Annotated in this window: 59 protein-coding genes (1 of these 59 running past the window's edge); 10 read left to right on the forward strand and 49 right to left on the reverse strand. The window is 62.6% G+C overall.

Annotated features, from left to right (window positions below):
* The 35 genes from AB3N21_RS20550 to AB3N21_RS20720 form a co-directional block, all read right to left on the reverse strand.
* On the reverse strand, positions 1-458 hold a 458-nt coding region (locus AB3N21_RS20550; RefSeq protein WP_367936958.1), incomplete at its 3' end, for a type III pantothenate kinase.
* A 10-nt stretch (positions 459-468) separates the two neighbouring features.
* Positions 469-1218 carry a biotin--[acetyl-CoA-carboxylase] ligase gene (locus tag AB3N21_RS20555; protein WP_367937045.1) on the reverse strand — a complete coding sequence of 250 codons (750 nt, stop codon included), beginning with the start codon at positions 1216-1218 and terminating at the stop codon, positions 469-471.
* Between the two features lie 54 nt (positions 1219-1272).
* Positions 1273-2715: an NADH-quinone oxidoreductase subunit NuoN gene (gene nuoN, locus AB3N21_RS20560; RefSeq protein WP_367936959.1), complete on the reverse strand. Its 1443-nt coding sequence runs from the start codon at positions 2713-2715 to the stop codon at positions 1273-1275.
* Between the two features lie 15 nt (positions 2716-2730).
* Entirely contained in the window at positions 2731-4272 is a 1542-nt protein-coding gene (locus AB3N21_RS20565; protein ID WP_367936960.1) for an NADH-quinone oxidoreductase subunit M, read from the reverse strand.
* Positions 4272-6470, reverse strand: a complete 2199-nt coding sequence (gene nuoL / locus AB3N21_RS20570; RefSeq protein ID WP_367936961.1) for an NADH-quinone oxidoreductase subunit L — start codon at positions 6468-6470, stop codon at positions 4272-4274. Before nuoL ends, AB3N21_RS20565 begins: the two co-directional genes overlap by 1 nt.
* A gap of 6 nt (positions 6471-6476) precedes the next feature.
* Positions 6477-6782: an NADH-quinone oxidoreductase subunit NuoK gene (gene nuoK, locus AB3N21_RS20575; RefSeq protein ID WP_050602759.1), complete on the reverse strand. Its 306-nt coding sequence runs from the start codon at positions 6780-6782 to the stop codon at positions 6477-6479.
* Positions 6783-6786: 4 nt separating this feature from the next.
* Positions 6787-7389, reverse strand: a complete 603-nt coding sequence (locus tag AB3N21_RS20580) for an NADH-quinone oxidoreductase subunit J (RefSeq protein WP_367936962.1) — start codon at positions 7387-7389, stop codon at positions 6787-6789.
* Positions 7386-7796: a carboxymuconolactone decarboxylase family protein gene (locus tag AB3N21_RS20585; protein WP_367936963.1), complete on the reverse strand. Its 411-nt coding sequence runs from the start codon at positions 7794-7796 to the stop codon at positions 7386-7388. Before AB3N21_RS20585 ends, AB3N21_RS20580 begins: the two co-directional genes overlap by 4 nt.
* A complete protein-coding gene (nuoI, locus tag AB3N21_RS20590; protein WP_171178273.1) occupies positions 7793-8287 on the reverse strand; it encodes an NADH-quinone oxidoreductase subunit NuoI in 495 nt (164 codons plus the stop codon). Before nuoI ends, AB3N21_RS20585 begins: the two co-directional genes overlap by 4 nt.
* Positions 8288-8289: 2 nt before the next feature.
* The gene (nuoH, locus tag AB3N21_RS20595; protein WP_367936964.1) at positions 8290-9327 is read right to left on the reverse strand and encodes an NADH-quinone oxidoreductase subunit NuoH; all 1038 of its coding nucleotides are present in this window, start codon (positions 9325-9327) and stop codon (positions 8290-8292) included.
* A gap of 6 nt (positions 9328-9333) precedes the next feature.
* The gene (locus AB3N21_RS20600; RefSeq protein ID WP_367936965.1) at positions 9334-9720 is read right to left on the reverse strand and encodes a hypothetical protein; all 387 of its coding nucleotides are present in this window, start codon (positions 9718-9720) and stop codon (positions 9334-9336) included.
* Positions 9717-11738 carry an NADH-quinone oxidoreductase subunit NuoG gene (nuoG, locus tag AB3N21_RS20605; protein WP_367936966.1) on the reverse strand — a complete coding sequence of 674 codons (2022 nt, stop codon included), beginning with the start codon at positions 11736-11738 and terminating at the stop codon, positions 9717-9719. The genes AB3N21_RS20600 and nuoG overlap by 4 nt, the downstream gene beginning before the upstream one ends.
* Before the next feature lie 5 nt (positions 11739-11743).
* Complete coding sequence (locus tag AB3N21_RS20610) at positions 11744-12148, reverse strand: DUF5333 domain-containing protein (protein WP_367936967.1); 405 nt, start codon at positions 12146-12148, stop codon at positions 11744-11746.
* Between the two features lie 98 nt (positions 12149-12246).
* Positions 12247-12594, reverse strand: a complete 348-nt coding sequence (locus tag AB3N21_RS20615) for a hypothetical protein (RefSeq protein ID WP_367936968.1) — start codon at positions 12592-12594, stop codon at positions 12247-12249.
* Between the two features lie 56 nt (positions 12595-12650).
* Positions 12651-13154 (reverse strand): DUF3291 domain-containing protein, encoded by a 504-nt coding sequence (locus AB3N21_RS20620; protein ID WP_367936969.1) that lies wholly within the window; start codon positions 13152-13154, stop codon positions 12651-12653.
* Entirely contained in the window at positions 13151-13567 is a 417-nt protein-coding gene (locus AB3N21_RS20625) for an MAPEG family protein (RefSeq protein WP_367936970.1), read from the reverse strand. The genes AB3N21_RS20620 and AB3N21_RS20625 overlap by 4 nt, the downstream gene beginning before the upstream one ends.
* Positions 13568-13571: 4 nt before the next feature.
* On the reverse strand, positions 13572-13979 hold the full coding sequence (locus tag AB3N21_RS20630; protein ID WP_367936971.1) for a DUF5333 family protein: 408 nt from the start codon (positions 13977-13979) through the stop codon (positions 13572-13574).
* A complete protein-coding gene (nuoF, locus tag AB3N21_RS20635; protein ID WP_367936972.1) occupies positions 13976-15274 on the reverse strand; it encodes an NADH-quinone oxidoreductase subunit NuoF in 1299 nt (432 codons plus the stop codon). The genes AB3N21_RS20630 and nuoF overlap by 4 nt, the downstream gene beginning before the upstream one ends.
* A gap of 8 nt (positions 15275-15282) precedes the next feature.
* The gene (locus AB3N21_RS20640) at positions 15283-15510 is read right to left on the reverse strand and encodes a DUF5337 domain-containing protein (RefSeq protein ID WP_367936973.1); all 228 of its coding nucleotides are present in this window, start codon (positions 15508-15510) and stop codon (positions 15283-15285) included.
* A gap of 59 nt (positions 15511-15569) precedes the next feature.
* On the reverse strand, positions 15570-16712 hold the full coding sequence (locus AB3N21_RS20645) for an NADH-quinone oxidoreductase subunit E (RefSeq protein ID WP_367936974.1): 1143 nt from the start codon (positions 16710-16712) through the stop codon (positions 15570-15572).
* Positions 16713-16985, reverse strand: a complete 273-nt coding sequence (locus AB3N21_RS20650; protein ID WP_367936975.1) for a hypothetical protein — start codon at positions 16983-16985, stop codon at positions 16713-16715.
* The gene (locus AB3N21_RS20655; protein WP_171178513.1) at positions 16982-18196 is read right to left on the reverse strand and encodes an NADH-quinone oxidoreductase subunit D; all 1215 of its coding nucleotides are present in this window, start codon (positions 18194-18196) and stop codon (positions 16982-16984) included. The genes AB3N21_RS20650 and AB3N21_RS20655 overlap by 4 nt, the downstream gene beginning before the upstream one ends.
* Positions 18197-18273: 77 nt before the next feature.
* On the reverse strand, positions 18274-18411 hold the full coding sequence (locus AB3N21_RS20660) for a hypothetical protein (protein ID WP_367936976.1): 138 nt from the start codon (positions 18409-18411) through the stop codon (positions 18274-18276).
* A gap of 1 nt (position 18412) precedes the next feature.
* A complete protein-coding gene (locus tag AB3N21_RS20665) occupies positions 18413-18586 on the reverse strand; it encodes a hypothetical protein (protein ID WP_171178298.1) in 174 nt (57 codons plus the stop codon).
* Complete coding sequence (locus AB3N21_RS20670; RefSeq protein WP_367936977.1) at positions 18586-19191, reverse strand: NADH-quinone oxidoreductase subunit C; 606 nt, start codon at positions 19189-19191, stop codon at positions 18586-18588. Before AB3N21_RS20670 ends, AB3N21_RS20665 begins: the two co-directional genes overlap by 1 nt.
* Complete coding sequence (locus tag AB3N21_RS20675) at positions 19188-19721, reverse strand: NADH-quinone oxidoreductase subunit B family protein (protein WP_170494185.1); 534 nt, start codon at positions 19719-19721, stop codon at positions 19188-19190. Before AB3N21_RS20675 ends, AB3N21_RS20670 begins: the two co-directional genes overlap by 4 nt.
* The gene (locus tag AB3N21_RS20680) at positions 19712-20077 is read right to left on the reverse strand and encodes an NADH-quinone oxidoreductase subunit A (RefSeq protein ID WP_171178302.1); all 366 of its coding nucleotides are present in this window, start codon (positions 20075-20077) and stop codon (positions 19712-19714) included. The genes AB3N21_RS20675 and AB3N21_RS20680 overlap by 10 nt, the downstream gene beginning before the upstream one ends.
* A 185-nt stretch (positions 20078-20262) precedes the next feature.
* Positions 20263-21051: a crotonase/enoyl-CoA hydratase family protein gene (locus tag AB3N21_RS20685; RefSeq protein WP_367936978.1), complete on the reverse strand. Its 789-nt coding sequence runs from the start codon at positions 21049-21051 to the stop codon at positions 20263-20265.
* On the reverse strand, positions 21035-21562 hold the full coding sequence (locus AB3N21_RS20690) for an AAA family ATPase (protein WP_367936979.1): 528 nt from the start codon (positions 21560-21562) through the stop codon (positions 21035-21037). Before AB3N21_RS20690 ends, AB3N21_RS20685 begins: the two co-directional genes overlap by 17 nt.
* A gap of 12 nt (positions 21563-21574) precedes the next feature.
* Complete coding sequence (locus AB3N21_RS20695; protein ID WP_367936980.1) at positions 21575-22429, reverse strand: hydroxymethylglutaryl-CoA lyase; 855 nt, start codon at positions 22427-22429, stop codon at positions 21575-21577.
* An 85-nt stretch (positions 22430-22514) separates the two neighbouring features.
* Positions 22515-24446, reverse strand: coding sequence for a biotin carboxylase N-terminal domain-containing protein (locus AB3N21_RS20700; protein WP_367936981.1), 1932 nt, complete (start codon positions 24444-24446; stop codon positions 22515-22517).
* Between the two features lie 18 nt (positions 24447-24464).
* On the reverse strand, positions 24465-24935 hold the full coding sequence (locus tag AB3N21_RS20705; RefSeq protein ID WP_367936982.1) for a thermonuclease family protein: 471 nt from the start codon (positions 24933-24935) through the stop codon (positions 24465-24467).
* Positions 24936-25132: 197 nt separating this feature from the next.
* Positions 25133-26740, reverse strand: coding sequence for a carboxyl transferase domain-containing protein (locus AB3N21_RS20710; RefSeq protein WP_367936983.1), 1608 nt, complete (start codon positions 26738-26740; stop codon positions 25133-25135).
* Positions 26741-26743: 3 nt separating this feature from the next.
* Complete coding sequence (locus tag AB3N21_RS20715) at positions 26744-27295, reverse strand: lysozyme inhibitor LprI family protein (protein WP_367936984.1); 552 nt, start codon at positions 27293-27295, stop codon at positions 26744-26746.
* Positions 27292-28809, reverse strand: a complete 1518-nt coding sequence (locus AB3N21_RS20720; protein ID WP_367936985.1) for an AMP-binding protein — start codon at positions 28807-28809, stop codon at positions 27292-27294. Before AB3N21_RS20720 ends, AB3N21_RS20715 begins: the two co-directional genes overlap by 4 nt.
* Positions 28810-28997: 188 nt before the next feature.
* Between AB3N21_RS20720 and AB3N21_RS20725 the strand changes: the two genes are divergently transcribed.
* Positions 28998-29603, forward strand: coding sequence for an OmpW family protein (locus tag AB3N21_RS20725; protein ID WP_367936986.1), 606 nt, complete (start codon positions 28998-29000; stop codon positions 29601-29603).
* A 65-nt stretch (positions 29604-29668) separates the two neighbouring features.
* Here AB3N21_RS20725 and AB3N21_RS20730 read toward each other — a convergent pair whose 3' ends face one another.
* The 4 genes from AB3N21_RS20730 to AB3N21_RS20745 all read right to left on the reverse strand — a co-directional run bounded on the left by AB3N21_RS20730 (position 29669) and on the right by AB3N21_RS20745 (position 33481).
* Positions 29669-30199, reverse strand: coding sequence for a lysozyme inhibitor LprI family protein (locus AB3N21_RS20730; protein WP_367936987.1), 531 nt, complete (start codon positions 30197-30199; stop codon positions 29669-29671).
* Positions 30200-30201: 2 nt separating this feature from the next.
* Positions 30202-31368 (reverse strand): isovaleryl-CoA dehydrogenase, encoded by a 1167-nt coding sequence (locus AB3N21_RS20735; protein WP_367936988.1) that lies wholly within the window; start codon positions 31366-31368, stop codon positions 30202-30204.
* 189 nt (positions 31369-31557) lie between these two features.
* Positions 31558-32748, reverse strand: a complete 1191-nt coding sequence (locus AB3N21_RS20740) for a DegT/DnrJ/EryC1/StrS family aminotransferase (RefSeq protein ID WP_367936989.1) — start codon at positions 32746-32748, stop codon at positions 31558-31560.
* 61 nt (positions 32749-32809) lie between these two features.
* Entirely contained in the window at positions 32810-33481 is a 672-nt protein-coding gene (locus tag AB3N21_RS20745) for an HAD-IA family hydrolase (protein ID WP_367936990.1), read from the reverse strand.
* Between the two features lie 133 nt (positions 33482-33614).
* Between AB3N21_RS20745 and glmU the strand changes: the two genes are divergently transcribed.
* The 4 genes from glmU to AB3N21_RS20765 are packed head-to-tail and all read left to right on the forward strand — an operon-like array spanning position 33615 to position 38037.
* Positions 33615-34967 carry a bifunctional UDP-N-acetylglucosamine diphosphorylase/glucosamine-1-phosphate N-acetyltransferase GlmU gene (gene glmU, locus AB3N21_RS20750; RefSeq protein ID WP_367936991.1) on the forward strand — a complete coding sequence of 451 codons (1353 nt, stop codon included), beginning with the start codon at positions 33615-33617 and terminating at the stop codon, positions 34965-34967.
* 4 nt (positions 34968-34971) lie between these two features.
* Positions 34972-36795 (forward strand): glutamine--fructose-6-phosphate transaminase (isomerizing), encoded by a 1824-nt coding sequence (gene glmS / locus AB3N21_RS20755; protein WP_367936992.1) that lies wholly within the window; start codon positions 34972-34974, stop codon positions 36793-36795.
* A gap of 3 nt (positions 36796-36798) precedes the next feature.
* Positions 36799-37341 (forward strand): pyridoxamine 5'-phosphate oxidase family protein, encoded by a 543-nt coding sequence (locus AB3N21_RS20760; protein ID WP_367936993.1) that lies wholly within the window; start codon positions 36799-36801, stop codon positions 37339-37341.
* A gap of 9 nt (positions 37342-37350) precedes the next feature.
* Positions 37351-38037, forward strand: coding sequence for a DNA alkylation repair protein (locus tag AB3N21_RS20765; protein ID WP_367936994.1), 687 nt, complete (start codon positions 37351-37353; stop codon positions 38035-38037).
* On the opposite strand, the gene AB3N21_RS20770 is transcribed toward AB3N21_RS20765, so the two are convergent.
* Positions 38025-38459, reverse strand: coding sequence for a hypothetical protein (locus tag AB3N21_RS20770; RefSeq protein WP_367936995.1), 435 nt, complete (start codon positions 38457-38459; stop codon positions 38025-38027). The two genes, AB3N21_RS20765 and AB3N21_RS20770, sit on opposite strands and share 13 nt — an antisense overlap.
* 90 nt (positions 38460-38549) lie before the next feature.
* On the opposite strand from AB3N21_RS20770, the gene moaA reads away from it, so the two are divergent.
* Both moaA and AB3N21_RS20780 read left to right on the forward strand, forming a co-directional pair.
* Positions 38550-39557: a GTP 3',8-cyclase MoaA gene (gene moaA / locus AB3N21_RS20775; protein ID WP_367936996.1), complete on the forward strand. Its 1008-nt coding sequence runs from the start codon at positions 38550-38552 to the stop codon at positions 39555-39557.
* A gap of 1 nt (position 39558) precedes the next feature.
* Positions 39559-40857, forward strand: coding sequence for a 3-deoxy-D-manno-octulosonic acid transferase (locus AB3N21_RS20780; RefSeq protein WP_367936997.1), 1299 nt, complete (start codon positions 39559-39561; stop codon positions 40855-40857).
* 84 nt (positions 40858-40941) lie between these two features.
* Here AB3N21_RS20780 and AB3N21_RS20785 read toward each other — a convergent pair whose 3' ends face one another.
* Genes AB3N21_RS20785 through AB3N21_RS20810 form a run of 6 tightly spaced genes read right to left on the reverse strand, consistent with a single transcriptional unit; the run spans position 40942 to position 47885 of the window.
* Positions 40942-42105, reverse strand: a complete 1164-nt coding sequence (locus tag AB3N21_RS20785; protein WP_367936998.1) for a M20 aminoacylase family protein — start codon at positions 42103-42105, stop codon at positions 40942-40944.
* A gap of 22 nt (positions 42106-42127) precedes the next feature.
* A complete protein-coding gene (locus AB3N21_RS20790; protein WP_367936999.1) occupies positions 42128-43291 on the reverse strand; it encodes a M20 aminoacylase family protein in 1164 nt (387 codons plus the stop codon).
* A gap of 15 nt (positions 43292-43306) precedes the next feature.
* Complete coding sequence (locus AB3N21_RS20795) at positions 43307-44473, reverse strand: M20 aminoacylase family protein (RefSeq protein WP_367937000.1); 1167 nt, start codon at positions 44471-44473, stop codon at positions 43307-43309.
* Positions 44474-44506: 33 nt separating this feature from the next.
* On the reverse strand, positions 44507-44890 hold the full coding sequence (locus AB3N21_RS20800; protein ID WP_367937001.1) for a nuclear transport factor 2 family protein: 384 nt from the start codon (positions 44888-44890) through the stop codon (positions 44507-44509).
* Between the two features lie 3 nt (positions 44891-44893).
* Positions 44894-46060 (reverse strand): acetylornithine deacetylase, encoded by a 1167-nt coding sequence (gene argE, locus AB3N21_RS20805; RefSeq protein ID WP_367937002.1) that lies wholly within the window; start codon positions 46058-46060, stop codon positions 44894-44896.
* Between the two features lie 4 nt (positions 46061-46064).
* Positions 46065-47885: an ABC transporter ATP-binding protein gene (locus AB3N21_RS20810; RefSeq protein WP_367937003.1), complete on the reverse strand. Its 1821-nt coding sequence runs from the start codon at positions 47883-47885 to the stop codon at positions 46065-46067.
* Positions 47886-48170: 285 nt separating this feature from the next.
* Here AB3N21_RS20810 and AB3N21_RS20815 point away from each other — a divergent pair, with 285 nt between their 5' ends.
* The 3 genes from AB3N21_RS20815 to AB3N21_RS20825 all read left to right on the forward strand — a co-directional run bounded on the left by AB3N21_RS20815 (position 48171) and on the right by AB3N21_RS20825 (position 51954).
* Complete coding sequence (locus AB3N21_RS20815; RefSeq protein ID WP_171178356.1) at positions 48171-49877, forward strand: peptide ABC transporter substrate-binding protein; 1707 nt, start codon at positions 48171-48173, stop codon at positions 49875-49877.
* Between the two features lie 96 nt (positions 49878-49973).
* The gene (locus AB3N21_RS20820) at positions 49974-50981 is read left to right on the forward strand and encodes an ABC transporter permease (RefSeq protein ID WP_367937004.1); all 1008 of its coding nucleotides are present in this window, start codon (positions 49974-49976) and stop codon (positions 50979-50981) included.
* Positions 50974-51954 (forward strand): ABC transporter permease, encoded by a 981-nt coding sequence (locus AB3N21_RS20825; RefSeq protein WP_171178360.1) that lies wholly within the window; start codon positions 50974-50976, stop codon positions 51952-51954. Before AB3N21_RS20820 ends, AB3N21_RS20825 begins: the two co-directional genes overlap by 8 nt.
* A gap of 98 nt (positions 51955-52052) precedes the next feature.
* On the opposite strand, the gene AB3N21_RS20830 is transcribed toward AB3N21_RS20825, so the two are convergent.
* From AB3N21_RS20830 to AB3N21_RS20840, 3 genes are all read right to left on the reverse strand, one after another.
* Positions 52053-53342 (reverse strand): DUF3422 family protein, encoded by a 1290-nt coding sequence (locus tag AB3N21_RS20830; RefSeq protein WP_367937005.1) that lies wholly within the window; start codon positions 53340-53342, stop codon positions 52053-52055.
* A gap of 195 nt (positions 53343-53537) precedes the next feature.
* On the reverse strand, positions 53538-54980 hold the full coding sequence (locus tag AB3N21_RS20835; protein ID WP_367937006.1) for an NAD(P)(+) transhydrogenase (Re/Si-specific) subunit beta: 1443 nt from the start codon (positions 54978-54980) through the stop codon (positions 53538-53540).
* 13 nt (positions 54981-54993) lie between these two features.
* Positions 54994-55907, reverse strand: partial view of a Re/Si-specific NAD(P)(+) transhydrogenase subunit alpha gene (locus AB3N21_RS20840; RefSeq protein ID WP_367937007.1) — the 3' portion only. Its footprint extends 658 nt past the window's final position; only the last 914 of its 1572 coding nucleotides appear in the window; its start codon lies beyond the right edge, outside the window — the gene reads right to left on this strand; its stop codon occupies positions 54994-54996.

A 55907-nucleotide genomic window follows, 5' to 3' on the forward strand; every position in this document is an offset into this window, starting at 1 on the left:
CCCGGGGCGACCACGCCCCCCACAAAAGCGCGGTCGTGAGCCACCACGAAAAAGGTTGGGGCGGTGCCGAACCCCCCCACGACCAGGTCACCGCCGTATCGGTCAAAGGCGCCAGCGGTGTTGACCAGGCGGTCAGGCCCCACCTGCGTCCCCTCATCCACGCGCGGCTTGAACGGCAGCAGCGTCTCGGGCTTGCCCACCACCAGCGGGCGGCAGCCAAAGAAGCGGTCGGCAAAGACCCGCAGGTTGAACACCACGCGCGGCACAGTGGACGAAATGATCACATCGGTAATGTTCGCCTCGATCCCATAATGCTTCACCAGCGTCGAATACCAGGTGAAATATGCATCCGCAGTACGCGCATGATGGGTTGAGGTGCGCAGGGTGCATAGGAATTTCTCCCCGTCCCAGATCGAGAACACCGTGTTGGTGTTGCCGCAGTCGATGGCCAGAAGCATCTGCGTCCCCTCAGAAATACACATCCGCCGCGGGAATGCCGACGCGGCCCTTGGCGGTGTTTAGGACAAGGTTACCGCCCGCGTCCACCGTTTCGAAGGTGCCGACGGTTTCCGACGCTGCGGTACGGGCGGTGATGACCTCTCCCAATCGCGCCGCGCGGGCCAGCCAAGCCGTGCGGATCGGCTCGAACCCGTAGGTGGTGAACTGGGTTTCGTAGCGGGCGTAGGCCGTGGCCAGTTCGGTCAGGAAATCCTCCGGCCCCACCTGCGCGCCGATTTCCGAGAACAGCGAGACCGGGCGTACCGCCCCCGGTTCGACCGCGTCCGCCCCCGGCGCCTCGGCCAGGTTGACGCCGATACCGATGGCCAGATGCGTCACGCCATTTCCCTGCCCGGTGCTTTCCAGCAGGATACCCGCCAGCTTGCCGCCGTTCAGCAACACGTCGTTGGGCCATTTCAACGCCAGCCCGGCAGCGCGGCCCGTGACCGCGACACAGGCATCGAACAGCGCCAGCGCCGCCACGAAGCTACGCAGCGCCGCCTGTTCAGGCGACCCATTGGGACGCAGCAGCAGCGTAGCCGCCAGATTACCTTTGGGATGCGCCCAGGCCCGGCCCCGGCGTCCACGCGCCGCCGTCTGGCGATGCGCCATGATCCAGAGTGGCCCCGGCGCGGTGGGCGCGATCCGGGCAGCCTCGTTGAGGGTGCTGTCCACCTCTTGCAGGACATGCAGCCCGTATTCGTGCGGCCATTCGCTCATGGCAAAAAGACCCGGTCCTGCGACCGAGCCCTCCTGCATTGGTGCTGTCCGGGATCAGTTGACAAGCGTTGCCGCCGCAGCTGCCGCTGCGCCTTCGACACCGAACTGATAGAACACGCCGATCAGCATCAGCGCCGCCGAACCCATCAGCGCGCCCCACAGAACGGGGGACGAGCGGGTCTCGATCGGGTCCTCGTTCTCTTCCCCGAAATACATGTAGAACACGATCCGCAGGTAATAGAACGCACCGATGGCCGAGGCGATGGCCGAGGCGACGACCAGACCGGTCAGGCCCGCATCCACGCCCGCCTGCCAGACGCCGAACTTGGCAAAGAACCCCAGCATCGGCGGCACGCCCGCAAGGCTGAACATCAGGATCAGCACCGCCAGCGCCTTGCCCGGATCGCGGCGCGAATACTGGCGCAGCGCGTCGATATCGGTGACTGGCTGGCCATCCCGCTCCATCATCAGGATGAAGGCGAAGGTGCCCACATTCATGGTCACGTAAATCGCCAGATACATCAGCATCGACTTGACGCCCAGTTCGGTGCCCGCGGCAAGGCCGATCAGGGCATAGCCCATATGGGCAATCGACGAAAACGCCATTAGCCGCTTGATGTCGCGCTGCCCGATGGCGGCGATGGCGCCGAGGAACATCGACAGCACCGACAGAAGCACGATGACCTGCTGCCAGTCGGCCACGGCGGCGCCAAAGGCGTCATGCAGTACCCGGGCGAACAAACCCATGGCAGCTACTTTCGGCGCGGTTGCGAAGAAGGCGGTGATCGGCGTGGGCGAGCCCTCGTAGACGTCCGGCGTCCACATGTGGAACGGCACCGCCGAGACCTTGAAGGCCAGGCCCGAGATCAGGAAGATCAGGCCAAAGAGCAGACCCAGAGAGACCTCGCCCGCCTGCGCGGTCTGGATGATGCCGGAAAACAGCGTGGTGCCCGAGAAGCCATAGATCAGCGAGGCGCCATAGAGCAGCAGGCCTGAGCTGAGTGCGCCCAGCACAAAGTATTTCAGTCCGGCCTCGGTCGATTTCGCGCTGTCGCGACGCAGCGCCGCCACCACATAGAGCGCCAGCGATTGCAGTTCGAGCCCCATGTAAAGCGACATCAGGTCGCCGGCGCTAACCATCATCATCATGCCGACCGCAGACAGCGCCACCAGCAGAGGATATTCGAACCGCAGTAGACCCCGGCGGGTCATGTAGTCCTGGCTCATCAGCAGCACGGACGCCGCCGAGAGCAGGATCGCCACCTTGGCAAAGCGGGCAAAGCCATCATCGACGAACATGCCACCGAACGCCTCGCGCGTGCCGCCGCCCTGCGTGGCAATGCCGAAGGCCAGTAGCGCCATCAGCCCCGCCGTGGTCCAGACCAGCAGCGGCCCCAGCGCGTCCTTCGAGGTGTAGACCGCCCCGATCAGCGCCACCATCGCATAGATCGCCAGAATGATTTCCGGCAGGATTACAGTCAGATCAGCCTGGATCATGTCTCCAAAGCTCCCTTAATGCGAGGCGACCTGGGTCGCGGCCTCAGCCGCGGCCAGAGCCATGTCGTAATTCGAAATCAGCGCGGCGGTCGAGTTGCCGATCACATCGGTGACCAGCGACGGGTAGACGCCCAGAAGGATGGTCATCACGACCAGCGGGGCAAAGATCGCGCGTTCCCGGCTGCTCATGTCGGTGATCGACTTCAGGCTCTCCTTGATCAGATCGCCAAAGACCACGCGGCGGTAGAGCCACAGCGCGTAGGCCGCCGAGAAGATCACGCCCGAGGCAGCCACAGCGGTGACCCAGGTGTTGACCTGGAACGCGCCCATGAGGGTCAGGAATTCACCGACAAAGCCCGAGGTGCCAGGCAGACCGACATTGGCCATGGTGAACAGCATGAAAACCAGCGCATACGCGGGCATCCGGTTCACCAGACCGCCATAAGCCTCGATATCGCGGGTGTGCATCCGATCGTAGATCACGCCGACGATAAGGAAGAGTGCCGCCGAGATGAAACCGTGACTGAGCATCTGGAAGATGGCGCCGTCGATCCCCTGCTGGTTCGCCGCAAAGATACCCATGGTGACAAAACCCATGTGAGCCACCGAGGAATAGGCGATCAGCTTTTTCATATCCTCCTGCACCAGCGCCACCAGCGAGGTGTAGACCACCGCAATCGCGGACATCCACAACACCAGATCGGTCATCACCGCCGAGCCCACCGGGAACATCGGCAGCGAGAAGCGCAGGAAGCCATAGCCGCCCATCTTCAGCAGGATCGCGGCCAGTACCACCGACCCGGCGGTCGGCGCCTGGACGTGCGCGTCCGGCAGCCAGGTGTGGACCGGCCACATCGGCATCTTGACCGCGAAGCTGGCGAAGAAGGCGATGAACATCAGCGTCTGCATGCCGCCGACGATATAGACGCCCAGCACGCTGAAGCCTTGGGACGAGAACTGATGTGTCATCAGCGCCTCGATATCGGTGGTGCCCGCATCCGCATACATCGCCACCATCGCCACCAGCATCAGCACCGAGCCGAGGAAGGTGTAGAGGAAGAACTTGAAGCTCGCGTAGATCCGGTCCTTGCCGCCCCAGATGCCGATGATCAGGAACATCGGGATCAGACCGGCCTCGAAGAACAGGTAGAACAGCACCAGATCCAGCGCCATGAACACGCCCAGCATCAGCGTTTCCAGCAGCAGGAAGGCGATCATGTAGTCCTTGACGCGATCCGTGACCTGCCAGCTGGCCAGAATGGTCAGCGGCATGATGAAGGTGGTCAGCAAGATGAACAGGACGCTGATGCCGTCCACGCCCATCTTGTATTTCAGGCCCATCAGCCACTCACCCTCTTCCACCATCTGAAAGCCGGTGTTCGAGGGGTCAAAGCCCGTGTAGATGCCGATCGAGACCAGGAAGGTCACCGTGGTCGCAAACAGCGCCACCCATTTGGCATTGCGCTGTGCGGCGGCATCCTCACCCCGCAGGAACAGCGCCAGGATCAGCGCGGCCAGTGCGGGGATGAAGGTGACAATGGAGAGGATATTGTCCATCAGTGTGCGCCTCCGCCGATCGACATCCAGGTGACCAGGGCAGCGATCCCCAGAACCATCCAGAAGGCGTAAGTAAAGATGTAGCCCGACTGCGCCTTGCCTGCGAGGCGGGTGAAATAGGGAACGATGCCCATTGCTACTCCGTTCAGGAAGCCGTCGATTGTGTTGCCGTCGCCGCGTTTCCATAGGATCCGGCCAAGGGCCACGAAGGGTTTGACGAAAATCGCGTCATAGATCTCGTCAAAGTACCACTTGTTCTTGAGAAACAGGTAGAGGGGCCGCTGGTTCGCGGCCAGCCGCACCGGGAGCGATGGGTTCACGATGTAGAAGAGATAGGCCAGTCCAAAGCCCAGCACCATGGCGACGAAGGGCGAAACCTTGACCCATTTCGGTGCAGCATGCGCGTCATCCAGCACGGTGTTGTCGGGGCCCATGTAGATGCCGCCCTCGCCCGGCTTGCCGGCAAACACATAGTGATGTTCGCCCTCGGCCATGGCCTCGCCATGGCTGTCCTCAGCGGTGGCCTCACCATGACCGTCATCGGCGGTTGCGGCGGCGGTGTTCTCGCCATGCGCGCCGTCCTGCGCCTCATCATGATGTTCGGCGGCGGTGCCGTCGGCGACATGTTCGGCATGGGTGTCGGCGTCGTGCCCTTCGGCATGTGCTTCGGCAACCGGGATGCCGTAAAACTTGCCCACCTTGTCGGTGTGGCCGAAGAACTGGCCATACCAGATCATGCCCGCAAAGATCGCGCCCAGCGACAGCACGCCCAACGGCACCAGCATGGACATCGGGCTTTCATGCGCGTGCTCATGCGTGTGCTTGTCGCCCCGCTCTTCGCCGTAGAAGGTCAGGAAGATCAGGCGCCAGGAATAGAACGAGGTCATGGCAGCGGCGATAACCAGCAGCCAGAATCCATAGCTCGATCCGCCCGCGTAGGCGCTTTCGATGATGGCGTCCTTGCTGAGGAACCCGGCAAAGCCGATGGTGGTCAGCGGGATGCCGACACCGGTGATGGCCAGCGTGCCGATCATCATCGCCCAGAAGGTATAGGGGATCTTTTTCCGCAGCGCGCCATAGTTCATCATGTCCTGCTCATGGTGCATCGCATGGATGACCGAACCGGCGCCAAGGAACAGAAGCGCCTTGAAGAATGCGTGCGTGAAGAGATGGAACATCGCCGCCGAATACATGCCCACACCGGCGGCCACGAACATATAGCCCAGCTGCGAACAGGTCGAATAGGCGATGACGCGCTTGATGTCGGTCTGCACTAGGCCAACGGTCGCGGCGAAGAACGCAGTTGAGGCGCCAAGCACGGTCACGAAGCCAGCAGCGCCCGGAGCGAATTCATAGAGCGGCGACATGCGGCAGACCAGGAACACGCCTGCGGTCACCATGGTCGCGGCGTGGATCAGTGCCGAGACCGGCGTCGGACCTTCCATCGCATCCGGCAGCCAGGTGTGCAGGATCAGCTGCGCCGACTTGCCCATGGCACCGATGAAGAGCAGCACGCAGACCAGCTCGATCGAACTCCACTCGCCCCACAGGAAGGTCAGCTGGCTTTCGGCCAGCGCGGGTGCTGCCTCAAACACGTCCGACAGGTTGATGCTGTCGGTCAGGAAGAACAGCGCGAAGATCCCCAGCGCAAAGCCGAAATCGCCCACGCGGTTGACGATGAACGCCTTGATCGCTGCGGCATTGGCCGAGGGTTTGCGGTAGTAGAAGCCGATCAGCAGGTACGAGGCGACGCCGACACCCTCCCAGCCAAAGAACATCTGCACCAGATTGTCCGAGGTCACCAGCATCAGCATCGCAAAGGTGAAGAAGCTGAGATAGGCGAAGAAACGCGGCTTATAGCTCTCGCCCTTGCGCCATTGCGGGTCGTGATCCATGTAACCGAAGGAATAGAGATGCACGAACGCCGAAACGGTCGTCACCACGATCAGCATGATGGCGGTCAGCCGGTCCAGACGGATCGCCCATGAGGTCGACAGCGAGCCGCTTTCGATCCAGCGCAGGATCTCGATCTGCTGGGTGTGGCCGTCAAAGGCGAAGAACACAATCCAGCTGAGCAGGCAGGCGAGGAACAGCAGGCCCGTGGCGGTCCACATGGCGGCTTTCTCGCCAATAAACTTCCAGCCGAACCCGCAGAGCAGCGCGCCCACCAGCGGGGCAAAGAGGATGGTTGTTTCCATGATCTCTTACCCCTTCATCATGTTGACGTCTTCCACCGCGATGGAACCGCGGTTGCGGAAGAAGCAGACCAGAATGGCAAGACCGATGGCGGCCTCGGCGGCGGCCACGGTCAGCACGAAGAGCGTGAATACCTGCCCCACCAGATCGCCAAGGAAGCTGGAGAACGCCACGAGGTTGATGTTCACCGCCAACAGCATCAGTTCGATGCTCATCAGCAGGATGATGACGTTCTTGCGGTTCAGGAAGAGACCGAAGATGCCGATGACGAACAGCGTCGCCGCGACCGTAAGATAGTGTTCAAGTCCGATCATCGTCTTATAGTCCCTGCCCCGGTTTCACGTCCTTGAGTTCCATCGCCTGCGCCGGGTCGCGCATCATCTGGCCGATGATATCCTGACGCTTGATGTCCTGACGGTGGCGCAGCGTCAGAACGATGGCGCCGATCATGGCCACCAGCAGGATCAGGCCCGCCAGCTGGAACAAAAGGAAGTATTGATCATAGAGGATAAGCCCCAGCGCCTCGGTGTTGTGGCGGTCCGCCGGGATTGGCTGGGCCAGTTGCCCCGCCGCGCCTTCCGCGGTTTCCCAGGCGCCGAAGGCCATAACGAACTGCATCAGGATCACCAGCCCGATCAGCAGCGCCAGCGGCATGTAGCGCGCCATCTCGGCCTTGAGCTCAGCAAAGTCCACGTCCAGCATCATCACCACGAACAGGAAAAGCACCGCGACCGCGCCGACATAGACGATGATCAGCAGCATCGCGACGAACTCGGCCCCCAGCAGCACGAACAGCCCCGCCGACGAGATGAAGGACAGGATCAGCCACAGCACCGAATGCACCGGCTGGCGGCTGATCACGGTGAACAGCCCCCCGGTGATGGCGCTGACGGCAAAGAGGTAAAAGGCAAATACGCTCATTGGTCATCGTCCCCTTTTTCGCCCATGGCCTCCTGCGCCAGTTCCAGCGCACGGGTCATGGCCGGGATGCCGGCAAAGACCGACATCTGACCGATCGTTTCCACGATCTCCTGTTTCTTGGCCCCCGCCTCGACGGCATGGCGCACGGTCTGGCGCACGGCGGTATCGGCCTGTGCGCCCTGGCAGGTCAGCCCGGCCAGCGTCAGCAGCAACCGGGTCTTGGCATCCAAACCGTCGGTGTTGACGGCGTTGCCGAACATCATCTCCATGACCTCTTTGGGCATGGTCGGCCACAGCGCCTCGAACCCCTTGGGCGAGAAGTTCTCGAGCCCCGGGTTAAACGCTTTGGCCATGTCATGGGCCTGCTTGAGCATCTGCTCAAATGGGTTTTTGGCCGTCTCACTCATCTGTACGGCGCGTCCAGTTCGAGGTTGCGGGCGATCTCGGCCTCCCAGCGCTCGCCGTTCTCAAGCAGCTTGGCCTTGTCATAGAACAGCTCTTCTCGGGTTTCCGTGGCGAATTCGAAATTGGGGCCTTCGACGATGGCATCGACCGGGCAGGCCTCTTGGCAGAAGCCACAATAGATGCACTTGGTCATGTCGATGTCATAGCGCGTGGTGCGGCGCGAGCCGTCCTCACGCGGTTCGGCGTCGATGGTGATGGCTTGGGCGGGGCAGATCGCCTCGCACAGTTTGCAGGCGATGCAGCGTTCCTCTCCGTTCGGGTAACGGCGCAGCGCGTGTTCACCGCGAAAGCGCGGGCTGAGCGGGCCTTTTTCGTGCGGATAGTTCACGGTGGCCTTGGGGGCGAAGAAGTACTTCAGCCCCAGCTTCATGCCGACCCAGAAGTCCTGAAGCAGGAAGTATTTGGCCGCGCGGGTGTAGTCGATATTTGCCATTGTCAGCCTCCTACGCTCCACCGGGCGAAGGCGCCCCAGAACCAGTCGAATTTCGCCGCGAAGGCCACGAAGACCACCCAGCCCAGCGAGAACGGCAGGAAGACCTTCCAACCCAGCCGCATCAGCTGGTCATAGCGGTAGCGTGGGGTGATCGCCTTCACCATCGCGAAGATGAAGAAGAAGAACGCCATCTTGGCGACCATCCACAGCACGCCGTCGGGCAGGCCCGGGATCGGCGACAGCCACCCGCCGAAGAACAGGAGCGACGTCAGCGCGCACATCAGGAAGATGGCGATGTATTCACCGGCCATGAACAGCAGGAAGGGCGTGGCCGAGTATTCCACCTGATAGCCCGCGACCAGCTCGGATTCCGCTTCTGGAAGGTCGAAGGGCGGCCGGTTGGTTTCCGCCAGCGCCGAGATGAAAAATAGGAACACCATCGGGAAATGCGGCAGCCAGTACCAACTGAAGAAGCCGAAACGGCCATCCTGTGCCTCGACGATGTCGCCGAAATTCATCGATCCGGTCGAGATGATCACACCGATGATGATCAGACCGATGGAGACCTCGTACGAGATCATCTGCGCGGCCGAGCGCAGCGAACCAAGAAAGGGGTACTTTGAGTTCGATGCCCAACCACCCATAATCACGCCATAAACTTCCAGTGAAGAAACGGCGAAGACATAGAGAATGGCGACGTTGATATCGGACAGCACCCAGCCGTCATTGAACGGGATCACCGCCCAGGCGATCATCGCCAGAACGAAGGAGGTCAGCGGCGCGAGGATGAACACGGTGCGGTCCGCCCCGGCGGGAATGACCACTTCCTTGACCACGTATTTCAGCGCATCCGCCACCGATTGCAGCAGGCCGTAGACGCCCACCACATTGGGGCCCCGGCGCATCTGGACCGCGGCCCAGATCTTGCGGTCGCCATAGACGAGGAAGAGCAGCGAGATCATCACAAAGGCAACAACTGCAAGCACTTGCGCCAGGATGATGATGGCTATGCCGCCTGGGGTGTTAAAGAATTCAGCCATTGGTCCTCACACCGTGGGTATTCCGTTTTCCGCGCAGGTTTCGACCTCAACGCGCGCGTCGATGATCTTCAACCCCTGCGGCTGGGCGGGCGAGATGGTGTAAACAGCATCTGCCGTCCATACGCCACCCTTTTCGTTCACATTCGTCCGCAAATGCCGGGCATAGCCAAAACCGTTGTCCAGCGCATATTGCGCGACCGCACATTGGGCATAGGCCACCACATCCTCACCCTGATCGGTGCCCGAGACCGAGACGTCCATCTGCACCAGATCGTCGTCCAGCGACACCGCCTCGGCCCCCAGATATTCCGGCGGCTCCCGCGTCTCTTCCGCGTCGGGTTGCTCGGCGCAGGCCGCCAGAGCCAAGGGGGATATGAGCGCCAGCCGGATCATTCTGCCGCAATCTTCTCCGCGTCGCGCGCCTTGGCCTGGGCCGACAGTTCGGCCATCAGTTGCGAGGCGCGCGCGATCGGGTTGGTCAGATAGAAATCCTTGACCGCAGTGCGGAAAGTGGCCTGGCCCAACGGCGCGGTATCAAGCGCCTGTACCTCATTCTCGATGACCTGATCGATCTTGGCCAGATGCGGCACCGCCTCAACCAATTTCTGGCGCAGTTGCGCGAGCGAGTCATAGGGCAGTGCCTCACCCAACTCCGCCGAGAGCGCACGCAGGATGGCCCAGTTCTCCTTGGCCTCGCCTGGGGCAAAACCGGCGCGCATGGCCAGTTGCGGGCGGCCTTCGGTGTTCACGAACAGGCCGTTTTCCTCGGTATAGGCCGCGCCCGGCAGGATCACATCGGCGCGGTGGGCGCCACGGTCGCCGTGGCTGCCTTGATAGATGACGAACGCGCCTTCGCCGATTTCGATCTCATCGGCGCCGAGATTGTAGATCACGTCCGCCTCGCTCACCGCATCCATGCCGCGTTCGTTGGTGGCGTCCACATCCATCGCGCCCACGCGTGAGGCGGCGGTGTGCAGGATCAGCAGGCCGCTTTCGGTGTTGGCGGCAATGGTCTGCGCAGCGGCCAGAACGGCGGCGCCGTCAGCCTCTTGCAGGGCGCCCTGCCCCACGATGACCAGTGAGCGCTTGGCCTTGATCTCATCGTCGCCGCCCATGTCCACGACTTGGTTCAGCGCGGCGCGGTCATCGCCCACATGGTAGTAGTCATAGGTCAGATCGGCGGCGGGCCCGACCAGCGCCACCTCGGCACCATGCGCCCAGGCCTTGCGGATGCGGGCGTTCAGCACCGGCGCCTCGTCGCGCGGGTTGGTGCCGATCAGCAGGATGCGTTCGGCGCTGTCGATATCCTCGATGGCGGCGGTCCCTGCATAGGCGCCGCGATTGCCCGCAGGCAGTTTGGCGCCATCGGTGCGGCATTCCACGACGCCGTCCTTGCCCTCAACCATCTGTTTCAGTGCAAATACGGCCTCGACCGGCGCCAGATCGCCGACGATCCCGGCCAGCTTTTCCGCGCCGTTGATCGCCTTGGCCGCTGCCGCCAGCGCCTCAGGCCACGTGGCCGGTTTCAGCTTGCCATCGACGCGCACATAGGGCTTGTCCAACCGCTGGCGGCGCAGGCCGTCCCAGACAAAGCGGGTCTTGTCGCTGATCCATTCCTCGTTCACGCCGTCATGGTTGCGCGGCAGAAAGCGCATCACTTCGCGACCCTTGGTATCCACGCGAATGTTCGAGCCAAGCGCGTCCATCACGTCGATGCTCTCGGTCTTGGTCAGTTCCCATGGGCGGGCGGTGAATGCATAGGGCTTGGAGGTCAGCGCCCCAACAGGGCACAGATCGATGATGTTGCCTTGCAGGTTCGAATCCAGCGTCTGGTTCAGATAGGACGTGATCTCGGCATCCTCGCCGCGCCCGGTTTGACCCATCTGAGTGATCCCGGCCACTTCGGTCGTAAAGCGCACGCAGCGGGTACAGCTGATGCAGCGCGTCATCGCAGTACCAACTAGCGGGCCGAGGTCGAGATCATCCACCGCCCGCTTGGCTTCCCTGAAGCGCGTGCCGGACAGACCATAAGCCATTGCCTGGTCCTGCAGATCACACTCCCCACCCTGATCGCAGATCGGGCAGTCGAGCGGGTGGTTGATGAGAAGAAACTCCATCACCCCTTCACGGGCTTTCTTGACCATGGGCGAGTTGGTCTTGACCACTGGCGGCTGCCCCTCGGGACCGGGGCGCAGATCGCGCACCTGCATCGCGCAGGAGGCCGCCGGTTTCGGCGGGCCGCCCACGACCTCGACCAGGCACATGCGGCAATTGCCCGCAATCGACAGACGCTCGTGATAGCAGAAGCGCGGCACCTCGACCCCGGCCTGTTCGCAGGCCTGGATCAGGGTCATCGCCCCGTCCACTTCGATCTCTTGTCCGTCGATATTGATCTTGCGAAGGTCAGACATGGCTTTCAGTTCGCCCTCAAATACACGCCGATCGCGCTGTTTCTTTTGATCTCCGCGCGTCCCAGCGCGCAGAAAGTTTCCGGTCTTTCGTATGTGACGCCTTTCTGCGCCAGATACGCCTCACCCTTGGCCCGCATCCGCGCCTTTTCCGCGTCCGATTCGACGTAAGCGCGGATCTCGGAGTCCGAATAACCCAGCGAATTTGCCTTGGACCGCAACCCCCACATCACCCCAATCGCCTTCATGCGCCGTCCCGCGATGACGTCGCATTGCTTGGAAATCTCGTTTGCGATGGCGATGTAGTAGAGTTCGTTGTCGATCTCCTTGACTTCGCGCAAGGGCGGTTTGGCCTGAGCCAGCGTGGGCGCAGTCAGCAGGAGCGACAGGGCAACGGTTTTGAGAACTGACATGACATATCCCTTCGATCTGGAAGCACCAGATCGAGGCGTTGCGGGCGCGTTATTCAATAACGAGAGGCCCGAAAGGCGGGGATATGCCGTAACAGATCTCATGGCCGCTGACAGGTTCCCGCAAAGGTCATCTTGTCATCGACGACACGCAGTTGCTCGGTGTCGGGTCCGGTTTTCCAGTCGATCTTGGACGTACCATAGTTTTCGATGCAGTATCGGGTGCCGGCATAACGCCCGGCCTCGCGCGCACCGTCGAGCGAGGCCGAAACCCCGTCGATCGACACAGTGAAGTCGGCGCGGCTGACCTTCTTGTCCACCACCTTGGCCTTGGTGCGGAAGGCGTGGCCATCAAAAAGAACCCGGTCCTTCTTGCGCTGAATAGAGCAGCCGGCGGTCACAGCCAATGCGCCAATCAGCCCGAGCATTATCGCGTGCTTGCGTGTCATTCCGTGCCCTCCCGCTCCGGCGGCCTGTTGGATATGCGAATCCTGCGTCATCGCGTTCACTCCGCCGCTACCGGCGCGCAGCCATGGCTGCGCCACATGGTGGCTTCTTTCACTTCGTTCCAGCCGAATGCATGGTCGCTGGGACCATGGGCCCGCAGGTGCTTCAGGCGTTCCAATGCCTCGCTCAACGTTGGCTTATGGCCCTTCGGCACCCACCACATGACGAAGTGCATCTCGCCCAGAAGTTCGAACCATTCCTGCCGACGCTCATAGAATTGCCGGTGGATGGTTCCCCAGACGAACCGTTCCAGGCTTGGCGTATCCTCCCAGACCGTGAGATTGGCCACGAATTGCGGATCGTCCCCGATATTGTTCTCGGTGTTGCCAGTCCCCGGCTCGCCTGAACCTTCCATCATCCAGATGAAACCCGGCATGCGCTTGCCCAGCCCGTTCACCCGGTCGAGCGCCTCCATGAACTCGGCCACGCGCGGATCGTCCGTCGGAGCCAGCAGGCGGCCGACATTCAGCTCGGCCAGGTGATATTCGTCCGGCTGAATCAAAACGCCGCCACCAATGCCATGAGGCCCAGAACCGCCATACACGCCCATCCCGCCACGTAGAAGATCGAGCGCACCCCGCCATGCGGATTGCCTGTGCCGCGCAGATGAATGATCAGCATCACGATGCGCGCCAGCAGCGCGAGCGAGGCCAGAAGGTTCACCCAGAACGGGCTGGCGCCGCCAAGGATTGCCGCCACTGTCACAGTCAGGAAAGCCGGCAGCGTTTCGCAGCCGTTCAGGTAGGCCCGATTGAGGCGATAGGCCTTGTCCGCGTAGTCCTGTTCGGGTGTAGCTCCCGGAGCCAGCCCCTTGCCCTGTTTGGCCAGCGCCGAGAATGGCGACATGGCCAAAACGATCAGCGTGAAGATCACCAGTGAGGCAATCGCGTGGGAATATGCGTCAAAGCCTTCCATCAATTCACTCCTTGATCAGAAATCGCCCGATCGTGTCATTCTTGCCCGCAACTTCCTGTGCAAAGGCACACATCTTGCTGGTATTTCTGGGCTCGACGCCCCGAGCACTCAGAACCGCTGCCGCCTGTTGTTCCAGCCAGGCGGTCTTTCCGTAAATCAAAAGCCGCCGCATCATGCGCTTGTTCAGCCCCTGTTCTGCCGCCATGTCGGACGCAGCCTGAACGAACTGCTGATAGTCCGAGCCACCGATCCGGCCGATCCCACTGCATGAGCTGCTGATCATGTCCGCCGCGAAAATCTGGCCGACCGCCTGGTCAAGCGCGGCCGTGCTGTCGGCAGACGCTGAGCCTGCACCCGCCGTGGCAGCGATGGCGGCAAGAGAGCGGATGGTATTTCTGGGACCATTGGTCATTCCGCCGCCATCGCTCCCATGCGGCCGGATTTCTGCGCCTTGATGCGGTCCTCGATCTCTTCGCGGAAGTTGCGGATCAGGCCCTGGATCGGCCAGGCCGCCGCGTCGCCAAGCGCGCAGATGGTGTGGCCTTCGACCTGTTTGGTGACATCGAACAGCATGTCGATCTCTTCGAGCTCGGCTTCGCCGCGCACCAGACGGTCCATCACTCGCATCATCCAGCCGGTGCCTTCCCGGCAGGGTGTGCACTGACCACAGCTTTCATGCTTGTAGAACTTCGACAGACGCCAGATCGCCTTGATGATATCGGTGGATTTGTCCATCACGATCACCGCAGCCGTGCCAAGGCCCGAGCCCAGCTCGCCGCGCAGATAGTCGAAATCCATGAGCGCGTCGCGCATGTTCTCACCTCGCACGCACGGCACGGACGAGCCGCCGGGGATCACCGCCAGCAGGTTGTCCCAGCCGCCGCGAATGCCACCGCAATGGGTCTCGATCAGATCTTCGAAGGAAATCGACATCGCTTCTTCGACCACGCAGGGATTGTTCACATGGCCCGAGATGCCAAACAGCTTGGTGCCCGCGTTGTTGGGACGGCCAAAGCCCACGAACCAGTCGGCGCCGCGCCGTAGGATGGTGGGTACTACGGCAATGGATTCCACGTTGTTCACCGTGGTTGGGCAGCCGTAAAGGCCCGCGCCTGCCGGGAACGGCGGCTTCATGCGCGGCATGCCCTTCTTGCCCTCAAGGCTTTCGATCAACGCGGTTTCCTCGCCGCAGATATAGGCGCCTGCGCCGTGGTGCAGGAACAGGTCGAAATCCCATCCCGAACCGGCAGCGTTCTTGCCCAGCAGCCCTGCATCATAGGCTTCGTCAATCGCGGCCTGAAGCGCCTCGCGCTCGCGGATGTATTCACCGCGGATGTAGATGTAGCAGGCATGCGCGTTCATCGCGAAGGAGGCGATCAGGCAGCCTTCGATCAGCGTGTGCGGATCGTGGCGCATGATCTCGCGGTCCTTGCAGGTGCCGGGCTCGGATTCGTCCGCGTTCACAACCAGATAGGCCGGGCGACCATCGCTTTCCTTGGGCATGAACGACCATTTCAGACCAGTGGGAAAGCCCGCGCCGCCGCGCCCGCGCAGACCTGAGTCCTTCATCGTCTGGATGATCCAGTCACGCCCCTTTTCGATCAGGCCAGCGGTGCCGTCCCAATGCCCGCGGGCCTGCGCGCCTTTCAGCGTGCGCTCGTGCATCCCGTAGATGTTGGTAAAGATCCGGTCCTGATCCTTCAGCATCGCTCGACTTACCTTTGGCTATCCTGACGCATGCGCCAGAGTTGAAAAATGTTGACCCCCGCATAGACGAACCCCGCCAGTGCGGCGAAGTCGAACAGCAGGGCATACCGGCCCGGCAGGCCGATGGCCGGACCGATGAACAGGGTCAGCGCAAGCCAGACCAGCATGGTCACCGCGATGACCAGTCCGATATGGCGGCCCTTGCGGGCTATGGCGTGTTCCTTGTCCGTGCTCATCGCTTTCGGTTCATCCCGGCGCCCGCAGATGCGGACGCCCTTTGTCTAACTCTCGGCCCCTATTTCTCGTAGGTGCCTTCATCCTTGGCGCGCTTGGCGAAATCGGTCTCTTCGCCCGCTGCCAGTTGTGCCGCCTGTTCGATCCAGCCATCACGCTCGATCCGGCCCTTGAACTTGAGCCGCGCATCGACCCAGGCCACATGTGCCGGGGTCCAGGCCGCGATCTGGTTGAAATGGTAAAAGCCCAGCTCGTTCAGGGTCTGCTCCAGCTTGGGACCCACCCCCTTGAGCAGTTTCAGATCATCCGCCCCGCCTTCACGCGCGGCTTGCAAGGTGTCGGGCTGTTCCTGGGCGGTCACATCCGCCTTTTCAGCCGGTTTCACGGCAGGCTTGGCGGCCTTGGCCTCTTGGGCCTGTTTCACGGCAGGTTTCGGAGCCGCTGGCGCTGCTGGCGGTTTTTTTTCCGAGGCCTTCGTGCTGGCCGTCTTGCCGTCCTTGCCCAGCCACGGGGTCAGCAGTGGCACCTCGCTCCCGTCGATCCGCTTGACGGTATCGCCGATATCGGTGGCCAGTTGCACCGAGGCGTTGTACTGCGTCTTGCCACTTTCATACTCGGTCAGGCTGGTCAGCCCCTTGAGCGGCTCCGCGCCGTAGCGGCCATTCTGCGGGCCCGGCACCGGCACCTTGCCTGCGGTCAGATCGTCAATGATCCGGGCAAAACTCTCGGAGGTCAGATCCTCATAATAGTCCTTGCCGATCTGCGCCATCGGCGCGTTGGTGCAGGAACCGAGGCATTCCACCTCTTCCCAGCTCAACTTGCCGTCAGCGGACACCACATGCGGCTTGTCGGCGATTTTCTCGCGGCAGACCGCGATCAGGTCCTCGGCGCCGCAAATCATGCAGGATGTGGTACCACAAATCTGAATATGTGCAACGGAACCAACCGGTTGCAACTGAAACATGAAGTAGAAGGACGCCACCTCAAGCACGCGGATATAGGCCATGCCCAGCATGTCGGCGACGGATTCAATCGCCGGACGGCTCAGCCAGCCCTCCTGCTCCTGCGCGCGCCACAAGAGCGGGATAACCGCGCTGGCCTGACGGCCCTCGGGGTATTTGGTGATCTGCGCTTCGGCCCAGGCCTGATTGGCGGAGGTGAAGGCAAAGCTGTCGGGTTGTTCGGGATGCAGACGGCGCAGCATTTACTTTTCAAGCTCCTCAATCGGGATGCAGACCACGCGGTCTGCAGCCTGCTTCAACTCGCCGCTCGCGGCAAAAGCCTGAAAGTCCTCGTCACTGACATCGAAGCGGCAGATGAATGTTCCCATGGACTCCCCTTCCAGCAACACCACACCGGGCCGGACGGTCGTGTATCCGATCGTATCGGTCACCAGATCGCTGATATCAGGCTGGGTGCCTGCAAAAGCGGGAAGCCCCGCAACGGAGAGAGCACACAGAGTAAAAAGGCGGTTCATCGGTCGATCTCTCCAAAAACGACGTCCATGGTGCCGATGATGGCGGCGACGTCGGCCAGTTGGTGACCCTTGGCAACGTGGTCCATGGCTTGCAGGTGCAGATAACCCGGCGCCCGCAGCTTGGCGCGGTAGGGTTTGTTGGTGCCGTCTGCGACCAGATAGACGCCGAACTCGCCCTTGGGCGCCTCGACGGCGGCATAGACCTCGCCCGCGGGCACGTGGAAGCCCTCGGTGTACAGCTTGAAGTGATGGATCAGGCTTTCCATCGAGGTTTTCATGTCCGAACGGCTCGGCGGGGTGATCTTGCCGCGTGCCAGCACGTCGCCGGGGCAATCGCGCAGCTTGGCGATGGCCTGCTGGATGATCGAGAGCGACTGGCGCATCTCTTCCATGCGGACCAGATAGCGGTCGTAGCAGTCGCCGTTCTTGCCAACGGGGATCTGGAACTCGAACTCATCATAGCATTCATAGGGCTGCGCCCGGCGCAGGTCCCAAGCCAGACCCGATCCGCGCACCATCACGCCCGAGAAGCCGTAGTTCAGGATGTCTTCCTCGGTCACCACGCCGATATCGGCGTTGCGCTGTTTGAAGATGCGGTTCTCGGTCAGCAGCCCGTCGATGTCGTCCAGAACAGCCGGGAATTCGTGGCTCCACGCTTCGATATCGTCCAGCAGTTCCGGTGGCAGGTCCTGATGCACACCGCCGGGACGGAAATAAGCCGCGTGCAGGCGGGCGCCGCAGGCGCGCTCGTAGAACACCATCAGCTTTTCACGCTCTTCAAAGCCCCAGAGCGGCGGGGTCAGGGCGCCCACGTCCATCGCCTGCGTGGTCACGTTCAGCAGGTGGTTCAGGATGCGGCCAATTTCAGAGTACAGCACCCGGATCAGCGAGGCCCGGCGCGGCACCTCAACCCCGGTCAGCTTTTCGATGGCCAGACACCAGGCATGTTCCTGATTCATCGGCGCCACATAATCCAGCCGGTCGAAATAGGGCAGGTTCTGCAGGTAGGTGCGGCTTTCCATCAGCTTTTCCGTGCCACGGTGCAGCAGGCCGATATGGGGGTCGCAGCGCTCGACGATCTCACCGTCCAGTTCCAGCACCAGACGCAACACGCCGTGGGCCGCAGGGTGCTGCGGGCCGAAGTTGATGTTGAAGTTGCGGATCTTCTGTTCGCCCGTCAGAGCGTCTTCGAAGCCCTTGCCGCCATCCATCATCGTGTCTCTCCTGTCCGGGCGCAGTGCCCGGCTTGTCATTCGGTCCGGCCCCGGGGCCGGTGCTCAGGGTCGGCTCAGCGCCGTCCCCGCTTGTTCTTTTTCGCCTCGGCCCGGACGCGGGCCTTTTCCGCCTGCGCGGCCTTGGCAGCGGCCCCGGCCAGCAACAGCCCCAACGCGCCGAGGGCCGCTAGTTCTCCAAGCAATGTCAGCATGTCAGCGGCGCTCCAGCTCCTGCAGTTTCATCCCCATCCACCACAACAGCGCAATCGTGCCGAACGGGATCAGACAGACCAGACACCAGTATTTGTTGATCCCGAAGAACGGCAACAGCTTGACCATCGGAATGATAGTCAGCGCAGAAAGGATCAGCCACCAGATGCTTCCCATCACGTGTTCTCCTGTTTCTCATCCCCCGGCAGAATGTAGGTCGCACCCTCCCACGGGCTCATGAAGTCGAATTGACGGTATTCCTGCACCAGGTTGACCGGCTCATAGACCACGCGCTTTTGCGCCTCGTCGTAGCGAACCTCGGTGTAACCGGTGGTCGGGAAATCCTTGCGCAGCGGATAGCCGCGGAAACCATAGTCGGTGAGGATGCGCCGCAGGTCCGGATGGCCCGAGAACAGGATGCCGAACATGTCGAACACCTCACGCTCGAACCAGTTGGCCGAGGGGTGCACATCGATGATCGAGGGCACCATGTCATCCTCGCGGATCGAAACCCGCAGGCGGATGCGCTGGTTCTGGTACATCGACAAGAAGTGGTAGACCACGTCGAACCGCTTGGCCCGCTCCGGATAATCCACACCGGTGATGTCCACCAGGGTCGAGAACTGGCAGTTCCGGTCGGATTTCAGATACTCGACGAATTCCACAAGGTTGGATGGCGCCACGTCGATGTTCAACTCGCCATACGTCACATCCCAGGCCAGCACGCAATTGGGCCGCTTGAGTTCGATATGCTGCCCGAGTTCGTTCAGTGCTTCGCTCATCGTACAATCGTCCCCGTGCGGCGAATCTTGCGTTGCAACTGCATCAGGCCATAGAGCAGCGCCTCGGCAGTCGGCGGGCAGCCGGGGACGTAGATGTCCACCGGAACGATGCGGTCACAGCCCCGCACCACCGAATAGGAATAGTGATAGTAACCGCCGCCATTGGCGCAGGAGCCCATCGAGACCACATAACGCGGCTCGGGCATCTGGTCATAGACCTTGCGCAGCGCCGGGGCCATCTTGTTGGTCAGCGTTCCGGCCACGATCATCACGTCCGACTGGCGCGGGGAGGCGCGCGGCGCGATGCCGAACCGTTCCGCATCGTAGCGCGGCATCGAGGTATGCATCATCTCAACCGCACAGCAGGCCAGACCGAATGTCATCCAGTGCAGAGAGCCGGTGCGGGCCCAGTTGATAATGTCCTCGGTCGAGGTCAGCAGGAAACCCTTGTCCTGCAGTTCTGCATTCAGGGCCTGGGTGGCGACTTCCTTGTCGACGCCGGCAGTGTTTGCACCCGTCATCACTCCCATTCCAGGGCCCCTTTCTTCCATTCATAGGCAAAGCCGATGGTCAGCACCGCCAGGAACACCATCATCGACCAGAAGCCGACGTCCGAAATGTCGCGGAATCCGACGGCCCAGGGAAACAGCATGGCAATCTCGAGATCGAAGATGATGAAGAGAATCGACACCAGGTAGAACCGGACGTCGAATTTCATCCGCGCATCGTCGAACGCGTTGAAGCCGCACTCGTAGGCGCTGACCTTTTCGGGATCGGGGTTGCGGACGGCCAGAACCACCGCCGCGAGAATCAGGACAATTCCAAGGCCGACGGCGACGACCAGAAACACCAGGATGGGGAGATACTCCCGCAACAGCTCTTCCACGAGTGGCTCCTTTCCTGCGCGCGGCTCTTAAGCGCGCCGTCAATTGGCGTGTTGACTGGACATTCTCTACCTGCGCGGGGTCAGAGGGTCAACCAAGCGAAAACGCGCAGCGGCGGTTTAGTCGCGGCGCTAGCCGCCCGGAATTTCGGATGATTTCGCAAACGGCGCCCGTTGCGCAACAGACGTCAAACCTGACTGTTCCATGCAGGTTTTCTCTTGTCGAAAAACGCCCCGATCCCCTCGCGCGCCTCCTCGGTCTCCCACCGGTCAACCAGCGCCTGAATCGTCCGGTCGATCACGTCTTCGTCGATCCGCGGGCCGAGGTCGCGGGCCAGTTGCTTGGCAGAAGCCACCGCGCCCGGTGCACAGGCGAGATAGGGGCCGACCTCGGCCTCGATCGCCTCGGCCAGTTGGTCGACCGGCACGGCCTTGGCCAGCAAGCCCAGTCCCACTGCCTCGGCGGCATCAAAGAGCCGCGCCGACATGAATACCCGCCGCGCCCGCGCCTCGCCCATCCGGGCGATCACATAGGGCCCGATGGTGGCCGGGATCAGGCCCAGCCGCGTCTCGGTCAAACCCATCTTCAGGCTGTCCACCCCAATGGCGATGTCGCAGACCGAGGCCAGCCCCACCCCACCACCAAAGGCATTGCCCTGCAAGGCCCCGATCACCGGCTTCGGCAGGGTGTTGAGTGCCTGCAGCATCTCGGCCAGCTTGCGCGCCTCGACAAACCGCGTTTCCGGATCGGCCGCCATCTGGTCCTGCATCCAGCCCAGATCGCCCCCGGCGCAAAATGTCTTGCCCGCCCCGGTCAGTACCACCACCCGCACGGCATCATCCGCAGCCAGCTGGCCCGCCGCCGCGTTCAGATCGGCCAGCATCTGCGCCGACATGGCGTTGTGCTTTTCGGGGCGGTTGAGCGTCAGCGTCGCTACGCCACGCGTGTCGGTGGATACATCAATGGTTTCGAACATCACCATTCTCCTGAGTTTCATTCCGGATGGCCGCACTCAACCGGGCAGTGGCCTCGGGCAGAGTTGTCCTGGCCGTGTCGATGCGGAAATCGGGGGCCGGAAATGGCTCGTATCCGCGCGCCTGCACCGCCTGCCAATCAGGGCCAACCCAACCCGAAAGATCGACCGAGCGAGTCTCGACACGTTTGCGGTGTTCCGCCTCATCAGAGCACCAGATCTCTACGTCCAGATGCCGCGCGCCGGTTTTCCGGGAAACCTCCCGCCATTTCTCACGCGACAGGCCAATCGGGTTCACGCAATCGGCAATGACGTCAAATCCCTGGTCCAGCGCTCCCTGAGCAACCGCCTGCGCCGCCGCATAGCCACCATCGGCAAGATCGTCGGTCTGCATATATGAGGCCTTTATCGCGGTTTCGATCTGATCAATCCACAGCCACAGCGCGCCCGTCTGCCGCGCAACCTGGCGGGCAATCGTGGTCTTGCCGACACCCGGCAAGCCAGACAGGCACATCAGCACCGGCACCTATGCCCCACGCATGGCCTGGGCCATCCCGGCGGCTTCTTCCAGCACCTCCGCATTCAGCCCGGTCTCATAGCCCAGTCGCTCCAGATGCGCCGCCACCGCCTCGGTCGCCACATTGCCCGCCGCTCCCGGGGCATAGGGACAACCGCCCAAGCCCCCGACGGCGGCATCGAACGCCCGCACACCCAGCGCCAGAGAGGCGTCGATATTGTCAATGGCTCGCCCGGCAGTGTCATGATAGTGCCCCGCCAGCCGCGTCACCGGCACCCGCTCACGCACCGCCAGCAGCATCCGGGCAATCGAGGCCGGCGTTGCCTGCCCGATCGTGTCACCCAGCGAAATCTCGTAACAGCCCAGACTGAACAGCCGGTCCGCCACCTCGGCCACCTTCTCCGGCGGCGTCGGCCCGTCATAAGGGCAATCGGTCACGCAGGAGACATAGCCCCGCACCGGCAGATCGATATGCCGTGCCGCTTCGAGAATCGGCACGAAGCGCTCAATCGACTCGTCGATGCTGGCGTTGATATTCGCCTTGGAAAACCCCTCGGAGGCCGAGGCAAACACCGCGATCTCATCCGCCTTGGCGGCCAGCGCGTCTTCATAACCCCGCATATTCGGCGTCAGCGCCGCGTACCGGATACCGTCCGCCCGGGATATCCCCACCAGCACCTCTGCCGAGCCAGCCATCTTCGGCACCCATTTCGCAGACACAAAACTGGCCACCTCGATCCGGTTGAACCCGGCCCGACTCAGACAGTCGACCAGCGCCACTTTCTCGGCCACCGGGATCTCGCGCGCCTCGTTCTGCAGCCCGTCGCGCGGCCCAACTTCGAATATCTCGACCCGTTCGCTCATCCCGGCGCCCTTTTCTGCTTCTTCTTGCTACAAATACGCAAATCCCACCCCCGCAGCCTGCGCCGCCGCCGGAGGGGAAGCAACCTCATTCCTCTTCCAGCCGCACCAGCGCCGCCCCAGCCTCGACCTGAGTCCCGGCCCCCGCCAAAACCTCGGCCACCACCCCATCGCGGGCGGCAAGCAGCGAATGCTCCATCTTCATCGCTTCGAGAATGGCCAACCGGTCGCCTTCCTTCACGGCCTGCCCGGCCTCGGCAAACACCGCCTTCACCAGCCCCGGCATCGGCGCCTCGATCACGTTGGTGTCGCCCCCGGCGGAGGCATCCCGGTCAAGCGGGTCGATCACCTCGAAGGCCAGCCCATAACCGTCGAACACGGTCACAACCGAGCCTGCCACGGCCACATCTGGCATCGGCTGCCCGGCGATCCGCCAGTCCCCGTCGCGACGCTCGGCAAGCACCCGATCCTCGCCCACCTGCCAGAGCTGCCGGTCCGGTCCGGCAACCTGCACATCCATCGGGAACGCCTCGCCCTGCCAGGCCAGTTCGACAGCCCGATGTAGCGGCGCCCAGAGGGAGAAACCGGTTTCCTCACCGGTCTCAACCAACCCCAGCGCCGTCATCGCCGCCGCCACTTTATGCCGGGGCTCGGGCACAGGCTCCTGCACCAGCGCATCCAGATCACGCCCGATCAGGCCGGTATCCACATCACCCGCCGCAAATCCCGCATGCCGGGTCAGCGCACCAAGAAACGCCAGATTGGTGACGGTGCCCCCCACCTGTGTGCCGCTCAGCGCCCGATCCAGTTTCGCCAGCGCCACCTCACGCGTGGCGCCGTGCACGATGACCTTCGAGATCATCGGGTCGTACCATGGGCTGATCGTGTCGTCTGCCCGAACGCCGCTATCGGCACGGCAGCCCGCCGGGAACTGCAGATGGGTCAGAGTGCCTGTGGCGGGCAGAAAGCCCTTGGGCACGTCCTCGGCATAAAGCCGCGCCTCGAAAGCGTGGCCGGTGATGGTCAGGTCTTCTTGCCGCTTGGGGAGGCATTCCCCGGCCGCCACTCGCAACTGCCATTCCACCAGATCGACGCCGGTAATGGCCTCGGTCACCGGGTGTTCCACTTGCAGACGGGTATTCATTTCCATGAACCAGAACCGGTCGGGCCGCAGCCCGTCCGAAGCATCGACGATGAACTCCACCGTGCCCGCGCCCTTATAGCCGATGGCCTCGGCGGCGCGCACGCCCGCCTGCCCCATCGCCTCGCGCATCTCTGCCGTCATGCCCGGCGCCGGAGCCTCTTCGATCACCTTCTGATGCCGCCGCTGGAGCGAGCAGTCGCGTTCGAAGAGATGCACCGCATGGGTGCCGTCACCAAAGACCTGCACCTCGATATGGCGGGGCTTGGCGACGTATTTCTCGACCAGCACCGCGTCGTTGCCGAAAGCCGTCCGCGCCTCGCCCCGGGCGCTGTCGAGTGCCGCCGCAAAGTCCTGCGGGCGCTCGACCAGCCGCATCCCCTTGCCGCCGCCGCCCGCGACGGCCTTGATCAACACCGGATAACCGATGGCATCCGCCGCGCCGGACAGATGCTCGGGGTCCTGATTGTCCCCGTGATAACCCGGCACCACCGGCACGCCCGCCTGCTCCATCAGAACCTTGGCCGCGTCCTTGAGCCCCATCTTGCGGATCGCATCCGCCGAAGGGCCGATAAAGGTAAGCCCCGCTGCCTCGACGGCATCCACGAACTCCGGGTTCTCGGAGAGGAAGCCGTAACCAGGATGGATCGCCTGCGCGCCAGTCTCCAGCGCGGCCTGAATGATCACGTCGCCCTTGAGGTAACTGTCCGCCGGGGCCGCGCCACCGATATGGACGGCCTCGTCAGCCATCTGCACGTGCTTGGCCGAGGTGTCGGCGTCCGAGTACACCGCTACACAAGCCACCCCCATGGATTGAGCCGTTTCGATGACACGGCACGCAATCTCGCCCCGATTGGCGATCAGGATCTTGTCAAACATCGCTTTTCTCCTGCTGCGTCAGTGACACCAACTCGGCCAGCCCCGGCCGGAATGTGGCCGGGCGTGGCCCGTTTCCACCATCAGACTGGCGAGAGATCGACCATCCAGCCACACCTTGATCAGGGCCCGTTTGTCCACGTCTTTTCCTTCCCGGACGATCGTCACGTCCTTGGCCCCCATAACGGCCAGACGTAACGCCCGACGCGCGGCAAAGGCTTCGAGAAACTCCGACTTGCATCTGGCATAGTAGAGTTTCGGCGCGCTGAATCCCTGCAGCCGCCCGACTTCGACTCCGCGCGCCGGGCACCACGTGCGTACGGTGTTGCCATCGGTGATTGACACGATCCGGCATCGGTCGTCCTGATCGGCGTCCTTCGACCACAACAACAAGTCCGGCAGTATCTGAAACAAAACAAACGACACAACCATCGCGGCCAATACTGCCCTGAGATAAAGTCGCGGGTTCAGGATGCTCGGCAGCAAAGGCATGGGCTTCGCCGCCCGAGGGTCTGCATCCGGGCGCCCTTGAACGTCGCCATTTCGACCTGAGGTACGCCCGGCGAATAGTCTTGTTTTCATCGCAATCGCTTAAGTTAAAAGTTGAACCCCGGCACCCCTGATCAAACAAGGGTTGTGTCGGAGCAGATTGCGGTGCCTTTCGTTCCGATGCAAGCATGTCGAGCCCCTTACATCCGGAACACGCCAAAGCGTGTCTCCTCGATCGGCGCATTCAGCGCCGCGCTCAGCGACAGCGCCAGCACATCGCGGCTCTTGCGCGGGTCGATGATGCCGTCATCCCAGAGCCGCGCCGAGGCGTAAAGCGGGTGGGACTGGTGTTCGAACATCTCCAGCGTCGGGCGCTTGAACTCGGTCTCCTCCTCGGCGGACCATGTGCCGCCCGCCCGCTCGATCCCGTCGCGTTTGACGGTGGCGAGAACCCCGGCCGCCTGCTCGCCCCCCATGACCGAGATGCGCGAGTTGGGCCAGGTCCACAGGAACCGCGGCTGATAAGAACGGCCCGCCATGCCGTAATTGCCCGCCCCGAACGAGCCACCGACCAGCATGGTGACCTTCGGCACATTTGTGGTGGCCACAGCGGTCACCATCTTGGCGCCGTGCCGGGCGATACCTTCATTTTCGTATTTGCGACCCACCATGAAGCCGGTGATGTTTTGCAAAAACACCAGCGGGGTTTTCCGCTTTGAGCAAAGCTCAACGAAATGCGCACCCTTCTGGGCGGATTCCGAGAACAGCACACCATTGTTGGCGATGATGCCGATCGGGCAGCCCTTGAGATGAGCGAACCCGGTCACCAGCGTCTCGCCAAACCGCGGCTTGAACTCATCAAAGCGCGAGCCGTCCACCAGCCGCGCGATCACCTCGCGGATATCGTAAGGCGTGCGCAGGTCGGCGGGAACGACCCCCAGAATTTCTTCGGGATCATAAGCCGGGTCCTCCGGCGTCTCGAACCGTAGGCCGGGCTTCAGCCCGGCACCGCCGAACGACCCAACCGCCCGCCGGGCCAGCGCCAGCGCGTGGGCGTCATCCTCGGCCAGATAGTCGGCCACGCCAGACAGGCGCGTGTGTACGTCGCCACCGCCAAGATCTTCGGCGCTCACCACCTCACCCGTTGCCGCTTTCACCAGCGGCGGGCCTGCGAGGAAGATGGTCCCCTGTTCCTTGACGATGATCGTGACATCGGACATGGCCGGAACATAGGCGCCACCAGCCGTGCAAGAGCCCATGACGACAGCGACCTGCGGGATGCCCTTGGCGCTCATTCGCGCCTGATTGTAGAAGATGCGGCCAAAGTGATCGCGGTCGGGAAACACCTCGTCTTGATTGGGCAGGTTGGCGCCGCCACTGTCGACCAGATAGATGCAGGGCAGATGGTTTTCCTCGGCGATCTCCTGCGCCCGCAGGTGTTTCTTGACCGTCATCGGGTAATAGGTGCCGCCCTTCACGGTGGCGTCGTTGCAGACCACCATGACCTCGCGCCCCTGCATCCGGCCGATACCTGCAACGACACCTGCGCAAGGGGCCGCACCGTCATACATGTCATGCGCAGCCGTCGCGCCGATTTCGAGGAAGGGAGAGCCCGCATCCAACAAGTTCGCTACCCGACGGCGCGGCAGCATCTTGCCGCGGGATTCATGGCGCGCGCGGGATTTCTCGCCGCCTCCCAAGCGGGCGGCCTCGGCAGCGGCGGAGATCTGAGCCAGCGCGTCAAGATGCGCGGCGCGGTTAGCCTTGAAGCCCTCGGAGGCAGGCATGGCTTTGGATGTGAGTTTCATCCGCTAGTACCTTTCCATGTTGTATCCCAAGAAAAGACCCCGCAAATAAAGCACTCTGTCTGCCGTCATTCTTGACCGACACCCTACTCGACGCACGGAGTGGATAGTTCCCGGTGATGTGCTGTCACCAGCAAGTTCGCAGTGATTGTCACGATATTCCAACCAAGCGAGTTGGGCTCGACGCAGTTTTCTTTCGGCTTGGAGCCCAAACTCTTCATAAGTTCCAAAGTTTCGAACTGCCTTGGCGGCCCGCTCAAGGCTGTGCTCCATAATCCGTTCGAAGGCACCGAGTTCCCTAGTGATGCATCTGACAATCGCGGGGGTGTCGTTGTACTGAGACGTTGCCTGACAGCCGTTTGCGACAACGTTCTCGCAGTGTCCATTGGCCAGCGTCAGCGGTTGGGTCAAAAATGGCTGTAGCGCGCTCAAGCACTCTTCAATCACTCGTACATCTTCAAGAAAATGTGGGCTTTCTTGTTCCTGTGCGGCGACATTTTGGCTCAAGAGAACTACCACAACGGCAAAGGTCATACGGAGTTTAAAACCTGATTTCATGACACAACCTCGGCCGCTGCCAAGCGCTTCAACTCCTTCCGGATCACCTTGCCCGTAACCGTCATCGGCAATTCCTCCAGAAAGGCCACCTCGCGCGGGTAAGAATAATTCGCCAGACGGTCCTTAACCCAGCCCTGCAACTCCTCCGCCGAGGCTTCAGCCCTCGGTTTCAGCACGACATAAGCCTTCACGATCTCGGTCCGCAAAGGATCAGGTTTACCGACCACTCCAACTGTCGCGACCGCCGGATGGGTCAGCAGGCAATCCTCGATCTCAGCTGGGCCGATGCGGTAGCCGGATGAAGTAATCACATCATCCTCCCGGCCCACGAAGCGCAGATAATCGCCCTCCCACACGCCCCGGTCGCCGGTGATCAGCCAGTCGCCCCGAAACTTCTCGGCAGTCGCATCTGGCCGATTCCAGTATTCCAGTAGCATCGAGGCCGAGCCCCGGCGGATGGCCACGTCACCCTCTTCCACCGTCGGGTTGCCGTCCGCGTCGATCACCGCCACCTCGTGCCCCGGCACCGGCTTGCCGATGCAGCCCGGGCGCACCGGGAAATCCTCGGCACAGGAGGACACCACCATGTTGCACTCGGTCTGGCCGTAGAACTCGTTGATTGTCAGGCCGAACGCCTGTTCGCCCCAAGCCAGCATCTCGGCGCCCAGCGGCTCGCCGCCCGAAGCGACCGAGCGCAGCCTCGGAATCGCCTTATCCGCCGCCTTCAGCATCCTCAGCGCCGTGGGTGGGAAGAACACGTTGCGCACTCCGCCGCGTGCGATCAAGTCGGCGCAGGCCTGCGGGTCGAACTTGTCGAGCCGGGACGCGACCACCGGGATGCCCAGCGCCAGACCCGGCATCAGCACGTCGAACAGCCCGCCGATCCAGGCCCAGTCGGCCGGGGTCCACAGGCAATCGCCCTCGCGCAGGTGATTGTGGCTGATCGATACGCCGGGCAGATGGCCGGTCAGCACCCGATGGCCGTGCAGCGCGCCTTTGGGACTGCCGGTGGTGCCCGACGTGTAGATCAGCACCGCCGGGACCTCTGGGCCGGTATCCATAAAAGGAACCGGCCCGCCCTCCTCGCCGACTTCATCGACCATCAGCGGCGTGGCCAGATCGCCCAGCACCGCCGCCCCCTCGGCATCGGTTAGAACGATCCGCGCCCCGGCATCGCCGACGCGCGACCGCAGCGCGTCCTGCTTGAACAGCTTGAACAGCGGCACCGAGATCACGCCGGTCTTCCAGATTGCCAGATGCGCCGCCGCGCACCAGGGGGACTGGCTGAGCAGCACGCCCACCCGGTCACCCGGCGCGACCTCGCGCAGAAGGCGGCGGGACAAGCGGTCGACCATCTGGCGAAGCTGCGTGTAGGAGACGTCCACCCGCTCCGGACCGGTCAGGTCGATGATCGCCGTTTGGCCATCCCTGCCCCGCAGGCATTGCTGTGCCATGTTGAGGCGTTCGGGGATGTCCCAGCCTCCCGCCTGATGCAAACCCGGTATGCGCCTCATGGGTAGATCCTCGCGCATTTGCAAAAATGATGTTTACTTTCAGCGCCTTGCCGAATTCTCCCCAACCGCTTCGGCCTCAAGTACGGCTTCCGGCCACTCGGCACTTGATCCAGATCAGAGCCGCGGCCCGGTCCGGTGTCCAGAACGGAACCGGCACCAATTAATGCAATATGAGAATAGGAGTTCCCATGAAACGCACAGCCGCCGCTCTGGTTCTGACCACGGCCCTGACCGCCCTTGCCGCCCCTGTCGCGGCGCAATCGCAGGGCGACTGGACGGTTGGCGTCGGGCTTGGTTACCTGGATCCGAAATCCGACAACGGCACGCTGGCGGGCGCGGCTGCGTCCATCGACGACGACACCCGCCCGATCTTCACTCTGGAGTATTTCATCCGCGACAATATCGGGATCGAACTGCTGGCCGCAACGCCGTTCGAACATGACGTCACGCTGGCGGGTCTCGGCAATGCCGGTTCGGTCAAGCACCTGCCGCCCACCCTGTCGGTCAACTACCACTTCGCCACCCAAAGCGCGTGGAAGCCTTATGTCGGGCTGGGGCTGAACTACACCACCTTCTTCGACGAGCAATCGCCGCTCGGAAACCTTGAGGCGGACGATTCCTTCGGCGTTTCGGTGCAGGCCGGCCTGGACTATCAGATCACCGACAGGGGCGCGCTGCGCTTGAACGTGCGCTGGTTCGACATCGAAAGCGACGTTACCCTGAACGGCGCGCCCATCGGCACCGCCGATATCGATCCGGTTTTGGTGGGCTTTTCCTACGTCCACAGCTTCTGATCCCCCGGTACCGGCGGCCCCGCGCCGCCGGCGAACGGCCCGCATGCCATCCGGCGCGCGGGCCGTCATTTCACCAACCCCAGATTGCGCAAATCCGAAACCCGCTCGGCCCGCAGGCGGATTCTGCATACATACTGAGTGCTGCTGGCAGCCGTTCCGGCACCCCGATGGGCGCTTTCCAGAAAACACTGCTCTTGCGCATAGGTCAGCCATGCGGCTTCGGTTCGCAGAAACAACTCCAGCCTGTCGTGGGCTGCACTCTCAAACCGGATTGAGTCCGCATCAAAGGCAATGGCCGCGTCGACAACCCCGGACACGGTCTCGCTGTAAAGCTGGTCCCAGATGCGCATCTCTGCCACCAGGCACTGCTCCATATCCAGGCGCGAGTAAGGTTCGATCAGCCTGTCCCGGCAGTCCTGGACCGTGATCTCTGCACAGGTCGAACCAGCCTTGATGAATGCGTCTGTCTGCATACAGTCGCGGATCGCGGAGATGTCCCGCTCAAACTGCGCTCGCTTCCTGTCGAACTCCGGATCAGCCGCCAAAGCGGGCCACGCAACGGAAGCCGCCAGAGCCAATGCAAGCGCCGCGCGCATGGTCAGACCCCCATGGTGCCCATCATCTCGCGCCCGATCAGCATCCGGCGGATTTCCGAGGTGCCCGCCCCGATCTCCATCAGTTTGGCATCGCGGAAAATGCGGCTGACGGCGGCATCGGACAGGAAACCGGCCCCGCCCATCGCCTGCACTGCCTGATGCGCCTGCGTCATTCCCTGCTCCGAGGCATAGAGACAGCAGGCCGCCGCGTCCTGACGGGTCACATCGCCCCGGTCGCAAGCCTTGGCGACCTCGTAGACATAAGCCCGGGCCGAGTTCATCGCGGTGTACATGTCCGCGATCTTGCCCTGCATCAGTTGGAAGGTCCCGATCGGTTTGCCGAACTGCTTGCGCTCGGCCAAATACGGCATGACCTCATCCAGACAGGCGGCCATGATGCCAGTGCCGATCCCGGCCAGCACCACGCGCTCATAGTCGAGCCCCGACATCAGCACCGCCACGCCCTTGCCCTCTTCGCCCAGCACATTCTCGAAGGGCACTTCCACATCCTCGAAGATCAACTCAGCCGTGTTCGACCCGCGCATCCCCAGCTTGTCGAAATGGGGCGAGGTCGAGAACCCCTTCATCTCTTTTTCGATCAGAAAGGCGGTGATCCCCTTCGACCCCGCCTTGGGATCGGTCTTGGCATACACCACCAGAGTGTCCGCGTCCGGCCCGTTGGTGATCCAATACTTGTTGCCGTTCAACCGATAATGGTCATTCCGCTTTTCGGCCCGCAGCTTCATCGACACCACGTCCGACCCGGCACCCGGCTCGGACATCGCCAGCGCGCCCACATGCTCACCCGAGATCAGACGCGGCAGATACTTCTTTTTCTGCTCATCAGTGCCGTTCAGCTTGATCTGGTTCACGCAGAGGTTGGAATGCGCGCCATAGGACAGCGAGACCGAGGCCGAGGCCCGTGCGACCTCTTCCACCGCAACCGTGTGGGCCAGATAGGACATCCCCGCGCCGCCATATTCCTCGGGCACGGTGATGCCCAAAAGGCCAAGCTCGCCCATCTCCTTCCACAGGTCGTTGGGGAATTCATTGGTCCGGTCGATCTCGACCGCCATCGGTTTGACCCGCTCCTGCGCCCAGCGATGCACCGCCTCACGCAGGGCGTTCACATCCTCGCCAAGGTCAAATTGCATGGTTGCGGTGAACATCGCGGCCTCCTCTCGCGTTAATGAACACTTGTTCAATAACCGGGATAGCAGCGAATCCTCCACCGGTCAACGCCCGGCCCTCCGCGGACGGGACAATTCCGTGCAAGGCAACAAAAAATGGCGCCGCTCCGCTCGCGAAGGGCGCCAATCCAAAGAATCGAGCGTGCGCCGCAGGCGCACTCAATCTGGTTACGATTGATAGACCGCGCAGACCTCGGCCCGGATGATGCGGGCGATTAACTGGCAATCGGCAAGACTGAAGGTCAGCGGCACCCGCATGTCGATGATCCCGGCCAGAACGCGGTCGCTCGCGGGCATGGGCTCGCTTTCCGCATAGCGCCAGCTGTCGTAACGCGAGGTAAACCCGGTGGGCTCGGCGCCGCCGAACCATTTCAGCTCCACCCCCCGAGCGCCGCAGCGCCGGATCACTTCGTTTACCCGCTCCGCCGCCCAGTCGAGCAACAGGAACTGGATCGAAGACCCCACATAAGTCTCGGCCTCGGGCCGTTCGACCACGGTCAGGCCGGGCGTGCCATGCAGGCCCTCCTCCAGCACCCGGTAGCGCTCGTTCCAGCGTGTCACCTGGGCGTCCAGATCCCGAAGCTGAGGCCGCAGGATCGCCGCGCGCAGGTTGTCCATCCGGCCCGAGACATTTGGGGTGTCATACTTGATCCGCTCAAACACCTCCGGCGACGGCGCCGCAAGATGACGTTCGTAGAGCATATACGACCCCGACAGTATCACCGCCTTCGCCGCCAGTTCTTCATTATCGGTGATGAGCAACCCGCCCTCGCCCGAATTCACGTGCTTGTAGGTCTGGCAGGAATAACAGCCGATAGCCCCCTGCCGCCCCGAGGCGACGCCGTTCCACGCGGCACCCATCGTGTGGGCGCAATCCTCGATCACCGTGATGCCCGCCGCATCGCAGATCTGCATGAGCCGGTCCATGTTGCAGAGATGCCCGCGCATGTGGCTGAGCATCAACACCTTGGCGCGATCCGCCTTCGCCGCCAGATCGTCCAGATCAATGGTCAGACCCTCGGTCACACCGACAAAGACCGGCCTGGCCCCCACGGACGCAATCGAACCCGGCACCGGCGCCAGTGTGAACGCGTTGGTCAGAACCGGATCGCCCGGTGCCACGCCGACAGCGCGCAATGCCGTGGCCAGCGCATAGCCGCCCGAGGCCACGGCAAGGCAGTATTTCGCCCCCATCTGCGCTGCGAATTCCTGTTCCAGCAGCGCGGTTTCGCCCAGCTCTCCGGGCGCCACATTGTAGCGGTGCAACCGGCCATGGCGCAGGACCGAGACCGCCGCTTCGATCGCGTCGTCCGGAATGGGTTCCTGTTGAGTGAAGCTGCCAGAAAATGTCTCAATCATGCGCCGTTTGTGCGGCGCGCTGTGCAGGTGGTCAAGGGGCGCGATGCAGAAATCGCCCGCCTCACGCCACCTGACCAATGAGCCCCGGCACAAGCCCCGGCAGGTCGTCGAAATGATCCAGCAGCGCCTCGGGCTGCAACGCGGCCATATCCGCGCCCGAGGGCCCGAAGGTCACCAGCACCGATGGCACCCCCGCTGCCCGCGCCGTGTTTCGGTCAGTATCGGAATCCCCGATCAGCACGCAGAGTGCCGGATCGCCTCCGGCCCGCCGTGCCGCCTCGCGCAGTGGCTCGGGGTCGGGCTTTCGCACTGGCAACGTGTCCGCACCGATCAGCGAGGCAAAGGCGCCGCGCACGCCGAGCCGTGTCAGCAGCAAATCGGCGAGCCTTTCGGGCTTGTTGGTGCAGATGCCGACGCCATAACCGGCGGCCTTCAGCGTCTCGACCGCTTCCAGCGCGCCGGGATAGAACTCTGTGTGATGGTCGATGGCCTGCGCATAGGCGTCGAGCAGCACCGGATAATACTGATCGACGGTCGCCGCCTCATAGGCATCCACCCGTTTCAGCCCATGGGTCAGCATCATTCGCCCACCCCGCAGGGCCACGGCGGCGTCATCCCCATGCACCAGCACATCGCCATGCCCCATGTCCCGAAAACAGTGATTGGCCGCGGCCAAAAGGTCGCCCGACGTGTCCGCCAGCGTGCCGTCCAGATCGAAGATTACTGTGCGCATCCTGCCCTCATGTTCGGCGGGTTTCCGCCACGCCTTGTTGCAAACGGCAACCTTGTTTGATCGCTCAACCGCTTGCGCCTTTGCCCTCAGCGGATAAAACGGACCGCAGCAAAACAAAAGAGAAATCATTTTCATGACCACTGCCCTTGTCATCCTCGCCGCTGGAAAAGGCACCAGGATGAAGTCGGATTTACCAAAGGTTCTCCATCCCATCGCCCACGCTCCGATGCTGGTGCATGCCATGCGCGCGGCCGCCGTTTTGTCGCCCGAGCGTACCGTGGTGGTCGCGGGGCACGGCGCCGATGACGTGCGCAAGGCGGTCGCGGTTGAGGATGAGACCGCGCAGGTCGTGCTGCAGGAGGAACAGCTCGGCACCGCCCATGCCGTGGATCAGGCGCGCGAGGCGCTGACCGGGTTCAGCGGCGATGTGGTGGTTCTCTATGGCGACACCCCGTTTCTACAACCCGATACGCTGGAACGTATGGTGGCGGCGCGGGCGACCCATGATCTGGTAATCCTCGGGTTCGAAGCGGCGGACCCCGCGCGCTATGGCCGCCTGGTGATGCAGGGCGACACGCTGGAGCGGATCGTCGAGTTCAAGGACGCATCAGATGAGGAACGCGCCATAACCTTCTGTAACTCAGGCCTTATGGCTTGCGATTCAAAAACGCTGTTCTCTCTGATCTCCGAGGTCGGCAACGGAAATGCTGCGGGCGAATACTACCTGACGGATATCGTCGAGATCGCTCGCAGTCGCGGCCTCAAGGTCACCGCCGTGGCCTGTGACGAGGAGCAGACGCTGGGCGTCAACTCCCGCGCCGATCTGGCCGCGGCGGATACGGTGTTTCAGACCCGCGCCCGCGCCGAACTGCTGGATCTGGGCGTCACCCTGATGGCGCCCGAGACGGTCTATCTGGCCGCCGACACAGTGATTGGCCGCGACACGGTGATCGAGCCCAACGTGGTCTTCGGCCCCGGCGTGACCGTCGAAAGCGGCGCCACGATCCGCGCCTTTTCCCATCTCGAAGGCTGCCATGTCAGCCAAGGTGCCGTGGTCGGCCCCTATGCCCGCCTCCGCCCCGGCGCGGAACTGGCCGAGAACGCCAAGGTCGGCAATTTTGTCGAGATCAAGAACGCCGAGATCGGCGAAGGCGCCAAGGTCAATCACCTGAGCTACGTGGGCGATGCCTCGGTCGGAACGGCGACAAATATCGGCGCGGGCACCATCACCTGCAACTATGACGGCGTGATGAAGCACCGCACCGAGATCGGTGAGAATGTGTTCATCGGCTCGAACACGATGCTGGTGGCGCCCGTCACGCTGGGCGACGGCGCCATGACCGCCACCGGCACGGTCGTCACCAAGAATGTGGACCCCGATGCCCTGGCCGTGGCGCGCGCCAGGCAGGAAAACAAACCGGGTTATGCGCGCAAATTGTTTGATATGTTGAAGGCGAAAAAGGCTCGCCAGAATAAAGGGGCCTGAATTTATGTGTGGAATTGTTGGAGTTCTGGGGAGCCACGAAGCGGCCCCCATTCTTGTCGAGGCGCTGAAGCGGCTGGAATATCGCGGCTATGACAGCGCAGGTATCGCGACCGTGAATGATGGCGCGTTGGGCCGCCGTCGCGCGGTGGGCAAGCTGGTCAATCTCAGCGACCTGCTGGTGCATGACCCGCTGCCGGGCAAGGCCGGGATCGGCCATACCCGCTGGGCGACCCATGGCGCGCCCTCGGTGACCAATGCGCATCCACACCGCGCCGGACCGGTGGCCGTGGTGCACAATGGTATCGTCGAGAACTATCGCGAGCTGCGGGCGGAGCTGGCCGAGAACGGCATCGCGTTCCAGACCGAGACCGACACCGAAACCGTGGCCTTGCTGACCGAGCACTACCTGCAATCGGGCCTCGCCCCGGTCGAGGCCGCGTTCAAGACCATCGACCGGCTGGACGGCGCCTTTGCGCTGGCCTTTCTGTTCGACGGGCAGGAGGATCTGATCGTTGCCGCCCGCAAGGGCTCACCGCTGGCCATCGGACATGGGGATGGCGAGATGTATGTGGGCTCGGACGCCATCGCGCTGGCGCCGCTGACGAACAGGATCACCTATCTGGAAGAGGGCGACCGCGCCGTAGTCACCCGCACCTCGCTTGAGATCCGCACCGAGCAGGGTGAGCTTGCCAATCGTGAGATGCGCAAGATCAAGCTGGATCAGGCGCGCACCGACAAGGGCGAGCATAAGCACTACATGTCCAAGGAAATCGCTGAGCAACCGGTGGTGGTGGCCGAAGCGGTGCGCTCTTACCTGCCGACCGGCAGCGACCTTGTGCACCTACCCGGCGAGGGGCTGGATTTCACCCAGATCGACCGGCTGACCATGGTGGCCTGCGGCACCGCGTTCTACGCCTGTCTCACCGCCAAATACTGGTTCGAACAGCTGGCGAAACTGCCGGTCGAGGTCGATATCGCCAGCGAGTTCCGCTACCGCGAACCGCCCGTTACCGACCGCACGCTGGCGCTGTTCGTCAGCCAGTCGGGCGAGACCGCCGACACGCTGGCCGCCCTGCGTTATTGCGAGGGCAAGGCGGACAAGATCGTCTCGGTGGTGAACGTGCCGGAAAGCTCGATTGCGCGGGAGAGCGACATCGCGCTGCCCATTCATGCGGGTGTCGAGATCGGCGTGGCCTCGACCAAGGCGTTCACCTGCCAATTGAGCGTTCTGCTGATGCTGGCGCTCAAGGCCGCTGCCGATCGCGGTACGCTGAGCGACGAGGAACTCTCTGATCACGCCGCCGCCCTGCGCGGGCTGCCCTCGGTTCTGAATGCCGCACTGGATCAGAACCGCCCGATCCGAAAGGCCTCGCAACGGCTGAGTGAGGCGCGGGACGTGCTGTTCCTGGGCCGCGGACTGATGTATCCGCTCGCGCTGGAAGGCGCACTGAAACTTAAGGAAATCAGCTACATACATGCCGAAGGTTATGCGTCTGGCGAACTGAAACACGGCCCCATCGCGCTGATCGACAAGCATATGCCGGTGGTGGTGATGGCGCCGCGCGATGCGCTTTTCGACAAGACCGTGTCGAACATGCAGGAGGTGATGGCGCGCAAGGGCAAGGTCATCCTTGTCTCGGATGACGAAGGCATTGCCGAGGCCGAGGACGGCGTCTGGTCCACCATCCGCATGCCGCATATCCACCCCAGCCTGACTCCGATCCTTTATGCGGTTCCGGCGCAGCTGCTGGCCTATCACACGGCGGTCGCCAAGGGCACGGACGTGGATCAGCCGCGCAATCTGGCGAAATCCGTGACGGTGGAGTGAACCATGGCCAAGCAGTTTCCTGCCCTCGATGACGCCCATCGCAAGTTCATCGAAGAGCAGCACATGTTCTTTGTCGGGACAGCCGGGACCGACGGGCGGGTGAATATCTCGCCCAAGGGCATGGACTCGCTGCGAGTAGTGGGGCCGAGCCGGATCTTGTGGATGAACCTGACCGGCAGCGGCAACGAAACCGCAGGTCACCTCCTTGAGGTCAATCGCATGACGCTGATGTGGTGTTCGTTCACAACGCGCCCGATGATCCTGCGCGCCTATGGCACCGCCCGCACCGTGCAGGCGGGTGACGCCGACTGGGAAAAGCTCGCACAGCACTTCCCGCCCCATCGCAGCGCGCGGCAGATTTTCGACGTGGAACTGGAAATGGTGCAGACCTCCTGCGGCTATGCGGTGCCGTTCATGGACTACCGCGCGGACCGCGACACCATGCAGAAATGGGTGGACAACAAATCCGACGCCGACATCCGCGCCTATTGGGTCGAAAAGAACCAGACCACCATCGACGGCAAACCCACCGGCGTCCCGGTCTGAGGCGGCACGATGCTCACCGCTTATCTCGACCAGATCAAAGCCCATGCCGACCCTGAACGCGCAACGCAGGTCGCCGCCTATCACAAGGCCGAGCGCCCCTATCTGGGCGTGCCGGTACCGGTCCTGAACGATCTGACCAAGGCGTGGCGGCGGGAGCTGTCGGTGGAGGATCGGGTGACGCTGGCTGACGCACTCTGGCGGACCAACATTCACGAGGCCCGGGTTGCCGCCTCCAAATTGCTGACACAGGCGCGCATCCGCGTCGATGACGCCGTTTGGGATTTGCTGCAAGGCTGGGTGCCCGATTTCGACGGCTGGGCGGTGGCCGATCACGCGTGTTCAGCGATCCAGAAACGGCTGATAGCCGACCCCGCGCGGCTGGATCAGGTGGAAAGCTGGACCCGCTCGGACCACATGTGGACCCGCCGCGCGGCGCTGGTGGCTACCCTGCCCTGGACCAAACAGAACCACCCCAAGCCCGAGGATCTGGCCCGCCGCGACCGCATCCTGGGCTGGGCTGCGGGCTATGTGCCTGACCCTGAATGGTTCATCCAAAAGGCCATCGCCTGGTGGCTGCGGGATCTGTCGAAACATGATGCCCCACGGGTTCGTGCCTTTCTGGAGGAACATGGGGACCAGATGAAGGCCTTTGCCCGCAAGGAAGCAGGCAAATACCTGAAGGATCAGTTGGCGTAGACGTCGAGCTCCACAAGCTGGTCGATTGGCTCCAGCAGCGCCCGCATCGCGTCCAGCGACAGCCGGCTGCCGGCGCCCGGATCACCCGGAACCGGGATCAGCGTCACATAAGCCTGCGCACCGGTTTTGCGTGAAACGACCCGACCATTGCGCTCGACCTGAACCAGCGGCGTCTCCATCCAGCGGCCCGGCTTGGTGGGGTCGCCCAGCCCGGCGATGGTCTGGCGCGCGCCGGTCCAGCCGGGGCCTGCTGCGACCTGCTCGACACCCCCGGCATCATCCACTTCGACAGCATCAACCGGCGCTTCGGCCACAGCCGGTTCGGGCTGCGCGCCCGTACCGCCAAACAGACGATCAGAGGTTGCGCGGATGCTGTCGCAACCAGCCATCAGAACCAACGAAACCAAAGCCACGTATCTCATGCAACGGAGCCTAGCTGTGCCGTTGCCAATGTGCCAGCCAAATTGCGGTTGGCCCTTGCCGCAGGCATCCGCCCGCTTTACCTATGGCGCATGACTGCCCCACTGATCGATCCCTTCGCCCGCGCCATCACCTATCTCCGTGTCTCGGTCACGGACCGGTGCGATTTCCGCTGCGTCTATTGCATGTCGGAAAACATGACCTTTCTGCCCAAGAAAGACCTGCTGACGCTGGAAGAACTGGACCGCATGTGTTCGACCTTCATCGGCATGGGGGTGGAAAAGCTGCGCATCACCGGCGGCGAACCTTTGGTGCGGCGGGATATCATGACCTTTTTCCAATCGATGACCCGGCATCTGGACAGCGGCGCGCTGAAAGAGCTGACGCTGACCACCAATGGATCACAGCTCCACCGCTTTGCCGATCAGCTTTATGCGGCGGGCGTGCGGCGGGTGAATGTCTCGCTTGACACGCTGGATGAGAAGAAATTCAGCGATGTGACCCGTTGGGGCCGCCTAAAACAGGTGCTGGGCGGCATCGACGCGGCGCAGAAGGCGGGGCTGAGGATCAAGATCAACACGGTCGCGCTCAAGGGGTTCAACGAGGATGAGTTGCCCACCATCACCGAATGGTGCGCCGAGCGGGGCATGGACCTGACCTGGATCGAGGTCATGCCGATGGGCGATATCGGCAACGAGGACCGGCTGGATCAATACTGGTCGCTCAAGGACGTGCGGGCCGAATACGAGAACCATTATCAGGTAACCGATCTGGCCGAGCGCACCGGCGGACCGGCCCGCTATGTGCGGCTGGAGGAGACGGGGCAAAAGATCGGCTTCATCACACCGCTGTCCCACAATTTCTGCGAAAGCTGCAACCGGGTGCGCCTGACCTGCACCGGTGAACTGTATATGTGCCTCGGACAGGAGGACATGGCAGACCTGCGCAAACCGTTGCGCGATCACCCCAACAGCACCGAGCCTCTGCAGGAAGCCATCCGAGCCGCCATCAGCCACAAGCCCAAGGGGCACGATTTCGACTACTCCCGGCAACGGGCGGACGGTCAGATGTCGCGTCACATGAGCCATACGGGCGGCTGATATGGCCGCTGACGGCAGCCGCCCGACGCTGCTCTATTCCCTTTATCGCGGCGCCACAGCGTTGCTGGCCCCGTTTGCATGGACCACCGTACGGCGCAAGCTGAGCCGCGCCGGAGTGCCGGTCGAGCGACAGCAGGAGCGCCTCGGCCATGCCAGCCTGCCCCGCCCGCCGGGCCAGCTGATCTGGTTTCACGCCGCCAGCGTCGGTGAGAGCCTCTCGGTCCTGCGCCTGATTACACAGTTGGGCGAACGGCTGCCGGGCACGGAGTTCCTGATCACCTCCGGCACGCCCACCTCGGCGGCACTTATCGCAAAACGCCTGCCACCGCGCACCTGCCATCAATACCCGCCGCTCGACGCCACCGGACCGGTCCGCCGCTTTCTCAGCCACTGGCGCCCCGACGCGGGCATCTTCGTGGAAAGCGAGTTGTGGCCTCAACTCATCGTCGAAGCCCATGCCGCAGGCATCCCGCTGGCCCTGCTGAACGCCCGGCTGTCGGACAAATCGGTGGAGGGCTGGAAGAAACGCCCCGATACCGCTCAGTTCATTCTGGACCGCTTCACCCTGTTTCTGACCCAGAACGATAAGACCGCCGACAATCTCGTCGCAATGGGCGCTGATCCGAAACGGGTCCGCCCCGGCACCAACCTCAAGGCCATGGCAGGGCCGTTGCCCGTGGATGAAACCACGCTCACCCGGATCCGCCGCGAGATCGGCACCCGCCCGGTCTGGGTCGCCAGTTCCACCCATGCAGGCGAAGAAGAGGTAGTACTGGCCGCCCACGCAAGCCTGCTGAAACACCACCCGGACCTGCTGCTGCTGCTGATCCCGCGCCATCCCGAACGCAGCGACGCGGTCACCGGGCTGATCGCAAAGACAGGTCTCACCCACGCCCGGCGCACAAAAAACGAGCCCATCACCGAAAGCACCCAGATCTATCTCGCCGATACGCTGGGCGAGACCGGTACATGGTACGCGCTTAGCCCCTTGGTCTTTCTCGGCGGCTCGTTACGTGAGATCGGCGGCCACAACCCGTTCGAACCGGCGCAGGCGGGCGCGGCGGTGATCACCGGCCCCGGCACCTACAATTTCGCCGAAACCTACGCCCCGCTGATCGCCAATGGTGGCGCGGTCGAGGTCAAAACCGCCGAAGACCTCGCCCATGCGGTCTCCCACTGGCTGCAGGACGAGGCCGTCTTCACCGCCGCCCGCACCGCCGCCGGCAGTTGCGTCACCCAACAACAGGCCGCCCTCGACACTGTGATCGACACACTCTGCGATCAGTTGACCCTCACCTGACCCCAGAACTTCTTCTGTTCAAAAATATCCCGGGGGAGTCGCGGCCTGCCGCGACGGGGGCAGAGCCCCCGCCACAAGCCCAACTCAAGCCGCCGGCATCCGCTGCTCGACAATCTCGGCCCACCAGCTGCACCCGGCCGGAATCGCCTCGTCGTTGAAGTTGTATTCCGGGTGATGCACCATCGCGGTGTCGCCGTTGCCGACCAGAATATAGGCGCCCGGGCGCTCCTCGAGCATGAACGCGAAATCCTCGCCCCCCATGACCAGCGGCGCCTCTTCGCACTCTTCCGAAACAGCCCGCGCCACGTCAGCGGCGAACTCGGTCTGCTCGTCGCTGTTCACCATCACAGGATAGCCCCGGATATAGGTGATGTCCGCCGTACCGCCGAAGGTCGCCGCGATGCCGTTGCAGATCTCGCCAATCCGCTTTTCGGCCAGATCGCGCATCTCCTTGCTCATGGTGCGCACGGTTCCCTTGATCTGCACCGTCTGCGGGATCACGTTGAACGCCTTGGACGAGGTCTCGAACGAGGTGACCGAGACCACCACCTGATCGATCGGATCGGCGTTGCGCGAGGCGATGGTCTGTAGCGCCAGCACCGTCTGCGCCGCCATCACCGTGGTATCGACGGTCTCCTGCGGCTTGGCCGCGTGCCCGCCACGCCCCTCAAGCGTGATATCGAACTGGTCGGTAGCGGCAAAGAATGCGCCCGGACGGATGGCGAACGAGCCAACCGGCCTGCCCGGCCAGTTGTGCATGCCGTAGACCTCTTGAATGTTCCAGCGCTCCATCATGCCGTCTTCGCACATCTCGCGGCCACCGCCACCGCCCTCTTCGGCGGGCTGGAAGATCACCACCACGGTGCCATCAAAATTCCGCGTCTCGGACAGGTATTTCGCCGCGCCCAGCAGCATCGCCGTGTGGCCGTCATGACCGCAGGCATGCATCGCGCCCGGCGTTTTCGAGGCATAGTCTAGCCCGGTCGCCTCGAGGATCGGCAGCGCGTCCATGTCGGCGCGCAGACCGATAACCTTGCCCTTGCTGTCGGACTTGCCCTTGATCACCCCGACCACACCGGTGCGGCCAATGCCGGTGACCACCTCGTCACAGCCAAACTCCTGCAGCTTCTCGGCCACCAACGCGCTGGTGCGGTGGGTTTCGAACAGGATTTCGGGGTTTTCATGGATGTCGCGTCGCCATGCGGTGATTTCACCCTGCAGCTCGGCAAAACGGTTCTTGACTGGCATGTCTTGTCTCTCCTTGGAATTCTCAGGCCGCTGGCATCCGGCGTTCGACCATCTCGGCAAACCACGAGCATCCCAGCGGGATGATCTCATCGTTGAAATCGTATTCGGGGTGGTGCAGCCCGGCGCTGTGGCCATTGCCCAATATGATGAAGGCGCCCGGGCGTTCTTCGAGCATGAACGAGAAATCCTCGCCCCCCATCACCATCGGCGCCTCGTCGCAGCTGCCACCCACCGCAATCGCGGCCTCGGCGGCATGTGCAGTCGGCTCGGCGGCATTGACGGTCACCGGCACGCCGCGCGAATAGGTGACTTCGGCATTGCCGCCGAACGTGGCGACAATGCCCTGCACTACCTCGCCAAGACGTTGTTCGATCAACTCGCGCATCTCGTTCGAATGGGTTCGCACCGTGCCGCGCAGACGGGCCGATTGCGGGATCACGTTGAACGCGTTCGAGGAGGTTTCAACCGACGTCACCGACAGCACCGCCTGCAGGATCGGATCGGCGTTGCGCGACACGATGGTCTGCAGCGCGACGATGATCTGAGACAGCATCACCGTGGTATCCACCGTCTCTTGCGGTTTGGCGGCGTGACCGCCGCGGCCTTCGAGGTGTATGTCGAACTCGTCCGCCGCGGCCAGTAGCGGGCCAGAGCGGATGGCGAACTGTCCGGTGGGCAGCCCCGGCACGTTGTGCATGGCATAGACCTCCTGAATGCCGAACCGATCCATCAGCCCGTCCTTGCACATCGCCTCGGCGCCATTGCCGCCCTCTTCGGCGGGCTGAAAGATCACCACCGCCGTGCCGTCGAAATTCCGCGTCTCGGCCAGGTATTTCGCCGCGCCCAGTACCATTGCCGTGTGGCCGTCGTGACCACAGGCGTGCATCGCACCGGGCGTCTTCGAGGCGTGCTCCAGCCCCGTCTGCTCCTGCATCGGCAGCGCGTCCATGTCGGCGCGCAGGCCGATCACCCTACCCCGCGTATCCGTCTTGCCCCGGATCACACCAACCACGCCGGTGCGGCCTATCCCGGTCACCACCTGGTCACAGCCGAAAGCAGCCAGTTTCTCGGCAACCAAAGCACTGGTGCGGTGAGTGTCATAAAGGATCTCGGGATGCTCGTGAATGTCGCGCCGCCAGGCGGTGATCTCGCCATGCATCTCCGCAAGGCGGTTCTTGATCGGCATATCTGTCTCTCCCTGTCACGCCACCGGCATGCGCCGTTCCACCAATTCCGCAAACCAGCTGCACCCGGCGGGGATGGCACCGTCATCAAAGTTATAGGCCGGATGATGGCACATGGCCGTGTCCCCGTTCCCGATGAAGATATAGGCGCCGGGCCGTTCTTCCAGCATGTAGGCGAAATCTTCTGACGGCATGATCGGGTCGGTGTTCGAATTTACCTTTCCGGCAACCGCTTCGGCCGCTTCGGCGGCGTGGCGCGTCTCGGTCTCGGAATTGACCGTGACCGGATAGCCGGGGGTCCAGGTCACCTCGGCCCTGGCCCCGAAGGCAGACGCGGTGTCCTCGGCGATCCGGCGCACCCGTTCTTCGGCAATGGCGCGGTATTCCGGATCCAACGTGCGCACCGTACCCAGAAGGCGCGCGGTATGGGCGATCACGTTCGAGGCCACGCTGTCAGTTTCGAACGTGCCCACCGTCAGCACCACCCGCTTGACCGGATCGACCGTGCGCGCCACCACCGATTGCAGGGACACCACGATCTGCGAGGCGACCAGCGTGGTGTCCACCGCGTCATGAGGCGCCGCCGCATGGCCGCCCTTGCCGGTCACGACGATCTCGAACTCGTCGGACGAGGCCAGCAGCGCACCGGGCCGGATGGCAAACTCACCCACCGCCATCCCGGGCATGTTGTGCATCCCGTAAACCTCCTCGATGCCCCAGCGCTCCATCAGCCCGTCCTGACACATGGCAAGGCCACCTGCGCCGCCCTCTTCAGCGGGCTGAAAGATCAGTACGGCGGTGCCGTCGAAATTGCGGGTCTCGGCGAGGTACTTCGCGGCACCCAACAGCATCGAGGTGTGACCGTCATGGCCGCAGGCGTGCATCTTGCCCGGCACGGTCGAGGCATAGTCGAGCCCCGTCGCCTCTTCGATCGGCAGCGCGTCCATGTCGGCACGTAGGCCGATCACCCGGCCCTTGCTGTTGCTTTTGCCCTTGATCACCGCCACCAGGCCGGTCTTGCCGATGCCGGTGGTGATGTCATCGACGCCGAAGGATTTCAACCGCTCGACCACAAAGGCGGCAGTTTCATGTACGTCATATAACAGTTCCGGATGGGCATGCAGATGGCGGCGCCAGCCGGTGATCTCACCATGCATGTCCGCCAGTCGGTTTTTGATCGGCATATCCAACTCTCCCCTTTCGGACTACCTTTTGCTTCAGGCGTATTTGTCACCAACATCTTCCCGCACGGGGTGGGTGTCGTAATAAATCCGCATGGCCGCAAACCTGTCGTCGGGACCAAAGGTGAAATGATCCACACCTTCAAATATGATCTGCTCGCCGCTGTTTAAGACCCAATCGTACCGAAAACGGGCGGCCGCGCTCTGACCGCCTTCACCGAACAGAACATCCAGGACCGTGAGCTTGCTTGATGCCGAAGCCGCATCGAGTTTGGCGAAAAACTCAGGTGCCTTCATGATCCCCAGAAACGGAGAATGAATGTCGGCATCCGGCGCAAAGAGTCGCAGAATAGCGGGGATGTCACCGGCGGTCAGGGCTTTGAAATAGGAGTGTATTCTTTCTGACCGCGTAGCCGACATGCCTCACTCCACTAATCGGTCCAGCAATCGTTCCATAAAGTCATGGCCCGCGTTGAACTGCTCCACGGTGATGAACTCGTTTGGCTGATGCGCCTGTGCGATGTCGCCGGGGCCGCAGATGACGGCGGAGTAGCCTGCTTCCTGGAACTGCCCGGCCTCGGCGCCGTAGCTGACCACATGCGTGGCGTTGTCGGCGGTCAGGGTGCGCACCAGCATCTCGGCCTCGCCGCCATTCTCGGGTTGCAGGGCGGGTACTGCGAATTTCTCGGTCACGTCGATGCGGGCGTCGGGATGCACCGCCTGCATCTGCGCCTCGACCTCGCGCACCTGATCCAGATAAGCCTCGCGCCAGATCTCGGGCACCTCACCGGGTACGGTGCGGAAATCCATCATGAAACGGCAATCCTTGGCGGTAATGTTATGCGCGGTTCCACCTTCGATCATGCCCACATGGCAGGTGGTCCAGGGCGGATCGAACATCGCCGCGACGCCCATCGGTTGAGCCGCCATGTTGCGCGCGTTTCTCTGGTTGGCCCATTCGATTAGCGGCGCAGCGGACATGACGGCGTTAACGCCCGTGTGCATGATCGAACTGTGAACCTCATACCCCACGATATGGGTGTCAAAGCCGAACCCACCCTTGTGCCCGGTCACCGCCTGCATCATCGACGGCTCGCCCACGATCACTGCCGCGCCCTTGGGCAAGACGTCTTGCATTGCCACGATCATCGGGGGAGCGCCGGTGCAACCGACCTCTTCATCGAAACTCAGCGCCAGTTGCAGCGGGCGCTTGATCCCGCGGTGCTGCGCCTCGACCAGAGCCCAGATCGCCAGCGCGTCGAACCCTTTCATGTCGCAGGTGCCGCGCCCGAAATACTTGCCGTCGCGCTCGGTCACGGTGAACGGATCGCTGTCCCAGGGCTGGCCATCGACCGGCACCACATCGGTGTGCCCAGAAAGGACAATCGCGCCCTTTTCCACAGGTCCGACATGGGCAAACAGCGCCGCCTTGTGCGGCTGATCCGGGTCGGGCCAACGATGCGCGGTGATGCCGTGGCTGCCCAGATAGTGCTCGACCCAGTCGATCAGCGGCAGGTTGGTGTCGCGGCTCACGGTCGGAAAGGAGATCAGCTTGGTCATGATCTCCAGAGGCGTCAAGCGCTGAGACATGGGATCAGTACCCGCTGTCGATTGTCAGGATGTAATGCCCCGGCTCGACCTCGCGATATTCCGACGGCTCTGGCTTGTAATCCAGAGGATGAATTGGCGACGGGATCGGTTTGAAATTCAAGTCTTTTTCCGATTTCCTCTTGTTCGGGTCGGCGATCGGCACCGCTTTCATCAGCGCCTGCGTATAAGCGTGCTGCGGGTTCTCGAAGACGCGCGCACGGGGGCCGAGCTCGACGATGCGGCCCAGATACATGACGCCCACATGGTGACTGACACGCTCGACCACGGCCATGTCGTGGCTGATGAAGAGATAGCTAAGACCCAGCTCGGCCTGCAACTCCATCATCAGGTTCAGCACCTGCGCCTGCACCGACACGTCCAGTGCCGAGACCGCCTCATCCGCGATGATCAGCTTGGGGTTCAGCGCCAGGGCGCGGGCGATGGCAATCCGCTGGCGCTGACCGCCCGACATCTCATGCGGGAAGCGGCGCATGAAGCTGCGCGGCAGGTGTACCCGGTCGAACAGGTTCGCCACCCGGTCCTGCAATTCCGACCCTGAGGCAACACCATAGTTCCGCATCGGCTCGGCCACCTGATCGACCAGCTGCATCTGCGGATTGAGCGAGGCGAACGGGTCCTGAAAGATCATCTGCATGTCCAGACGTGCCTGCCGCAGGCCCTTCTGGTCCAGCTTCATGATATCGACGCCGTCCAGATCGACCTCACCCATCATCGGCTCGACCAGCCGCAGGATTGAGCGGCCCGCCGTCGACTTGCCACAGCCGGATTCGCCAACGAGGCTGAGCGTCTGGCCCTTGTTCAGCGTGAACGACACATCCTCGACCGCGTGCACGTTCGAGATGGTGCGGCGCAGCAGCCCGCCCTTGACCGGGAATCTTGTGGTCAGGTTCTTGACCGTCAGCAGCACCTCTTCGGTGCCAGGTATCGGGTCGATATTCTGGCCTTCCACTCCCAGCAGCTTCATCGGCTCGGGCGCGGCCTTGCCGCGCATCTCGCCCAATTTGGGCACCGCCGCCAGCAGCGCCTTGGTGTAGTCGTGCTGCGGGTTCTCGAAAATCTCGTTGACCGTACCCTCTTCGACCTTGTTGCCGCGGAACATGACCACCACGCGGTCAGCCATCTGCGCCACGACGGCCATATCATGGGTGATGAACATCACCGCTGTGCCGGTCTCACGCTTGAGCCGGTCCATCAGCGCCAGGATCTCGGCCTGAATGGTCACGTCGAGCGCGGTCGTGGGCTCGTCCGCGATCAGCAGGCGCGGCTCGCAAGCCATCGCCATGGCAATCACCACCCGCTGGCGCATCCCGCCCGACAACTCATGCGGATACTGCCGCAGCCGCCGCTCGGGTTCGGGGATACGAACCTGCCGCAGCAATTCCAGCGCGCGCGTCTCAGCATCGGTCTTGGACATGTCCTTGTGGATGCGCAGACCTTCGGTCAGTTGGCGGCCCACCGTGAAGACCGGATTCAGCGCCGTCATCGGCTCCTGAAAGATCATTCCGATCTCGTTGCCGCGAATCTGCTTCATCAGATCCTGATCCAGATCAGCCAGATTCGCCTCGCCGCCGTCGCGGCGATCAAAGAGCAACTCACCACCCGCAATCTCGCCACCGCCGAATTCCACCAGCCGCATCAGAGATAGCGACGAGACCGACTTGCCTGACCCGGATTCGCCAACGATACAAACCGTTTCACCCGGTTTCACCTCAAACGAAACATCTTCGACGCCGACAACGGGGCCGTCCTTGGTCTGAAATTCGACACGCAGTTTCCTGATCTGTGCAATAGGCTGATCCAGCACGTGTGCGCTCCCCTTGGCCGCCCCTGATGGTTGAGAGCCAAACGCTAAGGCCGCGAGGCGGGGAAAGTCAAATCCATTGCTGTTTTTCCCGACGGCAAGGCTTGCAATTTTCCAAAACTCTGTTTCGATACAGCTCGTAACCGTTCTGGGGGAGAGAGCGACATTCACGGAACGCAGCCTGCGTTTCGATTTTGTTTCAACAGTTTGAACCCGAAACGGCAACGCCAAATCCGCAGGCACTGCGGAGATAATCGAGACACGTAAGTGTCCAACATGGAGTGTATAATGAAAGTCAAAGCTCTTTTACTCGGCGCGATTGCGAGCACGGCGCTGGCCCCCGCGGCCTTTGCCGAGCGCGGATCGGACGGCAATGTCAGCATCATCTACTGGCAGGCCCCGTCGATCCTGAACCCGTTCCTGTCAGGCGGTACCAAGGACGTCGAATCCTCGTCGCTCGTCATCGAACCGCTGGCCCGCTACGACCAGGACGGCAACATGGTGCCTTATCTGGCCGCCGAGATTCCGACCGTCGAGAATGGCGGCGTGAGCGAGGATCTGACCTCGATCACCTGGAAGATCGCGCCAGGCATCACATGGTCCGACGGCACTCCGTTCACCTCGGCTGACGTGAAATTCACCGCCGATTACTGCATGCATCCCGAAGGCGGCTGCGCGCAGGTGACCAAGTTCGAAGGCGTGACCTCGGTCGAGGCGCTGGACGATCTGACCGTCAAGGTCACCTTCGACAAGCCGACGCCGTTCCCATACGGACCCTTCGTGGGCGGCGAAAGTCCAATTATTCAGGCGGCTCAATTCGCTGAGTGCATGGGCGCCAAGGCGCCGGAATGCACCACCGAGAACTTTGGCCCGATCGGTACCGGCCCCTTTGTTGTCACCGAGTTCAAGCCGAACGACGTGATCACCATGAAGGCCAACGACAACTATCGTGACCCGAACAAGCCGGCATTCGCGACCCTGACCTTCAAGGGCGGCGGCGATGCGACCGCGGCTGGCCGGGCCGTGATGGAAACCGGCGAGTTTGACTATGCCTGGAACCTGCAACTCGCGCCGGAAGTGATCGCGCAGATGGAAGCAGGCGGCAAGGGCGTTCCGGTGGCAGGCTTCGGCCCGCTGGTCGAGCGCATCATGCTGAACCAGACCAACCCCTCGCCCGATCTGGCCGAAGGCGAACGTTCAACCGCCACACATCCGCATCCGTTCCTGCAGGATCCTGCCGTCTACAAGGCGATGTCGCTGGCCATCGACCGTCCGCTGCTGGTGGAGATTGGCTATGGCAAGGCCGGTCAGGTGACCTGCAACTGGGTTCCCGCGCCTGCCGCAGTGAACTCGACCACCTTCACCTGCGACCAGCAGGACATTGAAGGCGCCAAGAAGCTGCTGGACGATGCGGGCATCGTCGACACCAATGGTGACGGCGTGCGCGAAAAGGATGGCGTACCGCTCAAGATCGTCTACCAGACCTCGACCAACGCCGTGCGTCAGGACTTCCAGGCGCTGATCAAGGAGTGGTGGAGCCAGATCGGCATTGAAACCGAGCTGCGCAACATCAACGCATCCGTGTTCTTCGGCGGTGACCCGGGTTCGCCCGACACCTTCCAGAAGTTCTATGCGGACGTTGAAATGTACGCCAACACCTTCAACGGCACCGACCCGCAGTCCTATCTGGGCAACGGCCTGTGCGACAAGGCACCCAAGCCGGAAAGCCAGTGGCAGGGTGAGAACATCAGCCGCTTCTGCAACGAAGAGTTCGACCAACTGCACGCGCAACTGGCCGAAACCGCCGATGCAGACGCCCGGGCTGAGATCGCCCGTCGTCTGAACGACATCATGGTGGAAAACGGCGGCATGATCCCGCTGGTGCACCGTGGCCGTATTTCCGCACACTCGACCACGCTGGGCGGTGTGGTTCTGAATGTGTGGGATAGCGAGCTGTGGAACGCAGCCGACTGGTTCCGCAAGACCGGTTCCTAAGCGTTAGTCTTGCAATGCCGCGCTCCGAATCTCTATCGGGGCGCGGCCTCTGGCATCTGACTCAAGAAAAAGACTCATAAACAAAGGCGCACCCGAATGCTGACCTTCACCATCCGCCGTCTGGTCCTTGCCGTTCCGACGCTTTTGTTCATCAGTCTTGTGATCTTCCTGTTACTTGAGCTTGCCCCGGGCGATCCCATGGCGCAGGTGCCGCTGACGGTGCCTCCGGACGTCAAGGAAAAGATGCGCGAGGCGCTGGGTCTGGGCCAGCCGATGCATATCCGGTTCTGGAAATGGATCGTGCAGTTCTTCTGGATCGAGCCGCAGGTGCTGATCGATTCGATGTTCGGCACCACCTTCTCGCAAGGCGACCTGCGGGTGATCTCGTGGCAGACCCGCTCGCCGGTGATGGACATCGTCGTGCAGCGCATCCCGCAGACTCTGTGGGTTGTCGGCACCGCTTATGTCGTCGCCATCCTGATCGCCCTGCCCATCGGCATCTACTCTGCCTACCGCCAGTATTCCTGGTTCGATCAGGCTGGCACGTTCGTGTCGATGGTGGGCTTTTCAGTGCCGCCCTTCTTCTCCGGCGTTCTGGTCATCGTGATCTTCTCGGTGCAACTGGGCTGGTTCCCGTCGATCTATGACACAACGCACCGGGTCAACGACTGGGACAGCTTCGTCTACCAGCTCAGGCAGATGATCATGCCGGTCATGGTTCTGGCGCTGCAGATCACCGCGCAGCTCAGCCGGTTCATGCGCGCCTCGATGTTGGACAACCTGAACCAGGACTATGTCCGCACCGCGCGCGCCAAGGGTTTGAGTGAATATACCGTGGTCATGGTGCATGTCCTGCGCAACTCGATGATCCCGGTTGTCACTGTGATCGCGCTGGGAATTCCGGCCATTTTCGGCGGTGCCATCATCACCGAGCAGGTGTTCAAGGTGAATGGTATAGGCCAGTTGCTGATCGGCGCCATTCAGGCCAATGACCTGCCAATGGTGCAGACGCTCACCTTTATCTTCGCCGTGCTGATCGTGCTTTTCAATCTGATCGCCGACGTTCTCTATGGTATTCTGGACCCGAGGATCCGCTATGACTGATAAGGATCGCACAGACACACTGGTCCCCGACGAGGGGCTCGCCCCGGCCTCGACCGCCCTGCCGACCACCGACGTGATGGAGGAGTTGGCGACCCCACCCCGCAGCCAATGGCGGGATGTCTGGGATCAATTCAAATCGCACAAGGGCGCGATGCTGGGCGCGATGCTGTTCATCTTCATCGTCGCTGGCGTCTATCTGGGGCCATACCTGTGGAGTATCGATCCCACGCAGATCGACATCCGCGCACGCAATCAGGGGCCAAGCTGGGCGCACCCGTTCGGAACCGACCAACTAGGCCGCGATATCCTGGCGCGGATGATGTCCGGCGGGCAGACCTCGGTCTCGGTGGGCATCACCGCGATGCTGCTGGCGCTGTTCCTGGGCTCTTTCATCGGGGTCGTCGCCGGTTTCTTCAGACGGCTGGACGGGCCACTGATGCGCCTGACCGATCTGTTCCTGGCGCTGCCCCTGCTGCCGCTCCTGCTGGTCATGATGCTGCTCTTCCGCGAGCCCTTGTCCGCCGCCTTCGGCTTGGAGCGCGGGATCTTCATCCTGATCGTCTGCGCCATTGGCATCACGTCCTGGATGCCGACCGCACGGATCGTGCGTGGCGATGTTCTGGCCATCAAGGAGCGTGAGTTCGTGCTGGCAGCCCGGTCTATCGGCACCAGTAATTCGCAGATCATCACCCGGCACATCCTGCCCAACGTGCTGTCACCGATCATGGTATCGGCAACGCTGGGGATTGCGACCGCAATCATCACCGAGTCTGCCCTGTCCTTCCTGGGTCTCGGTTTTCCGCCTGACTTCCCGACATGGGGTCGGTTGCTGTTCGATGGTGTCGACTACCTGCAGCAATACCCCGAACGGGTATTCTGGCCCGGCCTGGCGATTTCGCTAACCGTGCTGAGCGTGAACTATCTGGGCGACGGTCTGCGCGATGCGCTGGATCCGAGGATCCGGGGGCGCTGAGCCAGAGCATAGCGAAGACATAGCGGCCGTCCTGTATGGGGCGGCCGCTTTCATTTGCGTATTTTTGGCAAGAAGAAGCAGGGGAGGGGTAAAACCGGTCAGGTTTGCCGCGTGTCCAGCCGTTTGCGGATACGCCGGATCGACCACCAGACGGCGGCAACGACCGGCAGGGTGATCAGGGCCGTGAGCGTGCCCTTGCTGATCCCCGCCGCGGTGAGTGGGTAGAGTAGATAGCCGGCCAGCGACACCGCGTAATAGCTGATTGCCACGACCGACAACCCCTCGACCGTGTGCTGAAGGCGCAGCGCCAGTGCGGAGCGGCGGTCCATGCTTTCCAGCAGCGCCTGGTTCTGGGCACTGCGCTCCACATCGACCCGGGTGCGCAGCAACTCTCCGGCGCGGATGGCCCGGTCTGACAGCGCGCGCAGGCGGGTTTCCGTGGATTTGACGGTGCGGATCGCGGGCTCGTATCGCCGCACCATGAAGTCGGAGAACGTCTGGCGCCCCTCGAACCGGTCTTCGCGCAGGGCCTCGACCCGCCTGGTCACGATGGCCTCATAGGCGCCGGTCGCGCCGAAGCGGAAGGTGCATCGGGCCGCCATGGTCTCAAGCCTTGTGGAGGTCGAGAGCAATTGCGGCAGCAGTTCCTCGGGGCCGGCGTCGCCATCGGTCATTTCGGTCATCAGCTCCGTCAGCCGGCTATCGAGCTCACCGAGTTCCGGCGCCAGTTTCTTGACCCGGGCAAAGCCCAGCATCGACATCGCCTTGTAGGTCTCGATCTCACACAGCCGCTGGATGATCTGCCCGGTGCGCTGACGCCCGGTGCCGTCCGAGGCGAAGACGGCAAAGCGCATATGCCCCGCCGGGTCGATGCGAAAGTCACTGGCGGCGACTGCAGCATCGTCCAGCACCCGCGCGGCAGCGAGGCTTTCGGCAGCGAACCACTCCGACAGGCTCGCGTTGACCTGATCGTTGGCGGGGCGTGGTGTTACCCGCATCAGGATCGAAGTCACCCGCTGACCGGGGCTGTCCGCCAGCCAGTCGGGCGGGAAGATCTCGAAGTCGGCGGGGTTGAAGGCGCGGTCGCTGACGCCCTGGGAAAAGGCGGTGTAGGTGACGAACTCGGTATGCTGTTCCCATTTCAGCCAGTGCCGCCCGATTTGCCCGGAATAATGCGTGGCGCCGGGCTGAGGATGCGCCGCACCGTGCCGGTCGAGCAGGTTCAGCAAATGTGCCCGGTCCTGCTCGCGATCGCGCCCAGCGGCATTGACCGGCTGTTTGATGGCCAGAAACACCACCGTGCAGGGGGCCGCAGACGACGGAAAGGGCCGCGCGTGCAGCTCGTTGGCCAGCGCATAGCGCAAGGGATGGTCGTCTATCGGTGTCATCGGCGGCTCCTGCAGATCCGCGCCACTATACGCAGTATCGGAAATACATCAATTCTCTTTTGTTTCAGTCACTTACCTGGATACCAAGGTATACACCTCATGTGAGCGCCAACAGTGAGGGGTCTGAGCGGGTGAGACTCCCGAAAGAAAAAGGGCGCCCCGAAGAGCGCCCTGATTATGTCACTGCCCTGCCCGTCAGTTGATCATAGGCAGCAGCTTGTCGAGGCTGGCCTTTGCATCGCCGTAGAACATGCGGGTGTTCTCCTTGAAGAACAGCGGGTTCTCGATGCCGGAATAGCCGGTGCCCTGCCCGCGTTTCGACACGAAGACCTGCTTGGCCTTCCAGCATTCCAGAACCGGCATCCCCGCGATGGGAGAGTTCGGATCGTCCTGCGCCGCCGGGTTCACGATGTCGTTCGAGCCGATGACGATGGCCACATCTGTCTCCGGGAAGTCCTCGTTGATCTCGTCCATTTCCAGAACGATGTCATAGGGCACCTTGGCCTCGGCCAGCAGCACGTTCATGTGGCCCGGCAGGCGTCCAGCAACGGGGTGGATGGCGAACCGTACCTCTTTTCCTTGTGCGCGCAGCTTGCGGGTCAACTCGCTGACCGCCTGCTGCGCCTGCGCCACCGCCATGCCGTAGCCCGGGATGATGATGACGCTATCGGCGTCGTTCAGCGCCGCAGAGACGCCGTCGGCCTCGATGGCGATCATCTCGCCCTCGACTGCCATCTGTTCACCCTGCGGGCCGCCGAAGCCGCCGAGGATCACGCTGACGAAATGCCGGTTCATCGCCTTGCACATGATGTAGCTGAGGATCGCACCGGACGAGCCAACCAGCGCGCCCACCACGATCAACAGGTCGTTGCCCAGCGAGAAACCGATGGCCGCCGCCGCCCAGCCCGAATACGAGTTCAGCATCGACACAACCACCGGCATGTCGGCACCGCCGATGCCCATGATCAGGTGATAGCCGATGAACAGTGCCGCCAGCGTCATCAGGAACAGCGGGAAGAAGCCGCCGGTGTTGAAATACCAGATCAGGCAGAGGAACGAGAGCGCCGCCGCGCCTGCGTTCAGCATGTGACCGCCCGGCAGTTTCGTGGCCGCCGAGGTTACCTTGCCCGCCAGTTTGCCATAAGCGATGACCGAGCCGGTAAAGGTGATGGCACCGATGAAGATACCAAGGAACAGTTCGACCCGCAGGATGCTGATCTCGGCAGGGGTTTTCTTTGCAATCAGTGCAGCAAAAGTTCCCAGCGTCTTGATATCTTCGCCCTTAACTTCAAGCGCAACACGGACATTTTCGATTTCGAAATGCGCGTTGAAGCCCACGAAAACCGCAGCCAGACCGACCAGTGAGTGCATCGCCGCAACAAGCTGCGGCATCTCGGTCATCTGCACACGCTGCGCAACATAGGTGCCAATAAAGCCACCGCCCGCAATCAGCAGCAGCGACAGCAGCCACAGGCCCGAGCCCGGACCCGCCAGCGTGGCAAAGACCGCCAGCGCCATACCGAAGATGCCGTACCAGACCGCGCGCTTGGCGCTTTCCTGGTTCGACAGGCCGCCGAGCGACAGGATGAAGAGAACAGCCGCAACAACATAGGCGGCAGTGGTGAAGCCAAATTCCATCTACCCGGCCTCCTTAAGATTTCTGGAACATGGCGAGCATGCGCCGGGTTACGAGGAAGCCGCCGAAGATGTTGATCCCGGCCATGAAGACGCTGAGCGCCGCCAGCAGGATCACCAGGAAGGACCCCGACCCGATCTGCATCAGCGCACCCAGAATGATGATCGACGAGATCGCGTTGGTCACCGCCATCAGCGGAGTGTGCAGCGAATGCGACACGCCCCAGATCACCTGAAAGCCCACGAATACGGCCAACACGAACACGATAAAGTGCTGCATGAAGCTGGCCGGCGCGATGGCCCCCACCAGCAGCATCAGCGCACCGCCGACGGCCAGCAGCGTCACTTGGCTTTTGGTCTGCTGCTTGAACTCGGCAACCTCCTGCGCCCGCTTTTCTTCCGGCGTCAACTCCTTGACTTCCTTTTTGGGCTGAGCGGCGATCGCCTGCACCTTGGGCGGCGGCGGCGGGAAAGTGATCTCGCCGTCAAACGTCACAGTCGAGCCCCGGATCACGTCGTCTTCCATGTCGTGATTGACCTGCCCGTCCTTCTCGGGCGTCAGGTCGGTCATCATGTGACGGATGTTGGTGGCATACAGTGACGAGGATTGCGCCGCCATCCGGCTGGGGAAGTCGGTGTAGCCGACGATGGTCACGCCATTGTCGGTGACAACCTTTTCGTCGGCCACCGTGCCTTCGACATTGCCGCCCCGCTCGGCGGCCAGGTCGACGATCACCGAGCCCGGCTTCATCGCGGCGACCATATCCTCAAGCCACAGCTTGGGCGCCTCGCGGTTGGGGATCAGCGCGGTGGTGATGACAATGTCCATTTCCGGAGCAAGTTCGCGGAACTTGGCCAACTGTGCGTTGCGGAATTCTTCCGACTGCACGCTGGCATACCCGCCGGTGGCGGCACCATCCTGCTGCTCTT

It is taken from the genome of Ruegeria sp., from assembly GCF_040830605.1.
In the GTDB taxonomy this organism is placed as follows: domain Bacteria; phylum Pseudomonadota; class Alphaproteobacteria; order Rhodobacterales; family Rhodobacteraceae; genus Ruegeria.

Bases quoted from the DNA above. Each gene is read 5' to 3' on its own strand.
- AB3N21_RS20555 (WP_367937045.1), bottom strand. From the start codon at position 1,218: ATGAGCGAATGGCCGCACGAATACGGGCTGCATGTCCTGCAAGAGGTG.
- nuoN (WP_367936959.1), bottom strand. From the start codon at position 2,715: ATGATCCAGGCTGATCTGACTGTAATCCTGCCGGAAATCATTCTGGCG.
- AB3N21_RS20565 (WP_367936960.1), bottom strand. From the start codon at position 4,272: ATGGACAATATCCTCTCCATTGTCACCTTCATCCCCGCACTGGCCGCG.
- nuoL (WP_367936961.1), bottom strand. From the start codon at position 6,470: ATGGAAACAACCATCCTCTTTGCCCCGCTGGTGGGCGCGCTGCTCTGC.
- nuoK (WP_050602759.1), bottom strand. From the start codon at position 6,782: ATGATCGGACTTGAACACTATCTTACGGTCGCGGCGACGCTGTTCGTC.
- AB3N21_RS20580 (WP_367936962.1), bottom strand. From the start codon at position 7,389: ATGAGCGTATTTGCCTTTTACCTCTTTGCCGTCAGCGCCATCACCGGG.
- AB3N21_RS20585 (WP_367936963.1), bottom strand. From the start codon at position 7,796: ATGAGTGAGACGGCCAAAAACCCATTTGAGCAGATGCTCAAGCAGGCC.
- nuoI (WP_171178273.1), bottom strand. From the start codon at position 8,287: ATGGCAAATATCGACTACACCCGCGCGGCCAAATACTTCCTGCTTCAG.
- nuoH (WP_367936964.1), bottom strand. From the start codon at position 9,327: ATGGCTGAATTCTTTAACACCCCAGGCGGCATAGCCATCATCATCCTG.
- AB3N21_RS20600 (WP_367936965.1), bottom strand. From the start codon at position 9,720: ATGATCCGGCTGGCGCTCATATCCCCCTTGGCTCTGGCGGCCTGCGCC.
- nuoG (WP_367936966.1), bottom strand. From the start codon at position 11,738: ATGTCTGACCTTCGCAAGATCAATATCGACGGACAAGAGATCGAAGTG.
- AB3N21_RS20610 (WP_367936967.1), bottom strand. From the start codon at position 12,148: ATGTCAGTTCTCAAAACCGTTGCCCTGTCGCTCCTGCTGACTGCGCCC.
- AB3N21_RS20615 (WP_367936968.1), bottom strand. From the start codon at position 12,594: ATGACACGCAAGCACGCGATAATGCTCGGGCTGATTGGCGCATTGGCT.
- AB3N21_RS20625 (WP_367936970.1), bottom strand. From the start codon at position 13,567: ATGGAAGGCTTTGACGCATATTCCCACGCGATTGCCTCACTGGTGATC.
- AB3N21_RS20630 (WP_367936971.1), bottom strand. From the start codon at position 13,979: ATGACCAATGGTCCCAGAAATACCATCCGCTCTCTTGCCGCCATCGCT.
- nuoF (WP_367936972.1), bottom strand. From the start codon at position 15,274: ATGCTGAAGGATCAGGACCGGATCTTTACCAACATCTACGGGATGCAC.
- AB3N21_RS20640 (WP_367936973.1), bottom strand. From the start codon at position 15,510: ATGAGCACGGACAAGGAACACGCCATAGCCCGCAAGGGCCGCCATATC.
- AB3N21_RS20645 (WP_367936974.1), bottom strand. From the start codon at position 16,712: ATGCTGCGCCGTCTGCATCCCGAACAACCCGACAGCTTTGCCTTCACC.
- AB3N21_RS20650 (WP_367936975.1), bottom strand. From the start codon at position 16,985: ATGAACCGCCTTTTTACTCTGTGTGCTCTCTCCGTTGCGGGGCTTCCC.
- AB3N21_RS20655 (WP_171178513.1), bottom strand. From the start codon at position 18,196: ATGGATGGCGGCAAGGGCTTCGAAGACGCTCTGACGGGCGAACAGAAG.
- AB3N21_RS20660 (WP_367936976.1), bottom strand. From the start codon at position 18,411: ATGCTGACATTGCTTGGAGAACTAGCGGCCCTCGGCGCGTTGGGGCTG.
- AB3N21_RS20665 (WP_171178298.1), bottom strand. From the start codon at position 18,586: ATGGGAAGCATCTGGTGGCTGATCCTTTCTGCGCTGACTATCATTCCG.
- AB3N21_RS20670 (WP_367936977.1), bottom strand. From the start codon at position 19,191: ATGAGCGAAGCACTGAACGAACTCGGGCAGCATATCGAACTCAAGCGG.
- AB3N21_RS20675 (WP_170494185.1), bottom strand. From the start codon at position 19,721: ATGGGAGTGATGACGGGTGCAAACACTGCCGGCGTCGACAAGGAAGTC.
- AB3N21_RS20685 (WP_367936978.1), bottom strand. From the start codon at position 21,051: ATGTTCGAAACCATTGATGTATCCACCGACACGCGTGGCGTAGCGACG.
- AB3N21_RS20690 (WP_367936979.1), bottom strand. From the start codon at position 21,562: ATGTGCCTGTCTGGCTTGCCGGGTGTCGGCAAGACCACGATTGCCCGC.
- AB3N21_RS20695 (WP_367936980.1), bottom strand. From the start codon at position 22,429: ATGAGCGAACGGGTCGAGATATTCGAAGTTGGGCCGCGCGACGGGCTG.
- AB3N21_RS20700 (WP_367936981.1), bottom strand. From the start codon at position 24,446: ATGTTTGACAAGATCCTGATCGCCAATCGGGGCGAGATTGCGTGCCGT.
- AB3N21_RS20705 (WP_367936982.1), bottom strand. From the start codon at position 24,935: ATGCCTTTGCTGCCGAGCATCCTGAACCCGCGACTTTATCTCAGGGCA.
- AB3N21_RS20710 (WP_367936983.1), bottom strand. From the start codon at position 26,740: ATGAAACTCACATCCAAAGCCATGCCTGCCTCCGAGGGCTTCAAGGCT.
- AB3N21_RS20715 (WP_367936984.1), bottom strand. From the start codon at position 27,295: ATGAAATCAGGTTTTAAACTCCGTATGACCTTTGCCGTTGTGGTAGTT.
- AB3N21_RS20720 (WP_367936985.1), bottom strand. From the start codon at position 28,809: ATGAGGCGCATACCGGGTTTGCATCAGGCGGGAGGCTGGGACATCCCC.
- AB3N21_RS20725 (WP_367936986.1), top strand. From the start codon at position 28,998: ATGAAACGCACAGCCGCCGCTCTGGTTCTGACCACGGCCCTGACCGCC.
- AB3N21_RS20730 (WP_367936987.1), bottom strand. From the start codon at position 30,199: ATGCGCGCGGCGCTTGCATTGGCTCTGGCGGCTTCCGTTGCGTGGCCC.
- AB3N21_RS20735 (WP_367936988.1), bottom strand. From the start codon at position 31,368: ATGTTCACCGCAACCATGCAATTTGACCTTGGCGAGGATGTGAACGCC.
- AB3N21_RS20740 (WP_367936989.1), bottom strand. From the start codon at position 32,748: ATGATTGAGACATTTTCTGGCAGCTTCACTCAACAGGAACCCATTCCG.
- AB3N21_RS20745 (WP_367936990.1), bottom strand. From the start codon at position 33,481: ATGCGCACAGTAATCTTCGATCTGGACGGCACGCTGGCGGACACGTCG.
- glmU (WP_367936991.1), top strand. From the start codon at position 33,615: ATGACCACTGCCCTTGTCATCCTCGCCGCTGGAAAAGGCACCAGGATG.
- glmS (WP_367936992.1), top strand. From the start codon at position 34,972: ATGTGTGGAATTGTTGGAGTTCTGGGGAGCCACGAAGCGGCCCCCATT.
- AB3N21_RS20760 (WP_367936993.1), top strand. From the start codon at position 36,799: ATGGCCAAGCAGTTTCCTGCCCTCGATGACGCCCATCGCAAGTTCATC.
- AB3N21_RS20765 (WP_367936994.1), top strand. From the start codon at position 37,351: ATGCTCACCGCTTATCTCGACCAGATCAAAGCCCATGCCGACCCTGAA.
- AB3N21_RS20770 (WP_367936995.1), bottom strand. From the start codon at position 38,459: ATGAGATACGTGGCTTTGGTTTCGTTGGTTCTGATGGCTGGTTGCGAC.
- moaA (WP_367936996.1), top strand. From the start codon at position 38,550: ATGACTGCCCCACTGATCGATCCCTTCGCCCGCGCCATCACCTATCTC.
- AB3N21_RS20780 (WP_367936997.1), top strand. From the start codon at position 39,559: ATGGCCGCTGACGGCAGCCGCCCGACGCTGCTCTATTCCCTTTATCGC.
- AB3N21_RS20785 (WP_367936998.1), bottom strand. From the start codon at position 42,105: ATGCCAGTCAAGAACCGTTTTGCCGAGCTGCAGGGTGAAATCACCGCA.
- AB3N21_RS20790 (WP_367936999.1), bottom strand. From the start codon at position 43,291: ATGCCGATCAAGAACCGCCTTGCGGAGATGCATGGCGAGATCACCGCC.
- AB3N21_RS20795 (WP_367937000.1), bottom strand. From the start codon at position 44,473: ATGCCGATCAAAAACCGACTGGCGGACATGCATGGTGAGATCACCGGC.
- AB3N21_RS20800 (WP_367937001.1), bottom strand. From the start codon at position 44,890: ATGTCGGCTACGCGGTCAGAAAGAATACACTCCTATTTCAAAGCCCTG.
- argE (WP_367937002.1), bottom strand. From the start codon at position 46,060: ATGTCTCAGCGCTTGACGCCTCTGGAGATCATGACCAAGCTGATCTCC.
- AB3N21_RS20815 (WP_171178356.1), top strand. From the start codon at position 48,171: ATGAAAGTCAAAGCTCTTTTACTCGGCGCGATTGCGAGCACGGCGCTG.
- AB3N21_RS20820 (WP_367937004.1), top strand. From the start codon at position 49,974: ATGCTGACCTTCACCATCCGCCGTCTGGTCCTTGCCGTTCCGACGCTT.
- AB3N21_RS20825 (WP_171178360.1), top strand. From the start codon at position 50,974: ATGACTGATAAGGATCGCACAGACACACTGGTCCCCGACGAGGGGCTC.
- AB3N21_RS20830 (WP_367937005.1), bottom strand. From the start codon at position 53,342: ATGACACCGATAGACGACCATCCCTTGCGCTATGCGCTGGCCAACGAG.
- AB3N21_RS20835 (WP_367937006.1), bottom strand. From the start codon at position 54,980: ATGGAATTTGGCTTCACCACTGCCGCCTATGTTGTTGCGGCTGTTCTC.